The organism is Pseudomonas abietaniphila (assembly GCF_900100795.1).
In the GTDB taxonomy this organism is placed as follows: Bacteria; Pseudomonadota; Gammaproteobacteria; order Pseudomonadales; family Pseudomonadaceae; genus Aquipseudomonas; species Aquipseudomonas abietaniphila.
Genome location: NZ_FNCO01000006.1, coordinates 115,344 through 172,026 on the forward strand (window position 1 = coordinate 115,344; position 56,683 = coordinate 172,026).

Genomic DNA, 56,683 nt, shown 5'->3' on the forward strand with positions numbered 1-56,683 from the left:
CACTGCGAATCCAGGCGGCGTAATTCAGTCTCTTTATTGCTGCGCTCCTCACCCCAGTCGGCCTGGGCCTGACGCGCCGCTTCATGCTGCTGGCGCAGCAGTTCCACCTCTCGACGCAACGCAGCCAGATCCGCCTGTTTGACGGCATTGGCCTGGCCCAGATCGCTGATCTCATCGCGGCAGGCATCGAGCTGCGCGTTCAGCCCGTCCTGAGCCATCTGCGCGTTGCTCAGGCGCTCGTCGAGCAACGCCGACTCCGCCTCTTGCGACGTCACGCGGCGCTGCAGGTGCCACGCCAGCGCCAGCAGCGGTACCGCCGCCGCACCCAATCCCAGCAACAGGCTGGTAAGGTCCAAAGCCATCAACATTTCCCGACTCCACAATTCATGCTGGCGGCATTATGCGCAGAAGCGAAAATGAATCCAGATTCAGATTCAGCGATCGAGGGGTCAGAGCAGTGAGAAGTGGGCGGCGAAGGACAAAAGCGTAGTCCATCTTCGCAAAGGCGCGTGCTAGAGCAACCGATTGGGACAATCCACAGAACCTGTGGATAACTCAGTGGACAACGCCGCTTTAACCCCCGCAAACGCAGGTAGAATGGGGCCTGCGTTCAAACTGACGATTTTTTCACCAACAAAAAAAAGCGATGCTTTTCATTGACTTAATAAATCGTTGCCTGAAATCAGCCTGTTACGCGCGAATGTGACAGTGAGATGGCAGCTAACCGCGCTAATGTGCACAAGTCAATTTCCCATCGCTATAAGCAACGCTTTGCTCATCGTCAGCCGCATCCTGGCAGGGGGAAATGCGGTCAGGAGAAACCTCACGAGCCGCGAACCGCCAATCATTTTAAAAAAGCCCTTCCCTTCGCATGTCAAATCCGTTAGCATCGCCGCCGTTAGTACCAAGCTGAAAGTCAATTCTGATCGAACAAATCCCCCAGCCATGATTTGCTGCTGAGCAAACGGACTGAAAAAAGGGATCGATCACCTCGATGGTTTCCAGACATGAACTTACACAACCTGCCAAACAGTCGCAGGTGTGAAAAAGCGTTCATGGCCTGCTCAAACCAGCCTGCAAATTGATCAGGATCTTCACCCCGAGCATCGAACCTTTGCTCCTGTTGTGTCGCCTGCCCTCCTAAGTACCTACCAGTCAGCCCAGCGCCACACGATAACCGCGCTTCAACTGGCTGCTTTTGTTCCAGACAGGTTCTGCGCCCTGCCCTGACTCGCATTCGAGCATCGGTCCGCGTTTACTGGAACGTTTTTATTTTGCACGCCTCTTATTGCGTGTCGATTCAGGAAACACCATTACATGACTACTCATATTCAGACTCAAAACGCTATTCGCACCCTGACCAACGCCTTCGCCCCCATGGACTGCCTGATCATGGCAGCTCGCAAAGGCTGCTTCAGCTTCACCCTCGTCAACGAACACGGTATCGCGCGCCACACCGAGCGTCTGTATCCGGATCAGTACTCGAGCGCCGAACCGCTGCAGGCCGTGATCGACCGTACGCGCCAGGCACTGACGGCCTGATACCGTTCGTCGGCTGAAAAAATCGGGCATCCAAGCCTCACCCTTAAACGGTGGGGCTTTTTTGTGTCTGTTTTCCTTATGAAAAACTGCGCAGCCTAATCGCTGAACGACCTATGGTGTGCGTCGTACATCGGGAAATATTTTAAAAACAGCCCTTTACGCGGCAAATATGACACTACACTTCAAGTCAAGCGGTCTGAGCCGCTTCCGGTGGACCCGCCCCAGATCACCGCTGCCAAGCACCAGGGTCCGCCGGCTCATTCACTTCCCGAGGGTGTTATGGGAATCGCCGCCAGTGAACTGTGCCGTCATGTGATCCGCCCTACGCTGATCTACCTCGGCCGCCACCATCCCGCAGCAGAATCTTTTCTGCTCGCGGTTGCTGCCAGCCAGTCCGCACTGGGCGCAGAGCTCGACACCCAGCGGGGGCACGGCCTTTACAGCATCTCTGACGCCCTGCATCACAAAGTCTGGGACGAATACCTGGCAAAGGATCCCGACCTCGCCAGCCTGGTCAGAGGCCTGGCCAGCCAGCATGCCTTTCTGAGCGGTCCTGATCTGGAGCTGACCGTCAACCTGCGTTACGCCACCGCTATTGCCTGGCTGATGGTCGAAGCCAGTCACCTCTCTCTACCTGCCGAAGATGATTTGCTGGGCATGGCCCGAATTTGGCGCCGGATATTTCAGCCACACGGTCGCCTGCAGGATTTCACAACGGCTTGGCAAACCTCGGTTCGCCCCCTGTTTCAGGCCGAACCAGCCATTTTGTGACTTGGCGGTTTCGCTGACGTTCGCAGCAAACTCACCGGATTGTCCTACAAAAACTGCTCTATCTCGGGCGATACAGCCTATAGCGCGTTATGAAAAATATTGGTAATTTCCGCGCGGTGATCAACAAGGAGTTCTAACAATGAAAAAAACAATGATCAAATCCAGCCTCAGTCTCGCCATTACACTCGCCTCCACCCAGATTTTCGCATCCGGTTTTGCCCTGAACGAACAGAGCATCAGTGGGATGGGCACCGGTTTCGCCGGTCGCTCCTCTTCTGCCGATGATGCCAGCATCGTTTACGGCAACCCGGCCGGCATGTCGCGCCTCAAGCGCCAGCAAGTGACTGTTGGCGCTGCTGCGATCGATGCCAAGACTGACATTTCCGATACAAGCGGCAGAAGCGCCGGTTCGAACAAAGGCGACATGGTGCCTTTCATCGCCGTGCCAATGGGCTTCTACGTTAAACCGATCGACGATCAATGGGCATTCGGTCTGGGCGTTTATGCCCCATTTGGCTTGGTGACTGACTACGAGAATGGTTTTCAGGGTCGTAACTTTGGCAGCAAAAGCAAAGTCAAGGTCGTGACCTTCCAGCCGACCATCAGCTATGCATTCAACGACAAGGTTTCGATTGGCTTCGGCCCGACCATCAACCGCATCTCCGGCGTACTGGAGTCGAATCCGAACCTCAGCGGCATCACCGCGCCCATCACCGGTCGTCCGGCAGGCGACGGTCGCGTTCAGGTCAAAGGCGACGACGTGGGTTACGGCTTCAACGCCGGTATCCTCGTGCAAGCGACCGACACCACGAGTGTTGGCCTGACGTATCACTCGAAAGTCACCTACAAGCTTGAAGGCCACACTGAAGTGACGCCAGGTGCTGGCGTTCCTCCGGCCTTGCTGAGTGCAGGGCGTTATGACGCCAAGCTCAGCCTGGACACTCCAGAGTCGGTGGACTTCTCGGTCACGCAGTCGATGAACGATGCGTGGAAGCTTTATGCTGGCGCGACCTGGACTCGCTGGAGCCGTCTGCAAGACATCACCGTCAAGAACTCCGGCGTGAGCGGCGGTGCGCTGGCACCTCGTCTGTTCGGCACCATCACCGAAGAGCAAAACTGGCATGACACCTGGGCGTACGCCATCGGTACCTCGTACCAGTTGAACAAGCAGTGGGTACTGCGTACCGGCCTGTCGTTCGACCAGTCGCCGACCAACAACGAGAACCGCTCGCCACGCATCCCGACTGGCGATCGTACAATCTTCAGCCTGGGCGCCGGCTACAACCTGTCTGACGACATCACCATCGACGTTGCTTACTCGTACCTGAAAGAAGAAGACGTCAAGGTTCACGAAGTCAGCCCACTGGGTCAGACGTACAACGCCAAGTATGAAAACAGCGCCAACGGCTTCGGCCTGGGCCTGACCTACCGCTTCTGATGCAGTTGGCGGGACCGGCAGATCACCGGTTCGCCAGACAGAAAACCCCGCAGCCAGCGATGGCTGCGGGGTTTTTCGTTATGGAAGGAATCACCGTCGCTTGAGACTCAAGGCTTGGACGCAATCGCCTTCTCGATCGCCGCGATCAGCTCCGGATCGTCCGGCGTGGTTTTGCTTGGGAAACTGGCGACGACATTGCCTTTGCGGTCCACGACGTACTTGTAGAAATTCCAGCGCGGCGCATTGCTCTGCTCCGCAAGCACCTTGAACAGGTTGATCGCATCGGAACCCCGAACCGGTTGCGGTTCGGTCATGGTGAACGTCACACCGTAATTGACGTAGCAAACCTTGGCGGTTTCAGCAGCGTCGTTAGACTCCTGCTTGAAGTCGTCAGAAGGCACGCCGAGCACCTCCAGCCCTTGACCCTTGAAGCGTTGATTGAGGGCTTCCAGACCTTTGAACTGCGGCGCAAAGCCACAGAAGCTCGCGGTATTGACCACCACCATCGGTTTGCCGGCGAATTGCTTACACAGGTCGATATCCTGTTTCGCGCGCAGCTTGGGCAAATCACCCTGCAACAACGGCGGGCAGTCGGCAGCCATCGCAGCGCCGCTGATGGCGAGCATTAGAAGAGGGAGGCAGATCCAGCGAGTTCTCATGACGGCGTCCATTCAAGGCAGGAAGTTCGACTCACGCTACTCCCTGCCATCGCGGATGCCTAGCCGGTCGGTAGGATTTACACGCCACACCGACCTGAACACGCTCTCTCATCGGTTCTGCACTGACCAAGACTCGGATTAAATCAACAGCGCCAACACCACCAGAACCAGCACCTCAAGCAGCTCCAGCATCGCACCGGCGGTGTCCCCGGTGCTGCCGCCCAAACGCCTGATCATCAGTCGCCGCAGCCAGAAAAATCCGGCGGTCGCGGCCAGCACTGCTTCAACGCCCGTCCAGCCGGCGATCAGCACACAGGCAATGGCAGTGATCCCCAGCACCTTGAAACCCAGCGGGCGCGGCAGGTGATCGGCCAATGCCTGACCCAATCCGCCCGCGCGCACATAGGGTGTGCCGAGGAACAACCCCAGCATCGCCGCTCGGCCGATGACCGGCGCCAGCAACAAACCCAGGCTGTGATGAGACTCGATCAAGGCCAGCAGCGCCGTGAATTTCACCAGCAGGACAATCACCAGCGTCACCACCGCGATCGGCCCGCTGCGAGGGTCTTTCATGATCGTCAGGGTCCGTTCGCGGTCCCCGAATCCACCGAGCCAGGCGTCGGCGCTGTCCGCCAGCCCATCCAGGTGCAGACCGCCGCTAAGCAGCACCCAGGCGGCCAGCACCAGGGCAGCGTGCAAAAACAAAGGGGCGCCGTCGAGCAGCAGATTCAGCGCCATCAGCACGGAACCCATCAGCACGCCCACGGCGGGATAGAACAGGAGCGAGCGACCCAGTTCCTGTGGCGAGGGCATGCCCGGCAAGCGAATGGGCAAGCTGCTGAGAAATTGCAAGGCGATCCAGAACGGCAGCATCTAGGCCTCCGCCAACGAGCCGTCAGCCGCGACATCCAGGCTGAACAAGCCACCATGACCGGCGATTACTTGCAGCAACTGTTCACGAGGCAGCCCTCGGGCTTGAGCCAGCAACAGGCGCATCACCCCGCCGTGACTGACCACCAGAATGCGCTCGCCCGCATGGCTGTCGCGCAACCGTTCTACGGCACCCAAAACCCGTTCAGAAAAGGCCACCACAGGTTCGCCATTGGGCGGCGTGAAGGTGTAGGGATTTTCCCAAAAACGCCCCAGACCCTCAGCGTCCGTCTCCATCAATTGCGCGGTGCCGATCCCTTCCCAGTCGCCAAAATGCAGCTCCTGAAGATCGCTTTCCAGGTGCAAAGGCAACGACAGCCGCGCCGACAGCTCGTCGGCAAACCGCGCGCAACGTTGCAGCGGCGAACTCACGATTCGATCCCAAGGCCCCGCCTCGATCACCGCCGCACGCATTTGCTGCCAGCCGAGGTCGGTCAAGGCATCGTCCAGACTGCCGCGCAGGCCGCCGCCAAGCACTGTTTCGCCGTGACGCAGCAGGTCAAGGCGCAAGGTCATGCAGGACGGTCCGCCACGGCCGCTTCAGCGAAGGTCGCCATGCCGTTGTGCAGCTCACAGGCGAGCCGCAGCAACGGCACGGCCAACGCAGCGCCACTGCCCTCGCCCAGGCGCAAACCCAGTTCCAGCAACGGCTCGGCCTGCAAGCTTTCCAGCACGTGGCGATGCCCCGGCTCGGCGCCACGGTGGCCGAAAAACAACCACGGACGACACGATGGATTGACACGCACCGCCACCAGCGCGGCCACCGTGCAGATAAAACCGTCCACCAGCACGGCAATGCCTTCCTGCGCGCACGCCAGGTACGCCCCCACCAGCGCCGCCATTTCAAAACCGCCCAGCGCGCGCAGACTGCCCAGCGCGTCGCCCGCCTGTTCGGCGTGCAGGTGAAGCGCCTGTTCAATCACCGTCGCTTTGTGATGGATACCTTGCGCATCAAGCCCGGTGCCCGGGCCGACCAGCAACGACGCAGGGCAATTGAGCAGCGAGCACGCCACCGCGCTGGCCGCTGTGGTGTTGCCAATGCCCATTTCGCCGCCAATGAACAACTCGGTGCCGAGCGCCTGGGCGCGAAGCACGCTGTCGCGACCGCCGGCCAGCGCGGCCTCCAGTTGCGCCTGGGTCATCGCCGGTCCCTTGGCGAAATTGGCGGTGCCCGCTCCCAGATTGAGATGGCGGACACCGGGCAGATTAAGCGGCGACACCGTGCCGAGGTCCACCACGTCCAGTTGCGCCGACAGCTGCCTGGCCAGCACGCTGATCGCCGCGCCACCCATGATGAAGTTGTGCAGCATTTGCCCGGTGACGGCCTGCGGATAGGCCGAAACCCCTTCGGCGACCACGCCGTGATCCCCGGCAAAAATCGCGATCCAGACCTTGCCGACGCTCGGCTTCACGCGACCCTGCAGACCGGCCAGTTGCACGGCGACCGCTTCCAGCTGGCCCAGCGAGCCCGTCGGTTTGGTCAGTTGCTGCTGTCGGGCCAGCGCCTGCTCGCGGCTGTTTTCGTCGACTTCTCGTGCGGGCGCGAGCCACCAGGCATTACTCATAGTGCGGATCCTTTCAAAGTCATGGGCAGTCCGGCGACGGTGAATACCACGCGCTGGCAACGCTCGGCCAACGCCTGATGCAGCCAGCCGGCTTCATCGACATAACGACGGGTCAGCTCACCGAGCGGCACGACGCCCAGCCCGGTTTCGTTGCTGACGAAAATGATTTCACCGGGCAGTTCAGCCAGGCAATCGAGTAGAGCTTCGCGCTCCTGCGCCAGTCGCTGCGGATCGTCCAGCATCAGCAGATTGGTCAGCCACAGGGTCAGACAGTCCACCAACAGGCAATGGCCGGGTCCTGCGCTTTCCTTTAATACACGTGCCAGCTCCACCGGTTCCTCGATCAGGCCCCAGTGGTCCGGTCGACGCTGACGGTGCAGCGCCACGCGTTGATTCATTTCACCGTCCAACGGTTGACTGGTGGCGACATACATCACCTCCAGCCCACTGTCGCTGGCGAGCTTTTCCGCCAGCCGACTCTTGCCGGACCGCGCGCCACCCAGAATCAATTGCAGCATCAGGCTGGCTCCAGTCCGCAGAGTTCACGCAGCAACGGGCCATCCAGGTGCTTCTCCACCAGGTCGGCCAGACGTTCGATGTCGCGCTCGCGCAGGGCGTGGTAATCCACCGTTTGCACGTTCTGCAAACCGGCCCAGCGCAACAGCGCACTGCTCGACGCCGGGTTTTCGAAGAGCCCGTGAAGGTAGGTGCCCAGCACCTGGCCGTCGGCACTGCGTGCGCCGTCGCAACGACCGTCGCTGAGTTGCACCAGCGGGCTCTCCAGCGCAGGTCCTGTCGTCACGCCCGCATGAATTTCATAACCGCTGACGTCCGCGTCTTCCAGTGTCAGGTGGCCGCGCACATTGCGCAGCTGTTTTTCCTGCTCCAGCACCGTGCTCATGGCCAGTAACCCCAAGCCCGGGCTTGACCCCGCCGCGCCCTCAAGACCCAAGGGGTCGTGCAGTGCCTCACCCAGCATCTGCAGCCCGCCGCAAATGCCCAGCACCTTGCCGCCGTAACGCAAGTGACGACTGATCGCCGTGTCCCACCCGTTATTGCGCAAGTACGTCAGGTCGCTGCGCACGCTCTTGGAGCCCGGCAGGATGATCAAGTCCGCCGCCGGAATCGGCTGGCCGGGTCCGACGAATTGCAGGTTCACTTGCGGGTGCAGGCGCAACGGGTCGAAATCGGTGTGATTGCTGATGCGCGGCAGCACGGGCACGACGACGTTGAGCACCTGTTCGGCCTTGTCGGTCTGGCGCTGATCAAGGCCGTCTTCGGCCTCAAGGTGCAAGTCCATCACATACGGCAACACACCCACCACCGGTTTGCCGGTGCGCTGTTCCAGCCAGTCGAGGCCCGGTTGCAGTAACGCGATGTCCCCGCGAAAACGGTTGATGACGAAGCCTTTCACGCGGGCCTGCTCGCTGGGCGACAGCAATTCAAGGGTGCCGACCAGATGGGCGAAGACGCCACCACGATTGATGTCGGCCACCAGCAAGACCGGGCAATCCACGGCTTCGGCAAAGCCCATGTTGGCGATGTCACCCGCACGCAGATTGATTTCGGCCGGCGACCCTGCGCCTTCCACCATCACCACCGGCCACTGTTCACTCAGCCGTTGATGGGACGCCAGCACCGCTTTCATCGCGATCGCTTTGTAATCGTGATAAGCCACAGCGTTCATGGTGGTGACCGCGCGACCGTGAATGATCACTTGTGCGCCGGTGTCGCTGTTGGGTTTGAGCAGGACCGGGTTCATGTCGGTGTGCGGCTCGAGGTGGCAGGCCTGGGCCTGCACGGCCTGGGCGCGCCCGATCTCGCCACCGTCTGCGGTGACGGCGCTGTTGAGCGCCATGTTCTGCGGCTTGAACGGCACGGTGCGCACGCCCTGACGGGTCAGCCAGCGGCACAGCGCGGTCACCAGCGTGCTCTTGCCGGCATCCGACGTGGTGCCTTGCACCATCAGGGTCTTGCCGGTTTTCGGAGTGTTCATGCACGCTCCCGGGAAAATTCGTTCAAGGCCTGTTCCAGTCGCTGCCAGTCGGCCTCGTCCCGGGGCAGGCCAAAACGCAGGCTGCTGTTGTGCTGCGCGGCGTTCAAAAAGATACGCAGCAAAATGCCGCGTTGCGCGCAGAACTCATGCAGCTCGGCGGCCAGCGGCGTGATCAGCCACTGAAACAGCGCGCAGCCGCCTTGCGGCGCAAAACCGTGATCCGCCAGCAGTGCCGCCAGCCGTTGACTGGCATGCTCGGTTCGCTCGCGCTGCACGCGATGCCCTTCGGTATCGTCCAGACACGCCTGGCCGAGCATGCGCGTCGGCCCGCTGACCGACCATGGGCCGATCTGCCTGGCCAGCACTTTGAGAAAGCGAGACTCGGCCAGCACGAAACCGAGACGCACACCCGCCAGGCCGAAAAATTTACCGAACGAACGCAGCACGATAAGGCCAGGACGCTGGGTCTCAGCCGCCAGACTCAACTGGGGCGTGTTGTCCATGAACGCCTCGTCCACCACCAGCCAGCCGCCGCGCTGCGCCAGCTTTGCGTGCCATTCCAGCAAACGCTCCGGTGTCAGGCTCAGGCCTGTGGGGTTGTTCGGGTTGACCACCACCAGCACGTCGAGGGCGTCGATGAAGCGCTCGACTTCATGCTCCAGCACCTCGCGCACCAGAAAGCCGTTGCTGCGCCACGCTTCAGCGTGTTCGGCATAACACGGCGACAACACACCGACCTTGCCCGCCTGACGCAGACGCGGCAACGCTTGAATCGCCGCTTGAGAACCGGCGACCGGCAGCAGATCGGGCGCACCGTAATACAGACGCGCGGCGCTCTCCAGACCGTCATCGGTTTCCGGCAGACGTGCCCAGGCCGACGCGGGGATCGGCGGAATCGGCCAGGCCCAGGGAGAAATGCCGCTGGACAGGTCGAGCCAGTCGCCCTCGGCGATACCATACTTCGCGACTGCGCCGCGCAGCCGTCCGCCATGCTCAAGCATAGAATTCAGTCCCCAGACAGAGGATCAGCAGCCACAACCAGACGCCGCGCTGCACCAGTTGCCAACCACGATCAATGGACGTCGCGTCGGCGGGTACGCCTTCGCCCAATTGCGGACGCTGATGCAGTTCACCGTGATAGATCGCTGCACCGCCCAGCTCCACACCCAATGCACCGGCGCCCGCCGCCATCACGGGACCGGCGTTCGGGCTGTCCCATTTCGGAGCCTGGGTGCGCCAGCAGCGCAAGGCGAGCCGGGTCTTGCCCAATAACGCGTAGGTCAACGCCACCAATCGCGCAGGAATGTAGTTAAGCAGATCGTCGATCTTGGCCGAGGCCCAGCCGAAACGCTCGAAGCGCTCGTTGCGATAACCCCACATCGCGTCCAGCGTGTTGCTCAGGCGATAGAGCACGACGCCCGGCGCGCCGAGGACCGCAAACCAGAAGATGGCTGCGAATACCGCGTCGCTGCCGTTCTCCAGCACCGACTCGGTGGCGGCACGGGCGACGTCGGTGGCGTCCAGTTCAGCGGTTTGGCGACTGACCAGATAACCCACACGACGGCGGGCCTCTTCCAGATCGTCACCGCGCAGCGCCTTAGCCACCGGCTCGACATGCTCGCCCAGACTGCGCAGGCCGAGCGCGCAATACAGCGCCGCCACCTCCACCAGCCAGCCGATGTAGGGCAGCCAACTGAAAAAGGTGATCACCACCGTCAGCGGAACGACGGCGATGAACCAGGCCGTCACGCCATGGCTGCGCCAGCCGCGACCGCCTGCGTTGAAACGTTGCTCGATGCGCTCGGCATAACGCCCGAACGCCACCAGCGGGTGGTTTCGTTTTGGCTCACCGAGCAGCGCATCCAGCGCAACCCCGGCGACGCTCAACAACGCCACACTCATGGACTCACTCCCCATTTGTTCTCGTAAACCAGATCCTGCAGCGGACGCGCCTGCGCCCAGCCTTCCAATACCAGCATCGGCGCCGGATAGAACTCCTTGACCGGCCCCAGGCACAGAATCGCCAAGGGTTTTGAACCGGTTGGCATCTCCAGCAATTGCCCAAGGGAAACCGGGTCGAACAGCGACACCCAGCCCATGCCCAGACCTTCGGCCCGGGCCGCCAGCCACAGGTTCTGGATCGCACAAGACAACGACGCGATGTCCATTTCCGGCAACGTGCGCCGACCGAAGATGTGTTTCTCGCGGTCATCCATCAACGCGGCGACCAGCACCTCGGCGCAATCATGGATGCCTTCGACCTTGAGCTTCATGAAGTCGTCAGAGCGTTCGCCCAAGGCTTCGGCTGTGCGCACCCGCTCCTCTTCGACCTGCGCCTGAATCCGGGAGCGCAGTTGAGGGTCGGTGATGCGGATGAATCGCCACGGCTGCATCAACCCGACACTGGGGGCGTGATGGGCGGCTTCGAGCAGACGCGCCAGCAACTCGGGCGCCACCGAGCCACCACTGAAATGACGCATGTCCCGACGCTCGGCGATGGCCCGGTAAACGGCCGCGCGCTCGTCGTCGCTGAAGGCGTGGTCAGTCATGGCGGCAATCTCGGCCAGTTGGCCCACCGCGGAAATCTGATCTGGGTGAGTAACCTGTGGGAGCGAATTCATTCGCGAGAAGTCGGTACAGCCGACACAGAGCCGTAGGCTGTAACACCGCATCGCGAATGAATTCGCTCCCACAGGGCCCAGCGTTCCTACAACCAGACCGCATAAGGGTGGCGATGGAAAATGTCAGAGCGCTATTCATGGCCGTAAGAGCGCCGCCATCGCTTGGGGATTCGACGGGAAATAAAAGTGCACGTACGAAGCCGTCATTCGGCCCTCTCGATACACTGCCTCGGCGCCGCGACCGCCGTTGGGGCTGACGCCTCGGGCGATCGGAGTCAGTTCGGTGCTGGTCAGCGAGTGGTGATAGGTGTGCCCACGCAGCGTGCCTTCCGGCAGCTCCACCGCTTGCAACGCCAAGGCCGCCAGACGTTTCTGCATCACCGCCTCGCCGTCGAGCAAACCCACCAGTTCCGCCCGCTGGCCATCGACATCGGTCAGCGCATTCAGCAGGTACAGCATGCCGCCACACTCGGCGAGCAACGGTTTGCCTGCGGCGTGATGGGCGCGGATCGCGTCCAGCATCGGGACGTTCTGCCCCAGCGCCACATGGTGCAATTCGGGGTATCCGCCGGGGAGATACAGGCTGTCAGCGTCAGGGATCTGCGTGTCCCGAATCGGCGAAAAGAACGACAGTTCAGCCCCCATCGCACGCAGCACATCAAGGCTGGCGCCGTAGGTGAACGCGAAGGCTTCGTCATGGGCGATGGCGATGCGCACGCCCGCCAGCAAGGGCTCGGCCGTCACGAAATCAGGCGCCGAGAACGTCACCGCAGGCGGCAGCGTCGCATCACAGGTGCTGGCCAGCGCATCGGCGGCAGCGTCCAGACGCACGTCCAGATCGTTCAGCTCACTGGCTTGCACCAACCCCAAATGGCGGCTTGGCAGTTCGATGCCGGTTTCCCGCGAAAGCGCGCCATACCAGCGCAAGCCTTCGGTCAGGCTGCCTTCGAGCAGTTGTGCGTGACGCACTGTCCCGACCCGATTGGCCAGCACACCGGCGAACGGTAAATCCGGTTGATAACGCGCCAACCCCAACGCCAGCGCGCCGAAGGTCTGCGCCATGGCCGTGCCATCGATCACGCCCAGCACCGGCACGCCGAAGTGCCTGGCCAGGTCAGCGCTGGACGGCGTGCCGTCAAACAGCCCCATGACCCCTTCGATGAGAATCAGGTCAGCGTCGGCGGCCGCTTCCCACAGCAGACGACGGCTCTCGTCTTCGCCCACCATCCACATGTCCAACTGGTACACCGGATTGCCGCTGGCGCGCTCGAGAATCATCGGGTCCAGAAAATCCGGTCCGCATTTGAAGACACGAACCTTACGACCCTGATTGCGATGCAGCCGCGCCAGTGCCGCGGTGACCGTGGTTTTGCCCTGACCGGACGCAGGCGCGGCGATCAACACCGCCGGGCATTGCCGAGGCTGACGCTCACTCACAATTCGATGCCCTTCTGCGCCTTGATACCGGCCTGGAACGCATGCTTCACCACGCCGATGTCGGACACGGTGTCGGACAGGTCGATCAACTCCTGCTTGGCGCCACGGCCCGTGATCACCACATGCTGCATGGGCGGGCGCGCTTGCAGGTCGCTGAGGACCTGCTCCAGGTCGAGGTAACCGTGCTTGAGGGCAATGTTCAGTTCGTCGAGGACCACCAGACCGATGCTCGGGTCCTTGAGCATCTGCCGGGTGACGACCCAGGCGGCTTCGGCGGCGGCGATGTCGCGCTGGCGATCCTGCGTTTCCCAGGTAAAACCCTCGCCCATCACGTGATAACGCACTTGCTCGGGAAAGCGGCGGAAGAACAGTTCTTCGCCCGTGGCATTGCGACCTTTGATGAACTGCACCACGCCGCACTGCATGCCGTGGCCCATCGCCCGCGCCAGCATGCCGAAGGCGGAACTGCTTTTGCCCTTGCCGTTGCCGGTCAACACCAACAGCAGGCCGCATTCATTCGGGGCGCTGGCAATGCGCTCGTCCATCACCGCCTTTTTGCGCAGCATGCGCGCCAGGTGGCGTTCGTCACGTTCGGGGGATTCGCTCATCTCAGCTCTCCGCTTGAGGGCAAGTGTGGCAAACGGAGGGCACAGGCAAAGACTGACAGCAGGCGCCGGGCGCTAAACGCCCGAGCCTGCGCAGAGCATCGCCCTCCGTGATGCTGTTTGAATGGATCAGGCCGGTCTCCGGACTCATGAGTTGAAACACAAGCCACGCGCCTTCCCATGTTCCATGAACACAGTGGCATCGTGCGTGACCTTACTCATTTACCGTTGCGGAGGCAGCGCCGGGATTGAGCGTGAAATGCGCGCACCGGCTTCCCTGTTTCACCCTGTTGAACGACCGTGGTCGCGGGCACCTGAAACAATCGGCGAAGGTTAGAGGGTTGACTCCAGAGCGTCAATCAAAGCGGCACGCCATGCAGCAATTGAGTGAGCGGTTGAACCCACCGCTCAGCCACGTCTCTATTCCTATACATGCCTGTGCATGACTGCCAGATGCCTCACTGCGAGCAAGCGGAGATCGATCATGTTCAAACTCAGACCCCAGATGGTGGTTTTACTGTTGGTCGCCGCAGGGCTCGCCGCATGCGGCGAGTCGTCCAGGTTGCAGGTTTCGGACGGCACCGGCCCTTCGCCCAAGCTCCCCGAACCGAACAAGACCCTGATCCCTACCGTAAACATCGCCCCGGCCGTTGGCTGGCCGGCGGGCGCCAAACCGGTCGCCGCACCCGGCACACAGGTCGCGGCGTTCGCGGAGAACCTCGATCACCCTCGCTGGCTGTATGTGTTGCCCAATGGCGACGTGCTGGTGGCGGAAACCAACGCCCCGCCCAAGCCTGACGACGGCAAGGGCATTCGCGGCTGGGTCATGAAGAAAGTCATGGGGCGGGCCGGCGCAGGCGTTCCGAGCGCCAACCGCATCACCCTGCTGCGCGACAAGGACCACGACGGCGTCGCCGAAACCCGCACCGTGTTCATCGATCACCTCAATTCGCCGTTTGGCATGACCCTGGTCGGCAACAACTTCTATGTCGCCGACACCGACCGCCTGTTGCGCTTCAACTACGAACCGGGCGAGACGTCGATCAAGGGCGAACCGCTGAAAGTCACGGATTTGCCGGGCGGCACGATCAACCACCACTGGACCAAGAACGTCATCGCCAGCAAGGACGGCAGCAAGTTGTACGTGACCGTGGGCTCAAACAGCAATGTCGGCGAAAACGGGCTCGACGCGGAAGAAGGCCGCGCGGCGATCTGGGAAGTCGACGCCGCGACCGGCAACCACCGCATCTTTGCCTCGGGCCTGCGCAATCCCAACGGCATGGATTGGGACCCGAGTACCGGCAAGTTATGGACCGCCGTCAACGAGCGGGACGAGATCGGCAGCGATCTGGTGCCTGACTACGTGACCTCTGTTCAAGACGGTGCATTCTATGGCTGGCCCTTCAGTTATTACGGCCAGCACGTGGACATTCGGGTGTCTCCGCAGAATCCGGAGCTGGTGCAGAAGGCCATTGCGCCTGACTTCGCGGTGGGTCCCCACACCGCTTCGCTGGGCCTGGCATTCACCGATGGCAAGTCGTTGCCGGCACCCTTCAACGAAGGATTATTCGTCGGCCAGCACGGCTCGTGGAACCGCAAACCTCACAGTGGCTACAAAGTGCTGTTCGTGCCGTTCAAGGATGGCAAGCCGAGCGGGACGCCGGTTGATCTGTTGACCGGCTTCCTCGACGCCAATGAAAACGCACAAGGGCGCCCGGTGGGCGTGGTCAATGACAACAAGGGCGGGGTGTTAGTGGCCGACGACGTCGGCAACAAAATCTGGCGCGTGACGTCGGCGCGGACGGTGCAGGCGTCGAACTCAGCGCCATGAGCAGGCAGCGGGTCGGTGCGGCTCACTCTTGGTGTGGGAGCGCCACCCCGGTCGCCCCTGCATTTGCTGAAGATTGAAATCCAGGATCGTTCCAACGCTCTGCGTGGTAATGCCTGCCAAGACGCTCCGCGTCCACGTTGACGCAGAGCGTCAGCCCCTGCGTTACCACGCGGAGCGTGGGAACGATCAGAAACCTGAGGTTTATTGCCGAGCCAGATTCGACGGCGTGATCACGCGCTTGGCATTCAGCCAGGCTTTCTGCCAATACGGCTTGTCCAGGCTGTCGAGCTTGACAGTGCCACCCGTGGCCGGCGCATGCACGAAACGCCCTTCCCCCACATAGATCCCGGCATGACTGACGTTGGACCCGCCACCGGTGGCGAAGAACACCAGGTCACCGGTCTGCAGCTGGCTGCGGTCGATGTCCGGGCCGCGCAGGTTGATCATGTCGCGGGTCGAGCGCGGCAGGGTAATGCCCGTTGCGCCCCGATACACGTAGCCGATCAAACCACTGCAATCAAACCCTGAATCCGGCGTATTGCCGCCCCAACGATAGGGTGTGCCGACCAGACCGATGGCGCGCAAGAGCACGTCATCCGCGACCGGAGAGGAAAATTGCGAAGGAGCGGATACCACAGGCCTGGAAACGACCTTGGGAGGGGATGGCGGTGGGTTGCTGGAACAGGCGGCCAGCAATACAGCCAGTGAAGCAACAACCAGGCGAACCGTAAACGACATAAACACAACAACCTTTGCGGGATGCGGCTTACTCTGCCGGGAGCCGGGACTGCGTGCAATCAGGATTTCCCCGGTTGCACGCCCGGTATTAACGGTGTTGGCGCTTGAGTGTAGTCGAGGTCATCGCGGTTGTGGTTTCTGGAACCTTGGAAGGTGCCATGGCCAGCGCGCGCTTGGCTTCGATGAACGTACGTGCCCAGTAAGCGTCGTCGAGGCTGTCGACACGAACGCCACCACTGCGACGGCTGCTGGAATGGATGAACTGATCATCGCCCAGGTAGATGCCGGCATGGCTCACGCGACCGCGGCCTGCGGTGCTGAAGAACAGCAGATCGCCAGGCTTGAGGTCATTACGCTTGACCAGGGGTGCGTCGATGTTGATCATTTCGCGCGAAGAACGCGGCAGGCTCATGCCAGCCTCTTCACGGAACAGGTAACCAATGAAACCGCTGCAATCAAAACCGGAAGTGGTCGAGGTGCCGCCAAAACGATAGCGGGTGCCTATCAGCGATTTGCCGCGTTCCAGAATGCTGTCAGCCAATACCGGCAACCGGTAAGGCTTGTTGTCAGCAAACTGAGCCAGTTCGTCTTCGGTGGCGATTTCGTCATCCAGCACGGAAGCCGAATAATCAGCACGCTTGGCAGCGGTTTGCGCGGTGACAGAATCCTTGAACTGAGGGTTCTGCGACTGCTGTTGCGACGCTGGCATCTGGGCCGCGCAGCCGAACAGCAGCGAAACGAGTGCGAGAGGCACGAGGGGTGCGAAGCGATTTAGCATGGGCACGACCGTGGCTAAGGTGTAAAGAAGCCGAGACTATGCCTTCTATCGTCATCATTTGCAAATTCAATCGAATCAAATGTGACTTACCAGGTCTTCCATCACATCTAAGGCTCTACACCTCAAGAATGCGTCCATGTGAATGGAGTGATCGGTCGACGAAGGATTGATCTCGGCGGTAAAGCCTCCTGAGACCCGCGTGCGCAGCATCGGCTCGTGGATATAAGGGAAGCTGGCGGTGGTTCCAATGCTGAGAACAGCGTCAAAGCCTTTCGCCATCTCCTCATACAGCACGTTCAATGCCAGTTCTGGCAGCATTTCCTCAAACAAGACGACCGGCGGTCGCAAGACCCCGTGACACTGCGCGCACAACGGTGGCAGTGGCCGTTGCAGATGCTCGCTTAACTGCGGGTCTTCAGCGCCACAAGACTGACAGTAGAGCGGTGCCAGTTGACCGTGGATCTCGATCAGCCGCTGCGGCGGACTGCCCGCCGCGCGATGATAGCCGTCGACATTTTGCGTCAGCACCCAGCACTCAGGCTTGCGCCGCTGCAATTGAGCGATCGCATAATGCGCTGCATTGGGCTGCCCGCCCAGGCAAGCGCTGCCTAATTGGGCAATATATTTCCAGCACAACGCAGGATCGCGACGCAGCATGGGACCGGACAACGCCATTTCGATGGGCAGTCCGTCGTCGGTATGACCGTTATAGAGCCCGCCGACGCCACGGTACGTCGGCAATCCCGAATCAGCGGAAAGGCCCGCGCCGGTGATGATCAGAATGCGATTGGCGTTGCGCAGGGCTGCCGCCGTCTGCTGCACCAGGGCGGGATCGACGACAGACGGATTCACTGAGCGCTCCCCACTACCAACCCAGCGTTTCTTTAAGGAAAGGGATGGTCAGCTTGCGCTGCGCTTGAAGCGATGCCTGATCGAGCTGTTCGAGCAGGTCGAACAGCGCGCTCATGCTGCGTTTGCCGCGGGTCAGGATGAAATGGCCGACTTCGTCGGTCAGGTGCAATCCACGGCGCGAGGCGCGCAATTGCAGGGCACGGAGTTTTTCTTCGTCGGACAGCAGGCGCATCTGAAACACCAGCGCCATGGTGAGTCGCGACTTGAGGTCGGCCAGCTTGACCGGTAGCTCGCGAGGCGAACAGGACGCGGCAATCAGCAATCGACGGCCGCTGTCACGCAGACGGTTGAACAGGTGAAACAGGGCTTCTTCCCATTCCGGCTTGCCGACCACGGCCTGCAAGTCGTCCAGGCAGACCAGTTCGTATTGCTCAAGGTGATCGAACAACTCGACGCCTTCATCAATGACTTCAGCCATCGGCAAATAAACGGCCGGCTCGCCCATCTGCTCGAAACGCAGACACGCCGCCTGGAGAAGGTGCGTGCGCCCTACTCCCTGCTTGCCCCACAGATAGATCAGGCTTTCGGTCCAGCCGGCCTCGGCTTCGCACAGCCGCTCGACGTAGCCGAGTGCAGCGGCATTGGCGCCTGGATAGTAATTGATGAAGGTGGCGTCATCACGCAGACGCACACTCAGGGGCAGCTGAACTGGTTTCATGCTGGCTGAACGGTTCAATGACGAACCGCCAAGGGGCCTCTGTGTAAAGTGTGCAAAGTTTATACCCGCAAGGCGGGCCGCACAATGCGCCAGACCGCCTGCAAAATCAAAGGGTTGCGTCTACACCGGGCCAGGCCGCGATTTACGTGCAGAAGACACGGATTAAAAAGCTGATCCAACGCCCGTGTTGCGCCATGTCGAACACACAACCGTATGGGAGTGAGCGCTCGTTCACTCGTTACAGTTCCGGGTCTTCCATCCCGCCATAAATGTCCGAGTCCTTGTACAGATCATGGACGTGACGCACCAACACCATGATCACCGCCGCCACGGGCAGGGCCAGCAGGATGCCGGTGAAGCCGAACAGTTCGCCGCCCGCCAGAATCGCGAAGATCACCGCTACCGGGTGCAGCCCGATGCGATCACCCACCAGCAGCGGCGTCAGCACCATGCCTTCTAACGCCTGGCCGACCATGAACACCGCCACGATGCCCAGCATCGGATACAGGTCGCCGCCAAACTGGAAGAAGCCCGCCAGGATCGCCGAGCCGATGCCGATCACAAACCCCATGTACGGCACAATCGCCGCCAGCCCGGCAATAACGCCAATCAACAGCCCCAGCTCGAGCCCGACCAGCATCAGACCCGCCGCATAGATCACGCCCAGTGCCACCATCACCAGCAGCTGTCCGCGAATGAACGCACCCAGCACCTCGTGACACTCATCGGCCAGCGCCACGATCTTCTTCTCGCGATGACGCGGCAACAGGCTGCGCACCTTCGCCATCATCACGTCCCAATCGCGCAGCAAGTAGAAGCAGACCACCGGAATCAGCACCAGATTGGTCAGCCAGCCGATCAGCGCCAGCGTGGACGTCGTGGCTTGCGCCAGCACGATCCCGACAATGTCGCCCGTCTGGCCCATGTGTTCGGAAATCGCCGCCTTGACCTTGTCGAACTTCCAGAAGCCGTCCGCCAGCCCCAGTTTGGCCTGCGTCCACGGCAATGCGGTGTGCTGCAACCAGTCGAGAATCTGCGGCGCCAGTTCGTACAACCGATACAGCTGCTTGGCGAGCATCGGCACCAGCACCAGCAGCAAGCCCATGAAGATCAGGGTGAACAACACAAACACGGTCACCACGCTGAGCGTGCGCGACATCTTCAGTTTTTCCAGACGATCAGCAAGCGGATCGCCCATATACGCCAGCAACAGCGCCACCAGAAACGGCGTCAGGATTGCATGCAGCAACCAGACGAACAGGCACAGCAGAACGACTCCGCCCAGCCAGAACCAACGACGCGTATCAGTCATTACAGCCCCTTAATCCAAAAGATTTGCTTCGTGCAACGTCGCTGTGAACGCTTTTACCAACGGAAGTGCAGTGTCTGCGCAGCCGGTTGTTGCGGCGCAGGTGCGGGCGCCGTACCCGGCGCGGCGCCCGGAACAGGCATTTGCCCGGCATCGACCGGCGCGCTGGCGATTTCACCGGCTGGCACTTCCTGCAGTTTGGCCAGCGCCAACTGCGAACGAAGCTGATCCGGGCTGCCGCTCACGTCGAACACCACACGGTCCGCGTCCACGGATTTCAAACGCCCGCCGAAAGGCTCCAGCAAGCGACCCAGTTGAGCGTAACGCTCCAGGTTCATGCCCTGGACTTCCAGCGCCATGCCCGACGACGCTCCCGGCTTGACCACGAAACGCGGCGCCAGACGCTGACTCACCGACAGCAGTACGGCATCGGCAAGCTCAGCCGAACTGGCGCCGGTCGCGCTGCCTTGCTCCATTTTGTCGCCCAGCCAGAGATGCCATTTGCCCTGCCACTGCCCGCCGTTTTCCAGTGCATGGACGGCCAGAATCGCATCGGAGCCGTAGCGCTCGGACGCCTGTTTCAACGGGGTAACGTCGTTGCCATCCAGGGTCTTGGCGTTGCCGATCCCTTGCTCGCCCAAATCAGCCAGCGGCAGACGCAGCGGCAGGCCCCGATGCTGCGCGGCACGTCGCAGCGGCTCAGCCGAAGCCTGACCATCGCCAACCAGGTTCGCACCGTCGGTTGCATCGTTCAGCCACCAGGCCATGATCACCGGGCGGTTGGAGCCCCAGAGCGGCAACCCCGCCTGACGCAAGGCGCGATCGGTACTCGCCGGGTCGAAATCCACCTGCAACGACTCGGGCGGACCTGCGTCATAGCCGTACTGACTGATGATTTGCTGTGGATCCTTGCGCACCGCAGCCAGGCCCGGGCCTTGAGCGGCCTTCGGGTCACCGGTCAGACGACCGACCAGCGTTTCCAGTGCGGCCTGCGTGGCCCGGGTTTTCTCGTCCGGGGTCTGTCCGCTGACGGGCTCGCGCACCTGATAGAGGTTGTTCACCGTTTCGGCCAGGGCCGGCAGGCTCATGAGGGACAGACAGCCTACGAACAGGCAGTTTTTCAGGCGCATAGAAGATTCCCAAACGAAGCGTATTAATAGCTGCATAAATGTAACTGGCTCGACTCAGACCGCAGCGCGGCACGAATCGCTCACTCTGGCGATGAAGTTACACCTTTTATAGCGCCCGACGAACGGCGGAACCCTGAACAGACGGGTTATTTTTTCTTCATCATGCCCCTGCCCGTCGGCCCAAGGATGGCCGCTTGGGCCCAACCCTGATAAAATCGCGCGCCTTCGCAGACCGGCGATGACACGGCCACGCGCTGTTCCAACTCGGTCGTTACCCCGAATCCCCCCTAAAGGCCTGGATAATGAGCAAGCAACCCTCCCTGAGCTACAAAGACGCCGGTGTAGACATCGACGCCGGTGAAGCATTGGTCGAACGCATCAAGAGCGTCGCCAAGCGCACCAAGCGCCCGGAAGTGATGGGCGGCCTGGGGGGCTTCGGCGCTCTGTGCGAAATCCCGGCCGGCTACAAGCAGCCTGTTCTGGTGTCTGGCACCGACGGCGTCGGCACCAAGCTGCGTCTGGCACTGAACCTGAACAAGCACGACAGCATCGGCATCGACCTGGTCGCCATGTGCGTCAACGATCTGGTGGTCTGCGGCGCTGAGCCTCTGTTCTTCCTGGACTACTACGCCACCGGCAAACTGAACGTCGACACCGCCGCTCAGGTCGTGACCGGCATCGGCGCGGGCTGCGAACTGGCCGGTTGCTCGCTGGTCGGCGGCGAAACCGCTGAAATGCCAGGCATGTACGAAGGCGAAGACTACGACCTGGCCGGCTTCTGCGTCGGCGTCGTGGAAAAATCCGAAATCATCGACGGCTCGAAAGTTGTCGCCGGCGATGCCCTGATCGCCCTGCCCTCTTCCGGTCCGCACTCCAACGGCTACTCGCTGATCCGCAAGATCATCGAAGTCTCCGGTGCCGACATCGAAACCATCCAGCTGGACGGCAAACCACTGACCGACCTGCTGATGGCGCCCACACGCATCTACGTCAAGCAACTGCTCAAGCTGATCAAGGACACGGGCGCAGTCAAGGCCATGGCCCACATCACCGGCGGCGGTCTGCTGGACAATATCCCGCGAGTCTTGCCTGAAGGCGCACAAGCGGTGGTCGACGTGGCCAGCTGGACGCGCCCGGCGGTCTTCGACTGGCTGCAGGAAAAAGGCAACGTCGACGAGCACGAGATGCACCGCGTCCTGAACTGCGGCGTTGGCATGGTCATCTGCGTCGCCCAGGAACACGTCGAAGCCTCGCTCAACGCGCTGCGTGAAGCCGGCGAGCAGCCTTGGGTCATCGGCCAGATCGGCGTCGCCGCCGAAGGCGCCGCGCAAGTCGAGCTGAAGAACGTCAAGGCACACTGATGCCCGACGTTGCGATGCCTGACACACCCCAATCGTGTGATGTCGTGGTGCTGCTGTCCGGCACCGGCGGCAACCTGCAAGCGATGATCGACAGCTTTCAGGACAGTTCGAGCCCGGCTCGCATTCGCGCGGTGATTTCCAACCGCGCCGACGCCTACGGGCTGGAGCGCGCCAGGAACGCGGGGATCGAAACCCGCGCGCTCGATCACACCGCCTACGAAGGTCGAGAGGCCTTCGATGCGGCACTCATCGAGCTGATCGACACCTTTGCGCCCAAGCTGGTGGTACTCGCCGGTTTCATGCGCATTCTCACGCCCGGCTTCGTGCGTCACTACCACGGCCGCTTGCTGAACATTCACCCTTCCCTGCTTCCAGCGTATAAAGGCTTGCACACGCACCAACGCGTGCTTGAAGCTGGCGATGCCACACACGGTTGCAGCGTGCACTTCGTCACCGAGGAACTCGATGGAGGGCCTCTGGTCGTACAAGCAGTTATTTCGGTAGAGTTGCACGACACGCCTGCCACCCTGGCGCAACGGGTTCACGCCCAGGAGCACCTGATTTACCCGCTGGCGATCCGCTGGTTCGCCGAAGGCCGACTGGCCCTGAGCGAACACGGCGCCTCACTGAACGGCCAGCCACTGGGGCCTGGCGGCCATTTGATTCAGGCCACTTAATTTAGCTCTTTAGTCCAAAGACAGGAGATTCTATGCGTCGCGCTTTGCTCTTCGCTTTCGCTCTGTTCGCAATCCCTGCGGTCAATGCGGCAGACCTTCAACCCTTCTCCGCCAGTTACACCGCTGATTTCAAACAACTGCCCGTCGGTGGCGGCAGCGCCACCCGCAGCCTGGAAAAGAACGCCAACGGCAGCTGGACCCTGAGTTTCAAGGCATCGATGATGATCGCCAGCCTGACCGAGGTCAGCACCCTGAAATCCGAAAAGGACACGCTGCTGCCGCAGACCTATCACTTCGAACGTGGCGGTCTGGGCAAGAGCAAGACGGTCGACCTGGTGTTCGACTGGCCGACCAAGTTCATCACCGGCACCGACCGTGGCGACGCGGTCAAAATCCCGCTGAACACGGGCATTCTGGACAAATCCACTTACCAGCTGGCGCTGCAGCATGATGTCGCTGCGGGCAAGAAGAGCATGACGTACCAGGTGGTTGACGGTGACGAAGTCGACACCTATGACTTCCGCGTGCTCGGCACAGAGAAAGTCGACACCAAGGTCGGTTCGATCGATGCGATCAAGGTAGAGCGTGTGCGTGATCCGACGCAGAACAAACGCATTACCGTGATGTGGTTCGCCAAGGATTACGATTACCTGCTGGTTCGCCTGCAGCAGGTTGAGACCGATGGCAAGGAATACAACATCATGCTGCAGGATGGCACGGTGAACGGGAAGGCTGTGAAAGGCAGCTGATCCGGGTTGTACTGCGTCCTTCGAGAACCCCGCTGATTGGCGGGGTTTTTTATGGGGTTGGCGCTGACTATTGAGTGTTTTTCCTTTGTCGCTTTTGGTGCTGATGGTTGTTCTGCCTAACGGCAGAAGCGTTCCGCCTCAGGCGGATCACTTGAAAAACGGAATGCCGGACCATCCCCCAAGGATTACGCCACCCCAAACGGTAGGAGCGAGGCTTGTGCCTGGGCCGCATCCGGACGATGCATGATCATTCCCACGCTCCGCGTGGTAATGCCTGCCGGGACGCTTCGCGTCCACGTTGACGCAGAGCGCCAGCCCCTGCGTTACCACGCAGAGCAGAGGAGCGATCAGATCACCGCGAAATTGGATGAGCACGGATAGAGCATCCCTACTCACCTCACCTGCACAACCAAAACCGCCAGTTTTGCGACGCCCAATGTTCCCCAACCGAACATGAAACTTTCTTCACCCCCTCCAAACGAATGCGACAATTCGTCGCACGCCCTTTTAAAACAATCCCTTAGCGATTCTTCCCAAATCCGAAAATAACCTTTACCAAAATCGTCGGTTTACTTAGCCAGCTACCAAAATCTATAAAGGAACCACTGCGACGTCCTGCCGCAGATTTCAAAGAGTCAGGAGTTTTCAATATGACGGTAACGGTTACTGAACGCGACGACGCCCATATCTCTCATGAAAGCATCGCGGATGGCATTCAAATCTGGGATGTTCGCCAGCAAGACCAACTGGTAGGGATGTTTCACCACGAATCGGACGCACAGCGTTACGCAGCAGAGCTCGCAGAGCTGGAAGCCAAGAAGGCAGCGAGCAACTCGCAATAACGGAATCGCGATAAAACAAAACCCGCCTCGGCGGGTTTTGTTGTACTGGGGTTTACCACATCAGATCGTCAGGGATCTTGTAGGCCGCGTACGGATCGTCGCCATCCGGCTCCTCCGTCGGCTCACTGAGCATCACGATGCGGCGAGGGTCGCGCTCCTGCACCTTCAGCGCCGCTTCACGAGGAATGACTTCGTACGTGCCGCCGTGGTGCACGATCGCCAGCGAGCCGTTACTCAGCTTGCTGCGCATCAGCGTGTTGACCGACAGGCGCTTGACCTTCTTGTCGTCGACGAAGTTGTAGTAATCCTCGGTGGTCAGCTTCGGCAGACGCGTCGCTTCGATCAACTGCTTGACCTGCGCGGCACGGGCTTTTTGCTCGGCCTTTTCTTGCTGCTGACGGTTCAGCTCCTGGTCACGCCTGGCCTTCTCTGCCATGGCGTCCTGAGCGGCGCGCTGGCTGGCGTCGTCGGCGACAGCCTGGCCCTTGTGCACCAGACGCTGTTCTTTCTGCTTGGTTTTGGCGACCTGTTTGGCCTGCTTTTCGTTAACCAGACCTGCCTTGAGCAACTGATCACGAAGGGAAATACCCGCCATTTATCTTCTCTCTCTAAATAGTCAACTCAACCGCAGTTGGGCGTGTTCTTTTCCTGACGCTTGGCTTCGCCCCAGAGCGCATCCATCTCTTCGAGGCTGCAATCTTCGATGGGGCGAGCAGTGTCGCGCAAGGCCTGTTCGATAAAACGAAAGCGCCGCTCGAATTTGCCGTTGGCGGCGCGCAAGGCATTTTCCGGATCGACCTTGAGGTGACGGGCCAGATTGACCACGACAAACAGCAGGTCGCCAATCTCTTCCTGGATGCCCTCACTGTCGTTGTCGGCCATGGCCTCGAGAACCTCATCGAGCTCCTCGCGCACCTTGTCGATCACGGGCAACGCTTCTGGCCAGTCAAACCCGACCTGCGCCGCGCGTTTCTGCAACTTGGCCGCCCGCGACAAGGCAGGCAGTACGTTCGGTACGTCGTCCAGCAAGGATAACTGCTGCGGAACGCGGGCCTTCTCGGCACGCTCCTCGGCTTTGATCTCTTCCCAGCGATGCTTGACCTGATCCTCGCTTAGGCGCGGCGTTTCAAGTGGCGCATACAGATCGCCCGTGGGGAATACGTGAGGGTGGCGGCGAATCAGTTTGCGGGTGATCCCGTCGACCACGCCATCGAACTCGAACCGCCCTTCTTCCCGCGCCAGCTGGCAGTAATACACCACCTGAAACAGCAAGTCGCCCAACTCGCCGCGCAGGTCATCGAAGTCCCCGCGCTCGATGGCGTCGGCGACTTCATAAGCCTCCTCAAGGGTGTGCGGCACGATCGTCGCGTAATGCTGCTTCACGTCCCACGGACAGCCGTATTGCGGGTCGCGCAAACGGGCCATGAGGTTTAGCAGATCCTGGAGCTTATACATGGGGTTCAACTCAAGTCATGCGGCGCTGGAACCAACGTCATCGCGACTGAATTCGCTCCCGCAGGAGCAATCCGATCACCTGTGGGAGCGAATTCATTCGCGATGCGCCCGTGCAGACGCCATAAATCTTCAAGGCGTACGGTTACGCCGCGTCTCGATGATGTTCGGCAACTGCGAAATCCGTCCCAACAATCGCCCCAAGGCGTCCAGCCCCGGAATCTCGATGGTCAGCGACATCAATGCGGTGTTGTCTTCCTTGTTCGAGCGGGTGTTGACGGCCAGCACGTTGATGCGTTCGTTGAGCAGCACCTGCGACACGTCACGCAGCAACCCGGAACGGTCGTAGGCTCGGATGATGATGTCCACCGGGTAGGTGAGCACCGGCACCGGGCCCCAGCTGACCTGGATGATCCGCTCAGGCTCGCGCCCGCCCAGTTGCAGCACCGACGCACAGTCCTGACGGTGAATGCTCACACCGCGGCCCTGGGTGATGTAACCGACGATGGCATCGCCCGGCAGCGGCTGGCAGCAGCCGGCCATCTGGGTCATCAGGTTGCCGACGCCCTGGATCTGAATATCGCCGCGCTTGCCCGGCTTGTAACCGGACGCCTTGCGCGGAATCAGTTCCAGTTGCTCGTTGCCGCGTTCAGGCTCGACCAGTTGCTGCGCCAGATTGACCAGTTGCGCCAGGCGCAGGTCGCCGGCACCGAGGGCCGCGAACATGTCTTCGGCGGTCTTCATGTTGGCTTTGTCCGCCAACTTGTCGAAGTCCACCTGCGGCAGCGCCAGACGCGCCAGTTCGCGCTCCAGCAAGACCTTGCCAGCCGCGACGTTCTGATCGCGCGCCTGCAGCTTGAACCAGTGGACGATTTTCGCCCGCGCCCGCGAAGTGGTGATGTAGCCCAGGTTCGAGTTCAGCCAGTCGCGGCTCGGTGTGCCGTGCTTACTGGTGATGATCTCGACCTGTTCACCCGTCTGCAGGCTGTAGTTGAGCGGCACGATCCGGCCGTTGATCTTCGCGCCACGGCAGTTGTGGCCAATCTCGGTGTGTACGCGATACGCGAAGTCCAGCGGCGTCGCGCCTTTGGGCAGGTCGATGGCGTGACCGTCCGGGGTGAACACGTACACACGGTCAGGCTCGATATCGACGCGCAACTGTTCCGCCAGACCGCCGATGTCGCCCAGTTCCTCATGCCATTCCAGCACCTGCCGCAACCACGAGATTTTCTCTTCGTAATGGTTGGAGCTGGATTTGACGTCAGTGCCTTTGTATTTCCAGTGGGCACATACGCCGAGCTCGGCTTCTTCGTGCATGGCGTGGGTGCGGATTTGCACTTCCAGCACCTTGCCCTCGGGGCCGATCACGGCCGTGTGCAGCGAGCGGTATCCGTTCTCCTTGGGGTTGGCGATGTAGTCGTCGAACTCCTTGGGAATGTGCCGCCAAAGGGTGTGGACGATCCCGAGCGCGGTGTAGCAGTCGCGCATTTCCGGAACCAGCACCCGCACGGCGCGAACGTCGTAGATCTGGCTGAATTCCAGGCCCTTGCGCTGCATTTTGCGCCAGATCGAATAGATGTGTTTGGCCCGGCCACTGATGTCGGCGGTCACGCCGGTGGCCAGCAGTTCGTTTTCAAGCTGACACATCACGTCAGTAATGAAGCGCTCGCGATCGAGACGACGCTCATGCAGCAGCTTGGCGATCTGCTTGTACTGCTCAGGCTCCAGGTAACGGAAGGACAGATCCTCCAGCTCCCATTTGATATGACCGATGCCGAGGCGGTGGGCGAGTGGCGCATAGATGTCGAAGACTTCCCGGGCAACGCGGTTGCGCTTCTCGTCGTCGGTGTTCTTGACGGCACGAATCGCGCACGTGCGCTCTGCCAGCTTGATCAGGGCAACGCGAACGTCATCCACCATCGCGACCAGCATTTTGCGCAGGTTCTCGACCTGCGCCTGAGTGCCCAAAACCAGCGATTGGCGCGGACTGAGACTGGCACTGATGGCGGCCATGCGCAGCACACCGTCGATCAGCTTGGCCACCGTGGGGCCGAAACGCTGGCTGACGTCCGGCAATGGAATCTTGCCTTCGCGCACGCCCCGATAAATCACGGCCGCGATGAGCGAGTCCTGATCGAGCTTGAGATCGGCCAGAATTTCAGCAATTTCCAGGCCCGTCTGAAAACTCGACGTGCCTTCCGCCCAGAGGTTCTTGGCGGCGTTGTCCTGTTGCTCGGCCTGCCGGGCAAATTCGCAGGCCTCTTTCAAGGCCTGTCGGTCCACTGCGAGGTCGACGCTGACCACATGATCAAGCCACGCGTCGAGATTGATACTGCCGTCTGTGTTTATCGGCTGGTGTGCTCTCACCTGTACCATGTTGCTTACCTTCCCTACGGCGCGATGAAATGCGCCATCAGTCGCCAGCCTTCTTCAGCGCACACACCTTGCGGGCCATGCAAGATCGCATGCGCGGGCCAGTCGGATTAAACGAGAGTCCCTGTAAGGCACCGGTCCGTTTCCTTGAACCGCACCGCCTCACTTACTCGCTTCAAATAACGCCATCGCCTCGACATGCGCTGTCTGCGGGAACATATCGAGGATTCCGGCACGTTTTAATCGGTAGCCCTGCTTGATCAATTCGACCGTGTCGCGCGCCAAAGTTGCCGGATTGCACGACACATAAAGTAACCGTTCAGCACCCAACGACTTGAGCTTGCCGACCACTTCAAACGCCCCGTCTCGCGGAGGATCGAGCAGCACTGCGCGGAAACCTTCCGCCACCCAAGGCGCCTTGTCCAGCGGCTGCGACAGATCCGCCTGAAAAAACTTCACATTGTGCAAATCATTGCTGACTGCGTTGCCGGTTGCGCGCTGGACCATGGTCTCAACGCCCTCCACTGCCACCACCTCGCGGGTGATCTGCGCCAGCGGTAAAGCGAAGTTACCAAGCCCGCAGAACAAGTCCAGTACTCGTTCGTCCGCACGCGGTGCGAGCCACTCCAGTGCTTGTTGGATCATCGCGGTATTGACCTGCGCGTTGACCTGCACGAAGTCGCCGGGCCGGTAGGCCAGCTCCAGATTCCAGGGCTCAAGACGAAAGCCCAGTTGTGCCGAAGCGTCCACTGGCTGCGGACCATTTTCGCCGTGCAACCACAGTTGCGCGTCGTGGGTCTCGCAGAAGGCGTTGAGGATGTCGAGATCCTTGTCGGCCAGCGGCGCGGTATGACGCAACAGCACGGCGCTGGCCGATCCGCTGAACAACTCGACATGACCCAACGCGTGCGGTTTGCTCAAGCGCCTCAGCATCTCCGGTAACGCGGTCATGATCGGTTGCAAGGCCTGTACCAGCACCGGGCAGTGATCGATGGCGATGATGTCCTGACTGGACGCTGCGCGAAACCCGACGTCGAGGCGTTTGCCTTTGGCGTCCCAGCGAACGGCGATGCGGGCACGCCGACGGTAGGCGAATTCGTCGCCGGTCAATGGCGCGGCCCACTCATCGGGCTCGACCCCCGCCACGCGGCTCAATTGCTCGGCGAGCATGCGCTGTTTCAGGGCAAGCTGTTCGTCGTGGGGCATGTGCTGCACGCTGCAACCGCCACAGCGGCCGAAGTGCGCGCACGGTGCCGGACGCCGTAAAGGGCTGGCGGTGAACACACGCTCGGTGCGCGCTTCGACCACCTTGCCGTGGGCACCCAGCACGCGGGCTTCCACCTCTTCGCCGGCCAGGGCGCCGGCCACGAACCACGTGCGACCGTCGACAAAGCCGATGCCACGGCCGTCGTTGGACAGCCGCTCAAGGGTCAGACGTTGTTTTTTACCGGTAGGGACCTGCGTTGTCCGGGTGCCGCCGCTGGGCTGGAAACGCAGGCCGGCATCACGCTTGGCCATCAGTTGGGCGCATCGTAGACACCGGTCGACAGGTAACGGTCGCCACGGTCACAAATGATCGCGACCATCACCGCATTCTCGACTTCCCGGGACAGGCGCAACATGCCGGCGACGGAACCGCCCGACGACACGCCACAGAAGATGCCTTCTTCGCGGGCCAGACGACGCATGACGTCCTCGGCCTCGCTCTGGGCCATGTCCATGATCCGGTCGACGCGCTCGGCCTGATAGATCTTCGGCAGGTACTCCTGCGGCCAGCGGCGAATGCCGGGAATCGCCGAGCCGTCCATGGGCTGCAGGCCGACGATCTGGATATTCGGGTTCTGCTCCTTGAGGTAACGCGAGGTGCCCATGATGGTGCCGGTGGTGCCCATGGAGCTGACGAAGTGGGTGATGGTGCCGCCGGTCTGCCGCCAGATTTCCGGGCCGGTGCCGACGTAATGCGCTTCTGGATTGTCACCGTTGGCGAACTGGTCCAGCACCTTGCCACGGCCTTCGGCCTGCATGCGCTCGGCCAGGTCACGGGCGCCTTCCATGCCCTCCTCCTTGCTGACGAGAATCAACTCGGCACCATAGGCCGTCATCGCCGCCTTGCGCTCGGCGCTGGAGTTGTCGGGCATGATCAGGATCATGCGATAACCCTTGATCGCCGCGGCCATGGCCAGGGCGATGCCGGTGTTGCCGGAGGTGGCTTCGATCAGGGTATCGCCCTGATGGATCTGTCCGCGCAGTTCGGCGCGGGTGATCATCGACAGCGCCGGGCGATCCTTCACGGAGCCGGCCGGGTTGTTGCCTTCAAGCTTGAGCAGCAACGTGTTGCTGGTGTTCCCGGCCATGCGTTGCAGACGCACCAGCGGGGTGTTGCCGACGCAATCGGCGATGGTTTGATACTGCAGGGTCATGGCGTGTTCGCGATCCAGACGTGCGGGGGTCGCCTATCATACCGGCAATCGCTCCAAGCCCATATCACGCAAAGTGAGTTCGATATGGCTAAAAGGAATAAGTGAACCATCGCGAGCACTGGGCTACTGCGTAATAACCACGTCATTGCATTCAACCTGTAGGAGCGCGCTTGCCCGCGAGACGTATGGATGAGCGACACATCTGTGCAAGATGCACCGGCCAATCGTCCGGATGCGGCCCAGACCAAGCGCGCTCCTACAGGCTGGCGGCGATTCAAGGCGTGGCTTCGACCTCACGCGCAGGCAATCGCATGATCATCCGCAACCCCTGCGCCGTGTTCTCGGCCCACATGTCGCCGCCCTGAAGCCGCAGCGAATTGCGGGCAATGCTCAGGCCGAGGCCGAAACCACCGTCACCGGGTCGAGCGCCGTCGAGGCGAATAAAGGGCGCAAAGATGCGTTCCAGATCGCTGTCGTCCACACCACCGCCCTGGTCTTCCAGCCAGAGCAGCCAATCGTCACCGTCACGCCGCCCACCCAGGCGCACGATGCCTTGCGGCGGCGAATGACGAATGGCGTTGCGCAGGATGTTTTCCAGTGCCTGAGCCAGCGTATTCAGATGGCCGCGCACCCAGCACTGGCTGTCCAGGTCGCACACCAGTTGTCGGGAAGGCCAGCAGCTCTCGAAGCAAGCGTTGTCCACCAGCATGTCCCATAACGCCAGGACCTCGATGTCCTCGTCCGGCAGTTTCTCCCGCTCGGCGTCCAGCCAGGCCAGGTGCAAGGTGTCGTCCACCAGCCGACGCATGCCTTCGACCTCACGGCTCAGCCGGTCGCGCAATTCAGGCAGGCTTTGTTCGCTGTCGCAGGCCACACGAAGGCGGCTCAGCGGCGTGCGCAACTCGTGGGACAGATCGCACAGTAACTGCTGCTGAATCTGAACGGTGGACTGCAAGCGGCTGGCCATGTGATCGAACGCCCGGTTGAGCTCGCCCAGTTCGTCCTGACGCGAGGTCATCTGCGCCGACAAGCGATTGGAAAGACGGTCGGCACGCCAGGCATTGGCCTGTTCGCGCAGTTGATTGAGCGGGCGAATCAGCAAACGGTACAATCCGACGCACAACAGCAGGGTGAACAGCGCCGGAGTCACTACGCTGGTCAGCAGTTGCCAGACCAACGCATACCGCCCCGGCTTGAAGCGCTCGGGCAATTCGATGACCAGGCTGCCCGCGCCGGGCAGGTTAGGGAATGGAATCTTCAGCCAGGGCATCGTCTTCTGGCGCCGGCTCATGGGCCAGTCGACGCCGCGCATGAACGTCAGACGCTGCATCTGGCTGTCATCGAGCGGTACGCTGCTCAGCGACTGCAGGTCACGGCCGATCACCCCGACCCAACCCTTTTCCTGACGGCGGATCTCTTGCAACCAACAGTCTATCCCGCGCTGGTTGTCTGCACGCCAGGCCTGCTCCGCCTCGGCGGCATAGCCCTTAAGCACGTGACGGGCCTGCGCGGTCAGGTAGGCGTTTTGGGTTTCGACGTAACGGCCCCAGTACCAGCTGAGCCAGATCATGAGCAAACAGAACCCCACCAGCAGGAAGGCCAGTTTCCAGAACAGCGAGTGCCTGCCCGGCAGGCGTGAACGCTGCTCACGCATCCGGTTCGGCTTCCGTCAGCACATACCCTTTGCCCCACACGGTACGCACCTGATGGGCTTCGTAACCGATCGCCTTGAGCTTGCGGCGAATCTGGCTGATGTGCATGTCCAGGCTTCGGTCATGCTGCGAGTAGCCGCGCTGCAGGACATGCTGATAAAGGAAGGGTTTACTGAGGACGTCCTCCGGATTGCGCCACAGGGTTTCCAGCAACCGGTATTCGCTGGGCGTCAATTGCGCGGGCTTGCGACCGAAGCTGACATCGCACAGGCCCTCGTCGAACCTGAGTTCATCCGGGCGTGGCACGGCCGCAGCGGCGACCGGGGCATGAAAGCGGCGCTCAAGCTCGACCCGACGCAGGATCGCTTCGATACGGACCCGCAACTCGTCGACGCTGAAGGGTTTGGGCAGGTAATCGTCCGCCCCGTTGCGGAAACCGGTGATGCGATCGGCTTCAGCCCCAAGCGCGGACATCAGGATGATCGGCATCGTATGGCGACGGCGCAGGCGGGACAAAATGTCCAGGCCGTTCATGCCCGGCAGCAGGATGTCCATCAGGACGACATCGAAGGGCTCACGCTGGGCACGCTCCAGCCCTTCCGCGCCGTTCTGGCACCAGGTGACGCGGAAGCCGCAACGGCCCAGCGAGTCGTGTACAAACGCACCGAGCACGGGATCGTCCTCGATGGCGAGTATGCTGGGGCGGTGAATGATGGCGGGATTCATTGGCGTCTGCGACTGATTCTCAGGACGCGATTATTCAAGATTGCGTGGCCACCGGCAATGGGGACTGATCGACACGTGTTGTCAGTGCATTCGCTGACCGCCATTTAGCCAGGATTAGCCGCGCGCAAGTGGCTACACTGCGCACATCACCCAAGGCGCTTTGCAGCGAAGAACAGGCAACCATGGCGCAGGTCTTGCTAAACGTCCTGTGTGCGTGACTCAAGATTGCCGGAGAAAAAAGTGTGCTGAACAAACTGGGCATCAAAGGCCGCGTATTGCTGCTGACCCTGCTCCCGGCCTGCCTGATGGCGGCGCTGCTGGGCGGTTATTTCACCTGGATGCAACTCTCGGAGTTGCAGACCCAGTTGCTCAAGCGCGGCGAAATGATCGCCAACGAGCTGGCCCCGCTCTCTGCCACCGCCCTGGCCAGCAGCGACAAAGCGGTGCTCGAACGCATCGCAGGCCAGGTGCTGGAACAGGCCGATGTGCGCGCGGTGTCCTTCCTCGACGCTGACCGCAACCCGCTCGCCCATGCGGGGCCGACCATGATCAATCAACCGCCGGTCGGTAACAGCACGCACATGCTGCAACGCTCCGAGAATGACGCCACGCGCTATCTGATGCCCGTGTTCGGGCGCAATCGTCACCTGACCGGCGACGTCGTTCCCGCCGAAGCCGACCGCTTGCTGGGCTGGGTTGAACTGGAACTGTCCCACAGCGGCACACTGCTGCGAGGTTATCGCAGCCTGTTTGCCAGCCTGATCCTGATCGCCATCGGGCTTGGCCTGACTGCCACCCTGGCGTTGCGCATGAGCCGCACCATCAACGGCCCTGTCGCGCAGATCAAACACGTGGTGGCTCAACTCAAAGACGGCAATCTGGAAGCCCGATTGCCCCCCATGGGCAGCAACGAGCTGGACGAACTCGCCTCCGGCATCAACCGGATGGCCGCGACGCTGCAGAACGCGCAGGAAGAACTGCAGCACAACATCGAGCAGGCCACCGAAGACGTTCGCCAGAACCTGGAAACCATCGAGATCCAGAACATCGAACTGGACCTGGCGCGCAAAGAAGCGCTGGAAGCCAGCCGGATCAAGTCCGAATTCCTGGCCAACATGAGCCACGAAATTCGCACGCCGCTCAACGGGATTCTTGGTTTCACCCACCTCTTGCAGAAGAGTGAGCTGACGCCGCGCCAGCACGATTATCTGGGCACCATCGAAAAGTCCGCGGACAGCCTGCTGAGCATCATCAACGAGATCCTCGACTTCTCGAAGATCGAGGCTGGCAAGCTGGTGCTCGACACCATCCCGTTCAACCTGCGCGACCTGCTGCAAGACACCCTGACCATCCTCGCGCCCGCGGCCCACGCCAAGCAGCTGGAGCTGGTGAGTCTTGTTTATCGCGACACGCCGTTGTCGCTGGTGGGCGACCCGCTGCGACTCAAGCAGATTCTCACCAACCTGGTGAGCAACGCCATCAAGTTCACCCGCGAAGGCACGATCGTCGCGCGGGCCATGCTCGAGGACGAGCAGGACGACAAGGTCCAGCTGCGCATCAGCGTGCAGGACACCGGCATCGGCCTGTCCAGCCAGGACGTGCGCGCGCTGTTTCAAGCGTTCAGCCAGGCCGACAATTCGCTGTCGCGTCATTCCGGCGGCACCGGCCTGGGCCTGGTGATTTCCAAGCGGCTGATCGAACAGATGGGCGGCGAGATTGGCGTGGAAAGCACCCCCGGCGAAGGGTCGGAATTCTGGATCAGCGTGACCCTGCCGAAGACCCGCGACGACCTCGAAGACCTGCCTGCACCGCCGTTGATCGGCCGTCGCGTGGCGGTGCTCGAGCATCACGACCTCGCGCGTCAGGCACTGGAACACCAGCTGGAAGATTGCGGTCTGCAACCCATGGTGTTCAACAACCTGGAAAACCTGATCAATGGCGTGACCGTGGTCCACCAGACGCCTCACGCCATCGACATGGCCGTGCTGGGGGTCACCGCCCACCAACTGCCGCCCGAGCGTCTGCGTCAGCAGATCTGGGACCTTGAGAATCTCGACTGCAAAGTGCTGGTGCTGTGCCCGACCACGGAGCAGGCCCTTTATCAGGTCTCGGTGCCGGACGCGTACAGCCAGTTGCAGGCCAAGCCTGCGTGTACGCGTAAATTGCGTCGGGCGCTGTCGGAGCTGATCAACCCCAAGCAGCTGCGCAACGAGGTGCCCGAACCCCTGTCGAGCCGACCGCCGCGGATTCTCTGCGTCGACGACAACCCTGCCAACCTGTTGCTGGTGCAGACGCTGCTCGAAGACATGGGCGCCAAAGTGCTCGCGGTGGACAGTGGCTATGCCGCCGTTCAGGCGGTGCAGGAAGACACCTTCGACCTGGTGCTGATGGACGTGCAGATGCCCGGCATGGACGGGCGCCAGGCGACCGAGGCGATTCGCAGCTGGGAACTGGAACGTCAGGCGACTTCGCTGCCGATCGTCGCCCTCACCGCCCACGCCATGGCCAACGAGAAACGTGCGCTGCTGCAGAGCGGCATGGACGACTACCTGACCAAGCCGATCAGTGAACGGCAGCTGGCACAGGTCGTACTGAAATGGACCGGTCTTGCGCTGCGCAATCAGGCGCCGGAGCGCCACCAGGAGGTCAGTCAGGGCGGTGTCAACCTGCAAGTGCTGGATCATGAGGAAGGTTTGCGCCTGGCCGCTGGCAAAGCCGATCTGGCCGCCGACATGCTGGCGATGCTGCTGGCGTCACTGGAGACTGACCGTGAGGCCATTCGGGCCGCACGCGAGGCAGGTGACCGGGTCGCCCTGATCGAGCGCGTCCATCGTTTGCACGGCGCGACCCGTTACTGTGGAGTGCCGCAACTGCGCGCCGCCTGCCAGCGCAGCGAAACCCTGCTCAAACAGGACTCGTCAGACAGCGACAAAGCGCTCAATGATCTGGAGAAAGCGATCACGCGGCTGGAGATCGAGGCGCGGGTGAGTGCTTGATGTGGATCAGCGCGCAGGCGAAACGGATGAATACCCTGCAGGAGCGCGCTTGCCCGCGATCGGTGGTGAATCCAAAACATGCGGATCGGATGTACCGGCCATCGCCGGCAAGCGCGGTTCTACAACTGTGACGGGTTGACTGCGAGACCTCCAGAAAGGAACCACCATGCGCACCCTCCTCTACAGCAGCCAGACCTACGACCGCGACAGTTTCCTCTCGGCCGATGTGCCCGCTGACATCGAGCTGCACTTCCAGCCTGCACGGCTGACGCTGGACACGGTCGCCCTCGCGGACCAATACCCTGTCGTCTGCGCGTTCATCAATGACGACCTCAGCGCCCCCGTCCTCGAGCGCCTGGCGGCGGGCGGCACCAAGCTGATCGCGTTGCGCTCGGCCGGTTTCAACCATGTGGACCTGCCGACGGCCCAACGCCTGGGCCTCAGCGTCGTTCGCGTCCCGGCCTACTCACCCCATGCCGTCGCCGAACACGCCGTGGCCTTGATCCTGTCGCTCAACCGTCACCTGCACCGCGCCTACAACCGCACCCGCGATGGGGATTTCACGCTGCACGGGCTGACCGGGTTCGACCTCGTCGGCAAGACCGTGGGTGTGGTCGGCACCGGGCAGATCGGCGCAACCTTCGCGCGGATCATGGCCGGCTTCGGTTGTGAGTTGCTGGCGTATGACCCCTTCCCCAACCCGCAGGTCGAGGCGCTGGGTGCACGGTATCTGCCGCTGGATCAATTGCTCGCCCAGGCGCAGATCGTCAGCCTTCACTGCCCGCTCAACGAGCATACCCGCCATCTGATCAATCAGGCGTCGCTGCAGTGCATGAAACGCGGGGCGATGCTGATCAACACCGGTCGCGGCGCGCTGGTCGATACGCCCGCGCTGATCGAGGCGCTGAAGAGCGGCCAGTTGGGTTACCTCGGGCTGGACGTGTACGAGGAAGAAGCGCAACTGTTCTTCGAAGATCGCTCGGACCTTCCGTTGCAGGATGACGTGCTTGCCCGCCTGCTGACCTTTCCCAACGTGGTGGTGACGGCGCATCAGGCCTTTCTGACCCAGGAAGCCTTGGGCGCGATTGCGCAGACGACGCTGGATAACATCATGGGTTGGGCAGCAGGAACTCCGCAAAACAGTGTCTGAACCGCTATCCAGTCCAACGAATAACCTTCTGTTAACACGGCACCTGTGGGAGCGAATAAGCTTTTGTGAACACGGCGCCTGTGGGAGCGAATTCATTCGCGAAACATCTTTCAGGCGACGGTGATGTGTCGACCGTGCGGACGTCTCGCGAATGAATTCGCTCCCACAGGCGTTCGCATTAACCTCACAATGCCAACCGGGCCGCCCACCGGCAGCGGGCATCGGCGAACTAAAGTGGTAGCATGCGCGCCTATTTGGAGACCCCCATGGCCGAACACGATTTTCGTTACAGCATGCTCACCCCGCAACACACCCTGATCGAATGCCGCAGCCTGGCCATCGGTCGCTATCAAGTGACCGGCAACGGCGGCTCGATCAAGCACGACGACGTGCTGCTGGTCACCGTCAAAGGCAGCAAAGACCTGTACATGCGCCTGAACGTGGAAAAAGTCCGTCACCTGATCAACCCACCGGGGCAATGGGTGGCCGTCGCCAACGGTCCGGCCTTCACCGAGCTGGCGATCCATCAGTGGAAGGTCAACTGCAACGGTTGCGGTAAAGAGCAGGACATTGAGTTCATGGTCGACGGCAAGGAAGGCAAGAAAGCCTTGAAGCCTGCCGCCACCGCGCGCATTGCCGAACTGGGCTGGAAAACCGTCGGCGAACAACACGTATGCCCGGCCTGCGCGAAAAAAGCCGCATGAAATCGCGTGTGCTGAGCGTGCTCGCGGCCGTCATGCTGGCGGGTTGTGCAACCGACACCGATGCGCTCAAGCGTGATCACGGTTATGTGCTGGAGTGGATCGGCGAACGTCCGCTGATCGACAACAGCCACCTGACCATGACCCTGGGCAACGATGGCCGCGCCTATGGCAATGCAGGCTGTAACCACTGGTTCGCGTCGTACCGGCTGGAGGGCAGCCGCATCCACTTCGGCCCGGTCGGCAGCACCCGCAAACTCTGTGCACCGGCCTTGATGGAACAGGAACACCGGTTTCTGGAGGCCATGGGGCAGGTGCAGCGGTGGGATGTGTCGAACATTGAGCAGCTGCAGTTGTGGCCTGCGCAAGGATTGCCGCTGCGGTTCTGGCTGGAAGAAGGCTGAGCCTCGCCCTGTAGGAGCGTGGCTTGTCGCGCGATTTGGTGCGAAGCGCCAACAAACCCATTGAATGCGGTGTGTCAGCCTGACCACGGTCGCATAGATCACGACCGGTCCCCGGCCGATCGCGGGACAAGCCACGCTCCTACAAAGGTTAGTGGTGCTCAGCCCTTCCCTTTCAACTCCGCCAGTTTCTGCGCCACGCCTGCGGCGGTCTGCTCGCCCATCAACTGCTCACGAACCTTGCCCTTGTCGTCGATGATGTAAGTCACCGGCAGCGCTTCGCTCTTGGGCAGGTCGTACTGTTCGGCCGGATCCTGGGCCAGCACGGTGAACTTGATCCCCAGCGCATTGCTCGCGGTTTTCAGGTCTTCACCCTGCAAGTTGTCGAAATTGACCCCGAACACGCTGACCTTCTGGCCGTTCATCTGGTCGGAGAGTTTGTTCAGTTCCGGAATTTCCGTGCGGCACGGGCCACACCATTCAGCCCAGTAGTTGACCACCAGCCAATGTTTGTCGACGCGGTCGCTGGCGACCTTCTGACCGTTCTGGTCAGTCCCCAGATCCACGCCACACCCGCTGAGCAACACACTCCCGATAAGCGCTACCGCTGCTGCCAACCGCCTTGCCATGATGCTTGTTCCTTTTATAGAGACGCGACGCAGACCTGATGTTCGTCCGGGTCGTCACCTATGTAGAATAGCCGCCACCTCACGCAAGATGCGACCTGCAAATGACCGATCTGACGCTTTATCACAACCCGCGCTGCTCCAAATCACGTGGTGCGCTGGAATTGCTTGAAGCCCGTGGCCTGACGCCGACTATCGTGCGTTATCTCGAAACCCCGCCCAATGCTGCCCAACTGCGTGACCTGCTGGGCAAGCTGGGCATCGGCGCGCGCGATCTGCTGCGCACCGGCGAAGACGAATACAAAACCCTGAACCTGGCAGACGCCAGCCTGAGCGACGATGACGTGATCGCCGCCATGGCCGCGCACCCCAAGCTGATCGAGCGCCCGATTCTGGTCGCTGGCGACAAAGCCGTGATTGGCCGTCCACCGGAAAAGATCCTGGAGATCCTGCCGTGAGCACGCCGTACATTCTGGTTCTGTTCTACAGCCGCAACGGTTCGACCAGTGAAATGGCCCGACAAATCGCCCGTGGCGTCGAGATGGGCGGCATGGAAGCGCGCTTGCGCACGGTGCCGGCGATCTCCACCGAGTGCGAAGCGGTGGCGCCGAGCATTCCAGACACGGGCGCGTTGTACGCCACGCTCGACGATCTGAAAAACTGCGCCGGCCTGGCGCTGGGCAGTCCGACCCGTTTCGGCAACATGGCGGCGCCGCTCAAGTACTTCCTCGACGGCACCAGCAACCTGTGGCTGACCGGTGCGCTGGTCGGTAAACCTGCCAGCGTGTTCACCTCCACGGCCAGCCTGCACGGCGGTCAGGAAACCACGCTGATGTCGATGCTGCTGCCGTTGTTGCACCACGGCATGCTGGTCACCGGCCTGCCCTACAGCGAAGCGGCGCTGATCGAAACCCGCGGCGGGGGTACGCCGTACGGCGCCAGCCACCACGCAGGCGCCGACGGCAAACGTCCGCTGGACCCGCACGAAACCACGCTGTGCCGCGCGCTGGGTCAGCGTCTGGCCAAGACTGCGTTGCTGCTGGAGCCGTCGCGTGGCTAAAAAGCCCAAGGCATTGCCCGCGCTGGAATGGCTGGAACCTCGCGTCCGCTGGAGCCGGGTTGCTGCCTTGTTGTGCTTTTTCGGGCTGATCGCGCTGCTCGCGGTGTATTACCTCGGGTTCGCCGATCTGCACGGTGCCCGTCCCTGGGTGATCCTGTCGATTGAACTGGTGCCGCTTTTGTTGCTCTCACCGGGGATGATCACCGGCAGCGCGCGCGGGCATTCGTGGACCTGCTTCGTGGTGAACCTGTACTTCATCAAGGGAGCGCTGGCCGCTTACGACCCGAGCCGCTCCTGGTTTGGCGTGCTGGAAATGCTGGCGAGCCTGGCGGTGTTTACCAGTGCACTGCTGTACGTGCGCTGGCGGTTTCAGTACAACCGCAAATTATCTGAACCCCCGCGACCGTTGTAGGAGCGCGGTGGACATACATCTTTGTGTTGGAGAGGGCATGCAAGACTACAAATGGCTCAATGAATACTGCTTGAATCGCTTTGGTTCCGCCGCCGCCCTCGAGGCGCATCTGCCGACTCCCGCCACCTCAAAACAGCTCAAGGCCCTGAGCGACGACCGTTATCTGTCGACCATGGCCCTGCGGGTGTTTCGTGCCGGGTTGAAGCACAGCCTGGTGGACGCCAAGTGGCCGGCCTTCGAGCAAGTGTTCTTTGGCTTCGATCCGGAAAAGGTCGTGCTCATGGGCGCCGATCATCTGGAGCGTCTGATGCAGGATGCGCGAATCATTCGCCACCTTGGCAAACTCAAGAGCGTGCCACGCAACGCGCAGTTGATCCTCGACATCGCCCATGAACACGGCAGCTTCGGCAACTTCATCGCCGAGTGGCCGGTGACCGACATCGTCGGGCTGTGGCGTTACCTGTTCAAGCACGGTAATCAGATGGGCGGACTCTCGGCCGCGCGTTTTCTGCGCATGGTCGGCAAGGACACGTTTATCCCCAGCTACGACGTGGTCGCAGCCCTCAACGCGCAAAACATTGTCGACAAGGTGCCCAGCAGCCAGCGCGATCAGGCAGCGGTACAAGCCGCGTTCAACCAGTGGCATGCCGAAAGCGGCCGCCCGCTGTGTCAGATTTCGATGATGCTGTCGTACACGGTCAACCACTGATCTTTTTTTCGTCAGGCAACGGCGACATCGGATGTAACAAATCGAAGGTCGTATACAATATCCGCCATTCGTCCCTTGCCTGAGTCGCTCGCGTGCCCTTTCTCCTTCCTGACGCCCCCAACCTTGGTGTCGCACCGTCTGCGTCCGAGGTGATTTCAAAGTACCTGCGTGAGTCGATCATTTCCGGCCAGTTCGCCGAAGATGAGCCGATTCGCCAGGACGACATCGCCCGCGTGTTCAACGTCAGCAAGATCCCTGTGCGCGAAGCCTTGAAGCGTCTTGAAGCTGAAGGGCTGGTGCAGTTCCAGCGCAACAAGGGGGCCGTGGTCACGCGGATCTCCGAACCGGAGCTGGCGCAGATCTTCGAAGTGCGCGTGTTGCTGGAGGTTCAGGCCATCCGGCTGGCCGTGCCACGGATGACCCAGGCGCAGATCGATCGGGCCACGGCCATCTGTGACGAGTTCGTGGGTGACGACGACATCGGGCGCTGGGCAGAACTGAACTGGGCGTTCCACACCTGTCTGTATGAAGCGGCGCAGCGGCCGTTTTTGCTGAACATGATTCGCTCGATCCACGACAAGGTCGAACGTTACCTGCGCGTGCAAATGAGCTTCGACGAGGGCAAGGAACGGGCGGATCAGGAACACCGAGAAATCCTCAAAGCCTGTGCCGATCGTGACGTGGACAAAGCCGCCGAACTGATCGAACACCACATCATCGGTGTTTGCCGCGCGCTCTACGCACACCTTCCCAACGCGGTGCTCAGCGAAATCTGAGTCGCCCGCGACTGTGCCGATTTCGTCATTTTCAGCGGCGAAATCGGTCAAGACCCTGCCGCGCTTTAACGCCAATCTGGATGGCAGCTAAGGGAGCGGGGCGAGCTTGCTCACCTTGAGCATGTGTCTGGCAAATCTCTGACTGAATGGGAAAACTCAGACTGTGGGAGCGAATTCATTCGCGAGACGCTTGTTCAGTCGACACATCCTCGTCGCCTGGAAGATTTTCGCGAATAAATTCGCTCCCACAGAAAATCCAATCACCACGCTTTAACGGAACTCAGAACGAGCAACTGCGTACAACCTTGGGGTGAATTCATGAAGCGCATCCAGATCCTCGACTCCCACACCGGCGGCGAACCCACGCGTCTGGTGCTCGACGGTTTTCCTGACCTTGGCAACGGCAGCATGGCGGAACGTCGCCAGTTGCTGGCGGATGAATTCGACGACTGGCGTGCGGCCACCGTGCTGGAACCCCGCGGCAGCGATGTGCTGGTCGGCGCGCTGCTGTGCAAGCCGGTGGACCTGGAAGCCTGCGCCGGGGTGATCTTTTTTAATAACGCCGGTTATCTGGGCATGTGCGGCCACGGCACCATCGGGCTGGTCGTGTCGCTGGCGCACCTGGGCACGATCGACCCCGGCGTTCACCGCATCGAAACCCCGGTCGGCACGGTGCAAGCCACCCTGCACGAGGATCGCTCGGTCAGCGTCAACAACGTCCCTTCCTACCGCTATCGCAAGAACTTCATCGTCGATGTCCCGGGGATCGGCAACGTCACCGGCGACATCGCCTGGGGCGGTAACTGGTTCTTCCTGATTGCCGACCACGGCCTGAGCGTCACCGGCGACAACCTCGACGCCCTCACCGATTACACCTGGAAAGTCCGTCAGGCGCTGGACAGCCAGGGCATCCGTGGCGAAGACGGCGGCCTGATCGACCACATCGAATTGTTCGCCGACGATGACGTGGCCGACAGCCGCAACTTCGTCCTGTGCCCCGGCAAAGCCTACGACCGTTCACCGTGCGGCACCGGCACCAGCGCCAAACTGGCCTGCCTGGCCGCAGACGGCAAACTGGCGCCCGGCGCGATCTGGCAGCAAGCCAGCGTGATCGGCAGCCAGTTCGAGGGCAGTTTCCAATGGCAGCATGGTGAACGCCAGATGGGTGACCGCATCGTGCCGACCATCCGCGGTCGCGCCTACATCAGTGCCGAAGCGACGTTGCTGCTGGACGAGGAAGACCCGTTCGCCTGGGGCATTCGTTCTTGATCCAGGGCACCGATATTCGAGGCCAGGCCGCCGATGTGATCATCATCGGTGGCGGAATCATTGGCGCTGCCTGTGCCGATGAACTGGCCAGCCAAGGCCTGCAGGTGTGCGTGCTCGATTGCCAGCGACCGGCTGCCACCGCTGCCGGGATGGGGCATCTGGTGGTCCTGGACCACAGCCCCGCCGAGTTGGCACTGGGCGAATACTCGGTGCGCCTGTGGCGCGAACTGGCGCCGCAGATGCCCGAGAACTGCGCCATGCGCAACAACGGCACGCTGTGGCTGGCCTGTAACGAAGAAGAAATGGCCGAAGCCGAACGCAAACACGCCGCGTTAAGTGAGTTCGGTCTGGCGTGCGAATTGATGTCAGGCGCTGCATTGGCGAAGGCCGAGCCTTCCCTGCGCCCCGGCCTGTTTGGCGCCTTGAGGGTCACCGGAGACGGGATTCTGTATGCGCCGAACGCCGCGCGCTGGCTGTTGCAGCGCCAACCCGAGCGCGTGCGTCAGCAGCACGCCGAGGTGGTGGAGGTTCAAGGCAACCGCGTGAGGCTGGCCGATGGACAGTGGTTGCAGGCCGGCGCCGTGGTGCTTGCCAATGGCATCCATGCCCGCGACCTGTGCCCGGACGTGCCGCTGCACGCCAAGAAAGGCCACCTGCTGATCACCGATCGCTACCCGATCCAGATCACCCACACGCTGGTCGAACTGGGTTACGTCACCAGCGCGCACAAGGGCAACGGCCCTTCCGTGGCGTTCAACGTGCAACAACGCCCGACCGGCCAGTTGTTCATCGGCTCGTCCCGGCAGTTCGACAACGAAGACCCCACGATCGACGCCGCCATGCTAGGTCGCATGCTGCGTCGGGCCATGGATTTTTTGCCCGACCTCGGCCAGATGAACGGCATTCGCAGCTGGACCGGTTTTCGCTCGGCGAGCCCGGACGGCCAGCCGCTGATTGGCGAGCACCCCGAGCAGCCGGGGTTGTGGCTGGCCGTGGGGCATGAAGGTCTGGGCGTCACCACCGCCACCGGCACCGCGAAGCTGCTGGCCGCGCAACTGCTGCACACGCCACCGCCGCTCGACCTCGACGCGTTCCTGCCACAACGTTTTATCGGAGCCCCTGCCCATGCTTGAGTTGAGCATCGACGGTCAGCCGTTGCGCGTCGCCCAAGGCACCACCGTTGCGGCGGCCTTGACGGCGAGCGGTGACCATTGCAGTCGCACGTCAGTCAGCGGTCAACGCCGAGCGCCCTTGTGCGGGATGGGCATCTGCCAGGAATGCCGGGTGACCATCGACGGCCTGCGCCGCCTCGCCTGCCAGACCCTGTGCCGCGACGGCATGCACGTGGAGACACGGCCATGACCCGACCTGTGGACCTGTTGATCATCGGCGCAGGCCCTGCCGGCATGGCGGCTGCCTTGGCGGCGGCACCGAGCGGCATCAGCATCGTCGTGCTCGACGACAACCCGCTGCCGGGCGGGCAGATCTGGCGCGACGGCCCGAACGCACAACTGCCCACTGTGGCGACCGAGATGCGCGCGCAGTTGCAGCGCTACAGCAATATTCATCTGCACAGCGGCACCAAGGTGGTCGCGATCGCCGGCCCCAAACGCCTGCTGCTGGAAGACGCCGAACGCGGCTGGGTGCTGGGTTACGAGAAACTGATTCTGTGTACGGGCGCTCGCGAGTTGTTGCTGCCCTTTCCCGGCTGGACCTTGCCCGGCGTCACCGGCGCCGGTGGGTTGCAGGCGTTGATCAAGAGCGGCGTACCGGTGTCGGGTGAACGCATCGTGATCGCGGGCAGCGGCCCCCTGCTGCTGGCTTCAGCTGCGACCGCCAAGAAGAACGGCGCCGAGGTCGTGCGCATCGCCGAGCAAGCGGGACGCCGCGCGGTCAGCGGCTTTGCGCTGGGGTTGTGGCGATGGCCGAACAAAGCCTTTCAGGCAGTGACGCTGGCCAGTGGCGCTTATCGACTGTCAGCGCACGTGATCGAAGCGCTGGGCTCGGATCGGCTGGAAGCGGTGCGCATGCAAACGGGCTCGCGTGTCGAAGAGATCGCCTGCGACCGGCTCGCGTGCGGTTTCAGTCTGGTACCCAACACCGAGCTGGGCAGCGCGCTGGGTTGCGAGGTGCGCGATCGCGCGATCGTGGTGGATGAGTGGCAAACCACCGGGCTCACCGACCATTACGCGGCCGGTGAATGCACCGGTTTTGGCGGCAGCGAACTGGCCCTGGTCGAAGGCAAGATCGCCGGGCTGGTCGCCGTCGGCAGGCAGGAGGAGGCGCGGGCACATTGGCCGGAGCGCCAGCGTTGGCAGCGCTTCGCCGACCGCTTAAACCAGGCGTTCACCCTCGATCCTGCACTGAAAACACTGGCGACAGCCGACACGCTGGTTTGCCGTTGCGAGGACGTGCCCTACGCCGAACTCGCCGACCACGCCAGCTGGAACAGCGCCAAGCTCAACACCCGCTGCGGCATGGGCGCGTGCCAGGGCCGTATCTGCGCCACCGCCGCGCACACCCTGTTCGGCTGGGAACCACCGCGCCTGCGCCCGCCCTTCAGCCCGGCGCGCATCGCGACGCTGGCGTGCCTGGATGAGCCTGCGGCCTGACGATCGGTGACGTCCTTCCCACGGGCCGGACACCGCGCCACCTGTGGGAGCGAATTCATTCGCGATTGGCCAGCACGGTCAACACATCGCCTTCGCCTGGAAGATTTTTCGCGAATGAATTCGCTCCCACAGTGGCTGAGCTGCCGGCCTTTGGATATCCGTCTTTTCTGACTGCTGCTTTCTAAGCAGCCCCCTATTGCCGCATCATCGACCTCGTCCCCCACTCTGGCCGACCTGCTGTGAACATGATTGACCTGCTCCCCACCTCGCCGCTGCACAACCTCGATCAGCTGTTGACCAGCCTGGAAACGGTCGCGCCGCTGTTCGATGCGATTCCCGGGGTGGTGTTTTTCGTCAAGGATGCACAGGCGCGGTATGCGCTGGTCAATCAGACGCTGGTGCAGCGCTGCGGCTTCAAGGAGAAGAGCCAGGTCGTCGGGCGCACGGCGGAAGATGTCTTTCCGGCGCGTTTCGGGCCGTTGTACACCGCGCAGGATCGGCGCGTACTGGCCGATGGCCGACAACTCAGCGATCAACTCGAACTGCACCTGTATTACGGTAACCAGCCCATCTGGTGCCTGACCCACAAGATCGCCCTACGCGACGCCCAAGGGACCATCATGGGTCTGGCCGGCATCTCCCGCGACCTGCAAGTGCTGCAATCGCACCCGGCGTATCAAAAGCTGGCCGAGGTCGACGCCTACATCCGCGAGCACTTCGCGCGCCCCATCACCCTTCAGGAACTGACTACCCTGGCCGGGCTGTCGATTGCGCAACTGGAACGCCACTGCAAACGCATCTTCCAGCTCACGCCAAGGCAGATGATTCACAAGGCACGGCTGGGCGAAGCCTCGCGGTTGCTGCGTGAAGACCTGTCGATCACCGAGGTCGCCCTGCGCTGCGGCTACACTGATCACAGCGCGTTCAGTCGACAGTTCAAGGCATTGACCGGCGTGTCGCCGAGTGAATACCGGGAATCGCAAGGTTGACCTTCGCGCGCTCCGTCGTGCGGGATGAACGTGCATCTATGAAGCACCGCGCCCGTTTTTGCTCCTTTATGTAACACCGTCGTCGCCCCGCACACGCGGGCAATTTCCACAAGCCGCCGATCCAAAGCCCTGCAGCCCATAGTGGCAAAACGGGCACGCACCGTGCATATAAAATATCGTATACGAAATTACTTATCCGGCCGTTCCATTACTTGCATCCACCGAGGCTTCTATGAAAAAGCATGCTGTTGCCGTAGCCCTCCTCGCTGTAATGAGTTCCTCCTTTATCAATGCCGCCTTCGCCGACAAACTCGATGACATCATCGACTCCGGCAAGCTGCGTTGCGCCGTGACCCTGGACTTTCCGCCGATGGGTTCACGGGATGAGAAGAACAACCCGGTCGGATTTGACGTCGATTACTGCAACGACCTGGCGAAGGTGCTGGGCGTCACGGCTGAAGTGGTCGAGACCCCCTTCCCGGACCGTATCCCTGCGCTGGTGTCCGGTCGCGCCGATGTGATCGTCGCCTCCACCTCCGACACGCTGGAGCGTGCGAAGACCGTGGGGATGACCATTCCCTACTTCGCCTTCCAGATGGTGGTGCTGACCCGCGACAACACCGGCATCACCAAATACGAGGACCTGAAGGGCAAAAACGTGGGTAACACCAGCGGCACCTATGAGGCCATCGCGCTGGAAAAAGACCAGAAAGCCTGGGGCAGCGGCACCTTCCGCGCCTACCAGACCCAGAACGACACCATCCTCGCCGTCGCCCAGGGCCATATCGATGCAACCGTGGTCACCAACACCGTGGCCGCCGCAACCCTCAAGTCGGGCAAATACAAAGGTCTGAAAGTCGCGGGCAACGCGCCTTACGTCATCGACTACGTGTCGCTGGCCGCCAAACGTAACGAATACGGCCTGATCCATTACCTGAACCTGTTCGTCAACCAACAGGTGCGTACCGGCCGTTACGACGAGCTGTGGAAGAAGTGGGTGGGTGACGAAATCAAACCCGCGAACCTGACGGTGCCGGGGGTTTATTACTGATTCGGGCTCGCAGCTTTAGCGTCCGACGCAATATTCACGCTGGACGCCGAACGTGTAGGAGCGCGCTTGCCCGCGAATGCGATCTGTCTACGACACATTCATCGACTGACACACTGCATTCGCGGGCAAGCGCGCTCCTACAATGGTTAGGGGTCGTTACCACACGCTGCGCGGTTTGACTCACTCACACAGGAGCCCAGGATGTCTGAAGTTTCGTTAAACGGCCGTTGTCTGGTTTCAGGCAGTGCCCAGGGCGAGTTGCTGTATGCCGACATGGCCTTGAGTTTCTGGGGCGGGGTCGAGCCGTTTACCGGTGAGGTGATCGACCGTCACCATCCGCTCAGCGGCCAGATCATCACCGGGCGCGTGTTGGCGATCCCGAGCGGGCGGGGTTCGTGCACCGGCAGCAGCGTGTTGCTGGAACTGATCCTCAATGGGCATGCGCCCGCTGCACTGGTGTTCGAACGGGTCGAAGACATCCTCACCCTCGGCGTGCTGATCGCCGAACAGATGTTCGGGCATTCGATTCCGGTCATCAGCCTCGGCGAAGCCGGTTTCGCGGCACTGCGCAAGGTGAAGTTCGCACGGGTCGAAGACGCGCGGGTCACCGGCTTCGACAACCCGCCGACTGCGCTTGCTGCCGCCCGATCCCCCCGCGCGCCCCACCGCGTCAGCACCCAGATCACCCTGACCGAAATGGATCAGGGCTTTCTCGACGGCGCCTACGGCAAGGCTGCACAAGTGGCGATGGGCATCATTCTGCGCATGGCCGAACTGCAAGGCGCGACCGAGCTGCTGGACATCACCCAGGCGCACATCGACGGTTGCATTTATACCGGCCCGGCGAGCCTGCGGTTCGCCCGGCAACTGGTGGACTGGGACGCCAAGGTGCGTGTGCCCACCACCCTCAATTCCATCTCGGTGGACAAACGCCGCTGGCGTGAACTGGGTGTCGACCCGGCACTGGGCGAACCCGCCAGTCAGTTGGGCAACGCTTACCTGGACATGGGCGCGCGCGTCAGTTTTACCTGCGCGCCTTACCTGCTGGACAGCGCGCCGGAGCTGGGCGAGCAGATCGTCTGGGCCGAATCCAACGCCGTGGTCTACGCCAACAGCGTGATCGGCGCGCGCACGCTGAAATACCCCGACTACCTCGACATCTGCATCGCCCTGACCGGCCGTGCGCCGAAAATCGGTTGTCACCTGACACAACAACGCCTGGCGACGCTGCGCATCGACATTCCCGAACTGGGCACGCTGGATGACAGTTTCTACCCGCTGCTGGGCTATCACGTGGGCTTGCTCTGCGGTGCTGACATCCCCGTGGTCTGCGGGCTGGAACACAAGGCGCCCACGCTCGATGACCTGAAAGCCTTCGGCGCAGCGTTCGCGACCACCTCCGCCGCCCCGATGTTTCACATGGCCGGTGTCACGCCAGAAGCCACCACCGCTGAACTCGCCCTGGGCGGACACGCGCCAGCCCGAACCCTGAACATCAGCGCTGCCGATTTGCTGAGCAGCTGGCGCGAACTGAACAGCGCGCAGAGCCCGGAAGTCGACGCCGTCACATTGGGCAATCCGCATTTTTCGTACAGCGAATGCGCCACCCTCGCCCGTCTGTGCCACGGCCTGCGCAAGCTCGACAGCGTGGCGATGGTCGTCACCTGCGGCCGCGCCACGCTGGAGCGCGCGCAGCAGGCCGGGTACGTGACAACGCTTGAAAACTTCGGCGTGCAGTTCGTCACCGACACCTGCTGGTGCATGCTCGGCGAGCCGGTGATTCCGCCCACCGCGCGCAACCTGATGACCAACTCCGGCAAGTACGCGCACTACGCGCCCGGTCTGGTGGGCCGTCGGGTGCACTTCGCCAACCTGGCCGAATGCGTCGAAAGTGCCTGCACCGGCCTTGCCAGCGCGCGCCTGCCCGTCTGGCTGCAGGCCGCCGAACACGCGGAGGGGCTGACGCATGTTTGATTACAACTTCCACTGGCGAGCGGCGTTCAAGGCCTTGCCGGACATGCTCAACGGCGCCGTCGTCACCTTCGAAACCGCCGCGTTGTCGATGATTCTCGGGGTGACCATCGCCCTGTTTCTGGTGTTCATGCGCCAAGGCAAAAACCGTCTGTTTCGCGGTTTTGCCGCCACCTGGATTTCCATCGCCCGTAACACGCCGTCGCTGTTTCAGGTGTACATCCTGTACTTCGGCCTGGGCTCATTCGGGCTGCACATCAGCTCATGGGCCGCCTTGCTCGCGGGCATCACCATCAACAACGCGGGCTATCTGGCGGAAAACTTTCGTGGCGGGCTCAAGGCCGTGCCGGACACCCAATTGCGCGCAGCGCGCTCTCTGGGCATGAGCGCACCCCAAGCCTATCGGCTCATCGTAATCCCGCAGTTGCTGCGCATCGTGTTCTACCCGCTGACCAACCAGATGGTCTGGGCGGTGCTGATGACCTCGATGGGCGTGATCGTCGGCCTCAACAACGACCTCACCGGCGTGACGCAGGACTACAACGTCAAGACGTTCCGGACCTTTGAGTTCTTCGCCATTGCGGCCGTGCTCTATTACCTGATCGCCAAGCTGATCGTGGCCGTCGCACGGCTGCTGTCCTGGCGGCTGTTCCGGTACTAAGGAATTGAGGAACTGACCATGTTCAATAGCAGTTTCAGCTGGAACGACATGCAATTCATGCTGCAAGGCGCGTGGGTCACGATCCTGTTGACGATCATCTCGATGATCATCGGCACGCTGGCGGGCGTGGTCTGCGGCATGGCGCGTGCGTTGTTGCCGCGCAGCACCATCCCGCTGGCGTGGTTGCTGGACGTGTTTCGCAGCGTGCCGTTGCTGATCCAGTTCGTGCTGTTCAACGCCCTGAAAAGCATCGTCGGCCTGAACTGGAGCGCCTTCGCCGTGGCGTGCGTGGTGCTGGGGTTGTACGTCACCGCCTACTGCACGGAAATCGTTCGCAGCGGCGTGTTGTCGGTGCCGCTCACGTTGCGCCGCGCCAGCCGTTCGTTGGGCCTGAGCTACTGGCAGGACCTGCGCCAGATCGTCATGCCGATGGCGACCCGCGTCGCGTTCCCGGGCTGGGTCAACCTGTTGCTCTCCGTGATGAAGGACACCGCGCTGGTGATGTGGATCGGCATCGTCGAACTGCTGCGCGCTTCGCAGACCATCGTCACGCGTATTCAAGAACCGCTGCTGGTGCTGTGCATCGCAGGCCTCATTTACTACGTCATGAGTCTGGTGATCGCCCGTCTGGGTGCGCGCCTGGAAACGAGGTGGCAGGAAAATGATTGAGATCGACAACGTACACAAATCGTTTGGTGAGCTTGAAGTGATCAAGGGCGTGAGCCTGCAAGTGCAGAAAGGCGAAGTGGTGTCGATCATCGGCGGCTCGGGCTCGGGCAAGTCCACGCTGCTGATGTGCATCAACGGCCTGGAGTCGATCAAGAGCGGCAGCATCCGCGTGGACGGCACTGAAGTGCACGCCAAAAGCACGGACATCAACAAGCTGAGGCAGCGGATCGGCATCGTCTTTCAGCAGTGGAATGCCTTTCCACACCTGACGGTGCTGGAAAACGTGATGCTCGCGCCGCGCACCGTGCTGGGTAAAAGCAAGGCCGAAGCCGAGGCGCTGGCGGTCAAGCAACTGACCCACGTGGGCCTGGGCGACAAGCTCAAGGTGTTTCCCGGCAAGCTGTCGGGCGGTCAGCAACAGCGCATGGCAATTGCCCGCGCCCTGGCGATGTCGCCCGACTACATGCTGTTCGACGAAGCGACCTCAGCGCTGGATCCGCAGTTGGTGGGCGAGGTGCTGGACACCATGCGCATGCTTGCCGAAGACGGCATGACCATGATTCTGGTGACCCACGAGATTCGTTTCGCCCGCGATGTGTCGGACCGCGTGGCGTTTTTCCGTAACGGTCTGGTGCATGAGATCGGCACGCCCGATCAGGTCATCGGCAACCCGCAGCGGCCGGAGACGGCGGATTTTTTGCGGTCGATCAATTAACGGGGTTTGGCGATCAAAACTGTAGGAGCCGGCTTGCTGGCGAACGCGGTCTGTCATCAAACGTTGTAGGGCCTGACCTGACGCATTCGCCAGCAAGCCGGCTCCTACAGATCCCGTCAGGCCGCAAGACACATTAAAGGAGGCCCGTTAATGCGCTCATCGAAAGTGATTCATGTGGTCAGTTGTCACGCCGAGGGTGAAGTCGGCGATGTGATCGTCGGCGGTGTCGCGCCGCCGCCGGGCGATACGATCTGGGAGCAGTCGCGCTGGATCGAGAAGGACAACGTGCTGCGCAACTTCATGCTCAATGAGCCACGGGGCGGGGTGTTCCGTCACGTCAACCTGCTGGTGCCGCCGAAGAATCCGAAGGCGCAGATGGGCTGGATCATCATGGAACCTGCGGACGTGCCGCCGATGTCCGGCTCCAACTCCCTGTGCGTGGCCACCGTGCTGCTGGACAGCGGGATCCTGCCGATGACCGAACCGCAAACCCGCCTGGTCCTCGAAGCGCCGGGCGGCCTGATCGAAGCCATCGCCCAGTGCCGTGACGGCAAGGTGCAAAGCGTCGAAGTGCACAACCACCCCTCGTTCGCCGATCAGCTAGACGTGTGGATCGAGGTGCCGGGGTTGGGTTCGATTCAGGTCGACACGGCCTACGGCGGCGACAGTTTCGCCATCGTCGACTCGGTGAAACTGGGCTTCTCGCTGACCGCTGATGAAGCGAAGGACCTGGTGGAGACCGGCCTGAAGATCACCAAAGCGGCAAACGAACAACTGGGTTTTAACCACCCGACAAACAAAGACTGGAACCATATTTCGTTCTGCCAGATCGCCGCGCCCGTCAATTACGACGGCGGTGTGGCGAACGCGGCCAACGCCGTGGTCATTCGTCCCGGCAAGATCGACCGCTCGCCCTGCGGCACAGGCTGCTCGGCGCGTCTGGCGGTGCTGCATGCCAAGGGTCAGTTGAAGGTGGGTGACCGGTTTATCGGTCGCTCGATCATCGGCTCGGAGTTCCACTGCAAGATTCAGAGCGAAACCGAGATTGCCGGGCGTAAAGCGATTGTGCCAAGCCTGTCGGGCCGCGCGTGGATCACCGGCACGCACCAGCACATGCTGGACCCGAGCGATCCGTGGCCGGAGGGGTACAAGTTGAGCGATACCTGGCCGGTTGGGTTGAAGCTTTGAACACGAGGTGATTCGGGCCAAAGCCCGTAGGAGCCGGCTTGCTGGCGAAAGCATTTGACCGGTCGTGTTTGCATCGACTGACACTCTGCCTTCGCCAGCAAGCCGGCTCCTACGGGCTGCGCCCAGAAGCAGATAGGCGTCGCTGAGATTTGCAGATTGCAGAAACAGATTTTCAAACCGGGCCTGATACGCCCAAACCAAAACGTATACGAAATACCTTAATCCGAAAAAGGAGTCACTCATGAGCCAGTCCGTATCCTGGAGCGGTGTTTTCCCCGCCGTTACCACTCAATTCAACGATGATTTCTCCCTCAACCTGGAGGCGACGCACACGGTCATTTCCAACCTCGTGCGCGACGGCGTGTCGGGTCTGGTGATCTGCGGCACCGTCGGGGAGAACACCTCGTTGAGCGTGGCCGAGAAGATCAGCCTGGTGGAGGTCGCCAAAGACGCCTCGGCCGGGCGCGTGCCGGTGATTTCCGGGATCGCCGAATTCACCAGCGCCAACGCCAGCGCGGTCGCCAAGGACGTGCAAAAGGCAGGGGCCGACGGAATCATGCTGATGCCGGCGCTGGTCTATTCGTCCAAGCCGTTCGAGACCGCCGCGCACTTCCGCACCGTGGCCGCGGCCACCGACCTGCCGATGATGGTGTACAACAACCCGCCCATCTATAAGAACGACGTGACGCCGGACATCCTGATTTCCCTGGCCGATTGCGACAACATCGTCTGCTTCAAGGATTCGTCGGGCAACACCAACCGCTTCATCGACGTGCGCAACGAAGTCGGCGACCGCTTCGTGCTGTTCGCAGGCCTCGACGACGTGCTGGTGGAAAGCGTGGCCGTGGGCGCGGTGGGCTGGGTGTCGGGCATGTCCAACGCCTTCCCGAAAGAGGGTGAAACCCTGTTCCGTCTGGCCAAGGCAGGACGTTTTGCTGAGGCGATGGCGCTGTATGAGTGGTTCATGCCGCTGCTGCACCTCGACGCGCGTCCGGATCTGGTCCAATGCATCAAGCTGTGCGAAGCGATCATGGAACGCGGCAGCGCCCTCACCCGCCCACCGCGCCTGGCGCTGCCGGACAGCGACCGTGAATACGTCGAGAAACTGATGAAGACCGCGCTGGCGAACAAGCCGGTGCTGCCGGATGTGGGGTTGTAATCAGCAACACCGATAGCGAGATGCATGCACGATCCTGTAGGAGCTGGCTTGTCCTGCGATCGGCGACGCAGTCGTCGTAAAACCCGGCATCTCGGTGTGTCAGACCTACCGGGTGTGCAGGGTTTACGACGGGTTACCCGCCGATCGCAGGACAAGGTGGAGCGCCACCCCGGCAGATCCTACAAGGGATCGCGCGTTTAGAGATTCACCACATTCACAAACCGCGACGCCGCTGCCTCGTCGATCTTCAGGCTGGTGAAGTCGAACAGGTTGCGGTCCGCCAGTTGCGACGGGATGACGTTCTGCAGGCTGCGGAAGATCATTTCAGAGCGGCCCGGGGTCTTGCGGTCCCATTCCTGGAGCATGTCCTTGACCACCTGGCGCTGCAGGTTTTCCTGCGAGCCGCAGAGGTTGCACGGGATAATCGGGAACTGCTTCATGTCCGAATACGCCTGAATGTCCTTCTCGGCGCAGTAGGCCAGCGGACGAATCACCACGTTGCGGCCGTCGTCCGCGCGCAGCTTGGGCGGCATGGCTTTGAGGGAGCCGTTGAAGAACATGTTCAGGAAAAACGTCTCGACGATGTCGTCACGGTGGTGACCGAGGGCCATCTTGGTCGCCCCGATTTCGTCGGCGAAGGTGTACAGCGTGCCGCGACGCAGGCGCGAGCACAGGGAGCAGGTGGTCTTGCCTTCCGGAATCAGCTCCTTGACCACCGAATAGGTGTCTTTCTCGACGATGTGGTACTCGACGCCGAGCTCCTTCAGGTAGGCCGGCAGCACGTGCTCAGGGAAGCCCGGCTGTTTCTGGTCCATGTTCACGGCGACGATGTCGAACTTGATCGGCGCGACCTTTTGCAGGTGGATCAGCACATCGAGCATGGTGTAGCTGTCCTTGCCGCCGGACAGGCAGACCATGACCTTGTCACCCTCTTCAATCATGTTGAAATCGGCCACGGCTTCGCCCGCTAGCCGACGCAGGCGCTTCTGCAGTTTGTTCTGATTGACTGAAAGGGTGCCCATGGCGCTGATATCCGCTCGCTGTGACTCTGGAAAGGGTCGGCATTTTACGCATAAACGTGGCGGCAGGTAATGCCTGCGTGGGTGCCACACAACCTTGTGGGAGCTGCCGGAGGTTACGACGGTGGCGATAGCGATATGACTGACACACCGCATTCGCCACTGTCGTAACCTCAAGCAGCTGCCACAGGCTCAGTCGCAACGACACCTACCATTCATCCACCCATATCCGTCTGTTGATCACCATCGGCTATTAACAGGCGCCGGATAGTCCTAATTACTCTAAAGCCCACGGTTTTCGTGGCTTCCAGCTTTCTATACTGCCAGTAAGGTCGCAGCGGTTCCCCTGTAGAGATTGTGGCCTTGCCCTGACGGCATCTGGCCGGTCAGGGGCGATGGCACATCATCAGGAGTAACGGGCATGATCCATCACGTCTTGGGGCTGTTCACGCACCCCGATCAAGAATGGCAACAGATACGTGGCGAAAAAGAAGAAAGCATCAGCCACATGTACCTCACCCACACGTTGATCCTCGCTGCGATACCTGCGGTGTCCGCCTACATCGGCACGACCCAGGTGGGCTGGGTCATCGGCAGCCGCGCGCCGGTCATGCTGACCAGCGAAAGCGCGATCTGGATGACGATCATGTCGTACATCGCCATGCTCGCCGGAGTCGGTGTGATGGGCGGATTCATCCACTGGATGGCGCGCACCTACGACGCAAGCCCGAGCCTGGCGCGCTGTGTAGCGTTTGCCACGTACACCGCGACCCCACTGTTCATCGGCGGCCTGGCGGCGCTCTATCCACACATGTGGCTGGGCATGATGGTGGGCCTGGCGGCGGTCTGCTACACGGTCTACCTGCTGTACGTCGGCTTGCCGGTGTTCATGAACATCCACCCCGACGAGGGGTTCATGTTCTCCAGTTCGGTGCTAGCGGTGGGCCTGGTGGTGCTGGTGGCGATCATGGCGTTTACGGTGGTGCTGTGGGGGATTGGGGTCGGGCCTGAGTATACGAATTAAGGAAACGCGGCCGAACTTCTGTAGGAGCGCGCTTGGTCTGGGCCGCATCCGGACGATTGCGGTGTTTCTGCTATTCATTTGGCGACTGACGCACCGCAATCGCGGGCAAGCGCGCTCCTACAAGTGTTAGCGGCAGATTTACGACCATTCGGCAGCTCAGGTTTTCGAGAAGCACACGCTTTGCGGCATAATCGCCTCCTCTGGAGACCGATGAAGCATGCTCGAGCCACTCAATACCCGCGTCGAATCCTGTTACCAACAAGCTGAAGCCTTTTTCAAACGCCCTTTCAAACGCCCTGTCGTCAGCCTCAAATTGCGAGGCCAAAAGGCCGGTGTCGCGCACCTGCACGAAA

General features: G+C 61.6%; 58 protein-coding genes and 1 riboswitch (2 of these 59 only partly in view). Of the genes, 31 read left to right on the forward strand and 27 right to left on the reverse strand.

The annotated features are described in order from the left end of the window. On the reverse strand, positions 1–248 hold the 5' end (the start) of the coding sequence (locus BLS87_RS13290) for a DNA recombination protein RmuC (RefSeq protein ID WP_167362065.1). It extends 1,117 nt beyond the left edge of the window; the window shows 248 of its 1,365 coding nt (coding positions 1–248); it begins with the start codon at positions 246–248; the stop codon falls past the left edge of the window. A 1,069-nt stretch (positions 249–1,317) separates the two neighbouring features. On the opposite strand from BLS87_RS13290, the gene BLS87_RS13300 reads away from it, so the two are divergent. The 3 genes from BLS87_RS13300 (at position 1,318) to BLS87_RS13310 (ending at position 3,751) form a co-directional block, all read left to right on the forward strand. Beyond that, entirely contained in the window at positions 1,318–1,542 is a 225-nt protein-coding gene (locus tag BLS87_RS13300) for a hypothetical protein (protein ID WP_074752955.1), read from the forward strand. Positions 1,543–1,821: 279 nt separating this feature from the next. Then, the gene (locus tag BLS87_RS13305; protein ID WP_074752956.1) at positions 1,822–2,313 is read left to right on the forward strand and encodes a hypothetical protein; all 492 of its coding nucleotides are present in this window, start codon (positions 1,822–1,824) and stop codon (positions 2,311–2,313) included. 139 nt (positions 2,314–2,452) lie between these two features. Further along, positions 2,453–3,751, forward strand: a complete 1,299-nt coding sequence (locus BLS87_RS13310) for an OmpP1/FadL family transporter (RefSeq protein ID WP_074752957.1) — start codon at positions 2,453–2,455, stop codon at positions 3,749–3,751. 107 nt (positions 3,752–3,858) lie between these two features. Here BLS87_RS13310 and BLS87_RS13315 read toward each other — a convergent pair whose 3' ends face one another. The 11 genes from BLS87_RS13315 to cobO form a co-directional block, all read right to left on the reverse strand. Beyond that, entirely contained in the window at positions 3,859–4,410 is a 552-nt protein-coding gene (locus BLS87_RS13315; protein WP_074753172.1) for a glutathione peroxidase, read from the reverse strand. A 138-nt stretch (positions 4,411–4,548) separates the two neighbouring features. Next, positions 4,549–5,283: an adenosylcobinamide-GDP ribazoletransferase gene (locus BLS87_RS13320; RefSeq protein ID WP_074752958.1), complete on the reverse strand. Its 735-nt coding sequence runs from the start codon at positions 5,281–5,283 to the stop codon at positions 4,549–4,551. Next, on the reverse strand, positions 5,284–5,856 hold the full coding sequence (gene cobC / locus BLS87_RS13325; protein ID WP_074752959.1) for an alpha-ribazole phosphatase family protein: 573 nt from the start codon (positions 5,854–5,856) through the stop codon (positions 5,284–5,286). Continuing rightward, positions 5,853–6,905: a nicotinate-nucleotide--dimethylbenzimidazole phosphoribosyltransferase gene (cobT, locus tag BLS87_RS13330; protein ID WP_074752960.1), complete on the reverse strand. Its 1,053-nt coding sequence runs from the start codon at positions 6,903–6,905 to the stop codon at positions 5,853–5,855. Before cobT ends, cobC begins: the two co-directional genes overlap by 4 nt. After that, positions 6,902–7,423: a bifunctional adenosylcobinamide kinase/adenosylcobinamide-phosphate guanylyltransferase gene (gene cobU / locus BLS87_RS13335; RefSeq protein WP_074752961.1), complete on the reverse strand. Its 522-nt coding sequence runs from the start codon at positions 7,421–7,423 to the stop codon at positions 6,902–6,904. Before cobU ends, cobT begins: the two co-directional genes overlap by 4 nt. After that, entirely contained in the window at positions 7,423–8,901 is a 1,479-nt protein-coding gene (locus BLS87_RS13340) for a cobyric acid synthase (protein WP_074752962.1), read from the reverse strand. Before BLS87_RS13340 ends, cobU begins: the two co-directional genes overlap by 1 nt. After that, positions 8,898–9,902, reverse strand: coding sequence for a threonine-phosphate decarboxylase CobD (gene cobD / locus BLS87_RS13345; protein WP_074752963.1), 1,005 nt, complete (start codon positions 9,900–9,902; stop codon positions 8,898–8,900). Before cobD ends, BLS87_RS13340 begins: the two co-directional genes overlap by 4 nt. After that, the gene (cbiB, locus tag BLS87_RS13350; RefSeq protein ID WP_074752964.1) at positions 9,895–10,803 is read right to left on the reverse strand and encodes an adenosylcobinamide-phosphate synthase CbiB; all 909 of its coding nucleotides are present in this window, start codon (positions 10,801–10,803) and stop codon (positions 9,895–9,897) included. Before cbiB ends, cobD begins: the two co-directional genes overlap by 8 nt. Then, the gene (bluB, locus tag BLS87_RS13355; protein ID WP_074753173.1) at positions 10,800–11,450 is read right to left on the reverse strand and encodes a 5,6-dimethylbenzimidazole synthase; all 651 of its coding nucleotides are present in this window, start codon (positions 11,448–11,450) and stop codon (positions 10,800–10,802) included. The genes cbiB and bluB overlap by 4 nt, the downstream gene beginning before the upstream one ends. A 207-nt stretch (positions 11,451–11,657) precedes the next feature. Then, a complete protein-coding gene (locus BLS87_RS13360; protein ID WP_074752965.1) occupies positions 11,658–12,959 on the reverse strand; it encodes a cobyrinic acid a,c-diamide synthase CobB in 1,302 nt (433 codons plus the stop codon). Next, positions 12,956–13,567, reverse strand: a complete 612-nt coding sequence (cobO, locus tag BLS87_RS13365) for a cob(I)yrinic acid a,c-diamide adenosyltransferase (protein ID WP_074752966.1) — start codon at positions 13,565–13,567, stop codon at positions 12,956–12,958. Before cobO ends, BLS87_RS13360 begins: the two co-directional genes overlap by 4 nt. A gap of 112 nt (positions 13,568–13,679) precedes the next feature. Beyond that, positions 13,680–13,897, reverse strand: a riboswitch (cobalamin riboswitch). 151 nt (positions 13,898–14,048) lie between these two features. Here cobO and BLS87_RS13370 point away from each other — a divergent pair. Continuing rightward, entirely contained in the window at positions 14,049–15,395 is a 1,347-nt protein-coding gene (locus BLS87_RS13370) for a PQQ-dependent sugar dehydrogenase (protein ID WP_074752967.1), read from the forward strand. A 201-nt stretch (positions 15,396–15,596) separates the two neighbouring features. Here BLS87_RS13370 and BLS87_RS13375 read toward each other — a convergent pair whose 3' ends face one another. The 6 genes from BLS87_RS13375 to BLS87_RS13400 all read right to left on the reverse strand — a co-directional run bounded on the left by BLS87_RS13375 (position 15,597) and on the right by BLS87_RS13400 (position 20,920). After that, on the reverse strand, positions 15,597–16,133 hold the full coding sequence (locus BLS87_RS13375; RefSeq protein WP_074752968.1) for a C40 family peptidase: 537 nt from the start codon (positions 16,131–16,133) through the stop codon (positions 15,597–15,599). Between the two features lie 88 nt (positions 16,134–16,221). Then, positions 16,222–16,911: a C40 family peptidase gene (locus BLS87_RS13380; RefSeq protein ID WP_074752969.1), complete on the reverse strand. Its 690-nt coding sequence runs from the start codon at positions 16,909–16,911 to the stop codon at positions 16,222–16,224. A 75-nt stretch (positions 16,912–16,986) separates the two neighbouring features. Beyond that, entirely contained in the window at positions 16,987–17,763 is a 777-nt protein-coding gene (locus BLS87_RS13385) for an NAD-dependent deacylase (protein WP_074752970.1), read from the reverse strand. 13 nt (positions 17,764–17,776) lie between these two features. Continuing rightward, positions 17,777–18,481 (reverse strand): DnaA regulatory inactivator Hda, encoded by a 705-nt coding sequence (gene hda, locus BLS87_RS13390; protein WP_062380066.1) that lies wholly within the window; start codon positions 18,479–18,481, stop codon positions 17,777–17,779. Between the two features lie 238 nt (positions 18,482–18,719). Continuing rightward, positions 18,720–19,793: an AI-2E family transporter gene (locus BLS87_RS13395; RefSeq protein WP_074752971.1), complete on the reverse strand. Its 1,074-nt coding sequence runs from the start codon at positions 19,791–19,793 to the stop codon at positions 18,720–18,722. 53 nt (positions 19,794–19,846) lie between these two features. Further along, a complete protein-coding gene (locus BLS87_RS13400) occupies positions 19,847–20,920 on the reverse strand; it encodes a DUF2066 domain-containing protein (protein ID WP_074752972.1) in 1,074 nt (357 codons plus the stop codon). A gap of 302 nt (positions 20,921–21,222) precedes the next feature. Here BLS87_RS13400 and purM point away from each other — a divergent pair, with 302 nt between their 5' ends. The 4 genes from purM (at position 21,223) to BLS87_RS13420 (ending at position 24,549) form a co-directional block, all read left to right on the forward strand. Beyond that, positions 21,223–22,281, forward strand: a complete 1,059-nt coding sequence (gene purM / locus BLS87_RS13405; RefSeq protein ID WP_074752973.1) for a phosphoribosylformylglycinamidine cyclo-ligase — start codon at positions 21,223–21,225, stop codon at positions 22,279–22,281. After that, the gene (gene purN, locus BLS87_RS13410) at positions 22,281–22,958 is read left to right on the forward strand and encodes a phosphoribosylglycinamide formyltransferase (RefSeq protein WP_425262219.1); all 678 of its coding nucleotides are present in this window, start codon (positions 22,281–22,283) and stop codon (positions 22,956–22,958) included. The genes purM and purN overlap by 1 nt, the downstream gene beginning before the upstream one ends. 32 nt (positions 22,959–22,990) lie before the next feature. Beyond that, positions 22,991–23,707 (forward strand): DUF3108 domain-containing protein, encoded by a 717-nt coding sequence (locus BLS87_RS13415; protein ID WP_074752974.1) that lies wholly within the window; start codon positions 22,991–22,993, stop codon positions 23,705–23,707. Positions 23,708–24,357: 650 nt separating this feature from the next. Continuing rightward, positions 24,358–24,549 (forward strand): hypothetical protein, encoded by a 192-nt coding sequence (locus BLS87_RS13420; protein WP_062380056.1) that lies wholly within the window; start codon positions 24,358–24,360, stop codon positions 24,547–24,549. A gap of 52 nt (positions 24,550–24,601) precedes the next feature. Here the strand turns inward: BLS87_RS13420 and BLS87_RS13425 are convergent, their stop codons facing one another. The 7 genes from BLS87_RS13425 to BLS87_RS13455 form a co-directional block, all read right to left on the reverse strand. Continuing rightward, complete coding sequence (locus BLS87_RS13425) at positions 24,602–25,144, reverse strand: DUF2058 domain-containing protein (RefSeq protein ID WP_074752975.1); 543 nt, start codon at positions 25,142–25,144, stop codon at positions 24,602–24,604. 26 nt (positions 25,145–25,170) lie between these two features. Further along, positions 25,171–26,004: a nucleoside triphosphate pyrophosphohydrolase gene (gene mazG, locus BLS87_RS13430; protein ID WP_074752976.1), complete on the reverse strand. Its 834-nt coding sequence runs from the start codon at positions 26,002–26,004 to the stop codon at positions 25,171–25,173. A gap of 129 nt (positions 26,005–26,133) precedes the next feature. Then, positions 26,134–28,377, reverse strand: a complete 2,244-nt coding sequence (relA, locus tag BLS87_RS13435) for a GTP diphosphokinase (RefSeq protein ID WP_074752977.1) — start codon at positions 28,375–28,377, stop codon at positions 26,134–26,136. Between the two features lie 159 nt (positions 28,378–28,536). Beyond that, complete coding sequence (gene rlmD / locus BLS87_RS13440) at positions 28,537–29,892, reverse strand: 23S rRNA (uracil(1939)-C(5))-methyltransferase RlmD (protein ID WP_074752978.1); 1,356 nt, start codon at positions 29,890–29,892, stop codon at positions 28,537–28,539. Further along, complete coding sequence (cysM, locus tag BLS87_RS13445; RefSeq protein WP_074752979.1) at positions 29,892–30,794, reverse strand: cysteine synthase CysM; 903 nt, start codon at positions 30,792–30,794, stop codon at positions 29,892–29,894. Before cysM ends, rlmD begins: the two co-directional genes overlap by 1 nt. A 274-nt stretch (positions 30,795–31,068) precedes the next feature. Then, positions 31,069–32,448 carry a sensor histidine kinase gene (locus tag BLS87_RS13450; protein ID WP_074752980.1) on the reverse strand — a complete coding sequence of 460 codons (1,380 nt, stop codon included), beginning with the start codon at positions 32,446–32,448 and terminating at the stop codon, positions 31,069–31,071. Beyond that, entirely contained in the window at positions 32,441–33,172 is a 732-nt protein-coding gene (locus tag BLS87_RS13455; protein WP_074752981.1) for a response regulator transcription factor, read from the reverse strand. The genes BLS87_RS13450 and BLS87_RS13455 overlap by 8 nt, the downstream gene beginning before the upstream one ends. Positions 33,173–33,414: 242 nt before the next feature. On the opposite strand from BLS87_RS13455, the gene BLS87_RS13460 reads away from it, so the two are divergent. From BLS87_RS13460 to BLS87_RS13475, 4 genes are all read left to right on the forward strand, one after another. Then, complete coding sequence (locus BLS87_RS13460; protein ID WP_074752982.1) at positions 33,415–36,168, forward strand: response regulator; 2,754 nt, start codon at positions 33,415–33,417, stop codon at positions 36,166–36,168. A gap of 166 nt (positions 36,169–36,334) precedes the next feature. Beyond that, a complete protein-coding gene (locus tag BLS87_RS13465; RefSeq protein ID WP_074752983.1) occupies positions 36,335–37,318 on the forward strand; it encodes a 2-hydroxyacid dehydrogenase in 984 nt (327 codons plus the stop codon). A gap of 266 nt (positions 37,319–37,584) precedes the next feature. Continuing rightward, positions 37,585–38,022 (forward strand): hypothetical protein, encoded by a 438-nt coding sequence (locus BLS87_RS13470; protein WP_074752984.1) that lies wholly within the window; start codon positions 37,585–37,587, stop codon positions 38,020–38,022. Then, on the forward strand, positions 38,019–38,423 hold the full coding sequence (locus BLS87_RS13475; RefSeq protein ID WP_074753175.1) for an META domain-containing protein: 405 nt from the start codon (positions 38,019–38,021) through the stop codon (positions 38,421–38,423). Before BLS87_RS13470 ends, BLS87_RS13475 begins: the two co-directional genes overlap by 4 nt. 158 nt (positions 38,424–38,581) lie before the next feature. On the opposite strand, the gene BLS87_RS13480 is transcribed toward BLS87_RS13475, so the two are convergent. Continuing rightward, a complete protein-coding gene (locus tag BLS87_RS13480; protein ID WP_074752985.1) occupies positions 38,582–39,049 on the reverse strand; it encodes a TlpA family protein disulfide reductase in 468 nt (155 codons plus the stop codon). A gap of 101 nt (positions 39,050–39,150) precedes the next feature. Between BLS87_RS13480 and arsC the strand changes: the two genes are divergently transcribed. The 17 genes from arsC to BLS87_RS13565 all read left to right on the forward strand — a co-directional run bounded on the left by arsC (position 39,151) and on the right by BLS87_RS13565 (position 54,287). Next, complete coding sequence (gene arsC / locus BLS87_RS13485) at positions 39,151–39,504, forward strand: arsenate reductase (glutaredoxin) (protein WP_074752986.1); 354 nt, start codon at positions 39,151–39,153, stop codon at positions 39,502–39,504. After that, complete coding sequence (wrbA, locus tag BLS87_RS13490) at positions 39,501–40,106, forward strand: NAD(P)H:quinone oxidoreductase (RefSeq protein WP_074752987.1); 606 nt, start codon at positions 39,501–39,503, stop codon at positions 40,104–40,106. The genes arsC and wrbA overlap by 4 nt, the downstream gene beginning before the upstream one ends. After that, positions 40,099–40,518 carry a DUF2069 domain-containing protein gene (locus tag BLS87_RS13495; protein ID WP_074752988.1) on the forward strand — a complete coding sequence of 140 codons (420 nt, stop codon included), beginning with the start codon at positions 40,099–40,101 and terminating at the stop codon, positions 40,516–40,518. The genes wrbA and BLS87_RS13495 overlap by 8 nt, the downstream gene beginning before the upstream one ends. 37 nt (positions 40,519–40,555) lie before the next feature. Then, positions 40,556–41,227 (forward strand): DNA-3-methyladenine glycosylase I, encoded by a 672-nt coding sequence (locus tag BLS87_RS13500; RefSeq protein WP_074752989.1) that lies wholly within the window; start codon positions 40,556–40,558, stop codon positions 41,225–41,227. Between the two features lie 92 nt (positions 41,228–41,319). Next, positions 41,320–42,003 carry a GntR family transcriptional regulator gene (locus tag BLS87_RS13505; protein WP_074752990.1) on the forward strand — a complete coding sequence of 228 codons (684 nt, stop codon included), beginning with the start codon at positions 41,320–41,322 and terminating at the stop codon, positions 42,001–42,003. A gap of 318 nt (positions 42,004–42,321) precedes the next feature. Further along, the gene (locus tag BLS87_RS13510; RefSeq protein ID WP_074752991.1) at positions 42,322–43,272 is read left to right on the forward strand and encodes a 4-hydroxyproline epimerase; all 951 of its coding nucleotides are present in this window, start codon (positions 42,322–42,324) and stop codon (positions 43,270–43,272) included. Next, entirely contained in the window at positions 43,269–44,405 is a 1,137-nt protein-coding gene (locus tag BLS87_RS13515; RefSeq protein WP_279616212.1) for an NAD(P)/FAD-dependent oxidoreductase, read from the forward strand. Before BLS87_RS13510 ends, BLS87_RS13515 begins: the two co-directional genes overlap by 4 nt. Beyond that, positions 44,398–44,634, forward strand: a complete 237-nt coding sequence (locus BLS87_RS13520; protein ID WP_074752992.1) for a (2Fe-2S)-binding protein — start codon at positions 44,398–44,400, stop codon at positions 44,632–44,634. Before BLS87_RS13515 ends, BLS87_RS13520 begins: the two co-directional genes overlap by 8 nt. Then, on the forward strand, positions 44,631–45,884 hold the full coding sequence (locus tag BLS87_RS13525) for an NAD(P)/FAD-dependent oxidoreductase (protein ID WP_074752993.1): 1,254 nt from the start codon (positions 44,631–44,633) through the stop codon (positions 45,882–45,884). The genes BLS87_RS13520 and BLS87_RS13525 overlap by 4 nt, the downstream gene beginning before the upstream one ends. Positions 45,885–46,129: 245 nt before the next feature. After that, the gene (locus tag BLS87_RS13530; RefSeq protein ID WP_074752994.1) at positions 46,130–46,873 is read left to right on the forward strand and encodes an AraC family transcriptional regulator; all 744 of its coding nucleotides are present in this window, start codon (positions 46,130–46,132) and stop codon (positions 46,871–46,873) included. A gap of 232 nt (positions 46,874–47,105) precedes the next feature. Then, positions 47,106–47,924 carry an ABC transporter substrate-binding protein gene (locus BLS87_RS13535; RefSeq protein ID WP_074752995.1) on the forward strand — a complete coding sequence of 273 codons (819 nt, stop codon included), beginning with the start codon at positions 47,106–47,108 and terminating at the stop codon, positions 47,922–47,924. 201 nt (positions 47,925–48,125) lie between these two features. Further along, a complete protein-coding gene (lhpI, locus tag BLS87_RS13540) occupies positions 48,126–49,898 on the forward strand; it encodes a cis-3-hydroxy-L-proline dehydratase (RefSeq protein ID WP_074752996.1) in 1,773 nt (590 codons plus the stop codon). Next, positions 49,891–50,556 carry an amino acid ABC transporter permease gene (locus tag BLS87_RS13545; protein ID WP_074752997.1) on the forward strand — a complete coding sequence of 222 codons (666 nt, stop codon included), beginning with the start codon at positions 49,891–49,893 and terminating at the stop codon, positions 50,554–50,556. Before lhpI ends, BLS87_RS13545 begins: the two co-directional genes overlap by 8 nt. Before the next feature lie 18 nt (positions 50,557–50,574). After that, positions 50,575–51,225: an amino acid ABC transporter permease gene (locus tag BLS87_RS13550; protein WP_074752998.1), complete on the forward strand. Its 651-nt coding sequence runs from the start codon at positions 50,575–50,577 to the stop codon at positions 51,223–51,225. Further along, positions 51,218–51,940 carry an amino acid ABC transporter ATP-binding protein gene (locus BLS87_RS13555; RefSeq protein ID WP_074752999.1) on the forward strand — a complete coding sequence of 241 codons (723 nt, stop codon included), beginning with the start codon at positions 51,218–51,220 and terminating at the stop codon, positions 51,938–51,940. The genes BLS87_RS13550 and BLS87_RS13555 overlap by 8 nt, the downstream gene beginning before the upstream one ends. Positions 51,941–52,090: 150 nt before the next feature. Beyond that, on the forward strand, positions 52,091–53,128 hold the full coding sequence (locus BLS87_RS13560) for a trans-3-hydroxy-L-proline dehydratase (protein WP_074753000.1): 1,038 nt from the start codon (positions 52,091–52,093) through the stop codon (positions 53,126–53,128). Between the two features lie 241 nt (positions 53,129–53,369). After that, a complete protein-coding gene (locus BLS87_RS13565; RefSeq protein ID WP_074753001.1) occupies positions 53,370–54,287 on the forward strand; it encodes a dihydrodipicolinate synthase family protein in 918 nt (305 codons plus the stop codon). 197 nt (positions 54,288–54,484) lie between these two features. Here BLS87_RS13565 and ttcA read toward each other — a convergent pair whose 3' ends face one another. Then, positions 54,485–55,309, reverse strand: a complete 825-nt coding sequence (gene ttcA, locus BLS87_RS13570; RefSeq protein WP_074753002.1) for a tRNA 2-thiocytidine(32) synthetase TtcA — start codon at positions 55,307–55,309, stop codon at positions 54,485–54,487. A 418-nt stretch (positions 55,310–55,727) separates the two neighbouring features. Between ttcA and BLS87_RS13575 the strand changes: the two genes are divergently transcribed. Then, positions 55,728–56,330, forward strand: a complete 603-nt coding sequence (locus BLS87_RS13575) for a Yip1 family protein (protein ID WP_074753003.1) — start codon at positions 55,728–55,730, stop codon at positions 56,328–56,330. Positions 56,331–56,547: 217 nt separating this feature from the next. After that, on the forward strand, positions 56,548–56,683 hold the start of the coding sequence (locus BLS87_RS13580) for a SprT family zinc-dependent metalloprotease (RefSeq protein WP_074753004.1). Its footprint extends 359 nt past the window's final position; the window shows 136 of its 495 coding nt (coding positions 1–136); it begins with the start codon at positions 56,548–56,550; its stop codon lies beyond the right edge, outside the window.

Coding starts and splice junctions, on each gene's coding strand:
- BLS87_RS13300 (WP_074752955.1), top strand. CDS start 1,318: ATGACTACTCATATTCAGACTCAAAACGCTATTCGCACCCTGACCAAC.
- BLS87_RS13305 (WP_074752956.1), top strand. CDS start 1,822: ATGGGAATCGCCGCCAGTGAACTGTGCCGTCATGTGATCCGCCCTACG.
- BLS87_RS13310 (WP_074752957.1), top strand. CDS start 2,453: ATGAAAAAAACAATGATCAAATCCAGCCTCAGTCTCGCCATTACACTC.
- BLS87_RS13315 (WP_074753172.1), bottom strand. CDS start 4,410: ATGAGAACTCGCTGGATCTGCCTCCCTCTTCTAATGCTCGCCATCAGC.
- BLS87_RS13320 (WP_074752958.1), bottom strand. CDS start 5,283: ATGCTGCCGTTCTGGATCGCCTTGCAATTTCTCAGCAGCTTGCCCATT.
- cobC (WP_074752959.1), bottom strand. CDS start 5,856: ATGACCTTGCGCCTTGACCTGCTGCGTCACGGCGAAACAGTGCTTGGC.
- cobT (WP_074752960.1), bottom strand. CDS start 6,905: ATGAGTAATGCCTGGTGGCTCGCGCCCGCACGAGAAGTCGACGAAAAC.
- cobU (WP_074752961.1), bottom strand. CDS start 7,423: ATGCTGCAATTGATTCTGGGTGGCGCGCGGTCCGGCAAGAGTCGGCTG.
- BLS87_RS13340 (WP_074752962.1), bottom strand. CDS start 8,901: ATGAACACTCCGAAAACCGGCAAGACCCTGATGGTGCAAGGCACCACG.
- cobD (WP_074752963.1), bottom strand. CDS start 9,902: ATGCTTGAGCATGGCGGACGGCTGCGCGGCGCAGTCGCGAAGTATGGT.
- cbiB (WP_074752964.1), bottom strand. CDS start 10,803: ATGAGTGTGGCGTTGTTGAGCGTCGCCGGGGTTGCGCTGGATGCGCTG.
- bluB (WP_074753173.1), bottom strand. CDS start 11,450: ATGACTGACCACGCCTTCAGCGACGACGAGCGCGCGGCCGTTTACCGG.
- cobO (WP_074752966.1), bottom strand. CDS start 13,567: ATGAGCGAATCCCCCGAACGTGACGAACGCCACCTGGCGCGCATGCTG.
- BLS87_RS13370 (WP_074752967.1), top strand. CDS start 14,049: ATGTTCAAACTCAGACCCCAGATGGTGGTTTTACTGTTGGTCGCCGCA.
- BLS87_RS13375 (WP_074752968.1), bottom strand. CDS start 16,133: ATGTCGTTTACGGTTCGCCTGGTTGTTGCTTCACTGGCTGTATTGCTG.
- BLS87_RS13380 (WP_074752969.1), bottom strand. CDS start 16,911: ATGCTAAATCGCTTCGCACCCCTCGTGCCTCTCGCACTCGTTTCGCTG.
- hda (WP_062380066.1), bottom strand. CDS start 18,481: ATGAAACCAGTTCAGCTGCCCCTGAGTGTGCGTCTGCGTGATGACGCC.
- BLS87_RS13395 (WP_074752971.1), bottom strand. CDS start 19,793: ATGACTGATACGCGTCGTTGGTTCTGGCTGGGCGGAGTCGTTCTGCTG.
- BLS87_RS13400 (WP_074752972.1), bottom strand. CDS start 20,920: ATGCGCCTGAAAAACTGCCTGTTCGTAGGCTGTCTGTCCCTCATGAGC.
- purM (WP_074752973.1), top strand. CDS start 21,223: ATGAGCAAGCAACCCTCCCTGAGCTACAAAGACGCCGGTGTAGACATC.
- purN (WP_425262219.1), top strand. CDS start 22,281: ATGCCCGACGTTGCGATGCCTGACACACCCCAATCGTGTGATGTCGTG.
- BLS87_RS13415 (WP_074752974.1), top strand. CDS start 22,991: ATGCGTCGCGCTTTGCTCTTCGCTTTCGCTCTGTTCGCAATCCCTGCG.
- BLS87_RS13420 (WP_062380056.1), top strand. CDS start 24,358: ATGACGGTAACGGTTACTGAACGCGACGACGCCCATATCTCTCATGAA.
- BLS87_RS13425 (WP_074752975.1), bottom strand. CDS start 25,144: ATGGCGGGTATTTCCCTTCGTGATCAGTTGCTCAAGGCAGGTCTGGTT.
- mazG (WP_074752976.1), bottom strand. CDS start 26,004: ATGTATAAGCTCCAGGATCTGCTAAACCTCATGGCCCGTTTGCGCGAC.
- relA (WP_074752977.1), bottom strand. CDS start 28,377: ATGGTACAGGTGAGAGCACACCAGCCGATAAACACAGACGGCAGTATC.
- rlmD (WP_074752978.1), bottom strand. CDS start 29,892: ATGGCCAAGCGTGATGCCGGCCTGCGTTTCCAGCCCAGCGGCGGCACC.
- cysM (WP_074752979.1), bottom strand. CDS start 30,794: ATGACCCTGCAGTATCAAACCATCGCCGATTGCGTCGGCAACACCCCG.
- BLS87_RS13450 (WP_074752980.1), bottom strand. CDS start 32,448: ATGCGTGAGCAGCGTTCACGCCTGCCGGGCAGGCACTCGCTGTTCTGG.
- BLS87_RS13455 (WP_074752981.1), bottom strand. CDS start 33,172: ATGAATCCCGCCATCATTCACCGCCCCAGCATACTCGCCATCGAGGAC.
- BLS87_RS13465 (WP_074752983.1), top strand. CDS start 36,335: ATGCGCACCCTCCTCTACAGCAGCCAGACCTACGACCGCGACAGTTTC.
- BLS87_RS13470 (WP_074752984.1), top strand. CDS start 37,585: ATGGCCGAACACGATTTTCGTTACAGCATGCTCACCCCGCAACACACC.
- BLS87_RS13475 (WP_074753175.1), top strand. CDS start 38,019: ATGAAATCGCGTGTGCTGAGCGTGCTCGCGGCCGTCATGCTGGCGGGT.
- BLS87_RS13480 (WP_074752985.1), bottom strand. CDS start 39,049: ATGGCAAGGCGGTTGGCAGCAGCGGTAGCGCTTATCGGGAGTGTGTTG.
- arsC (WP_074752986.1), top strand. CDS start 39,151: ATGACCGATCTGACGCTTTATCACAACCCGCGCTGCTCCAAATCACGT.
- BLS87_RS13500 (WP_074752989.1), top strand. CDS start 40,556: ATGCAAGACTACAAATGGCTCAATGAATACTGCTTGAATCGCTTTGGT.
- BLS87_RS13510 (WP_074752991.1), top strand. CDS start 42,322: ATGAAGCGCATCCAGATCCTCGACTCCCACACCGGCGGCGAACCCACG.
- BLS87_RS13520 (WP_074752992.1), top strand. CDS start 44,398: ATGCTTGAGTTGAGCATCGACGGTCAGCCGTTGCGCGTCGCCCAAGGC.
- BLS87_RS13525 (WP_074752993.1), top strand. CDS start 44,631: ATGACCCGACCTGTGGACCTGTTGATCATCGGCGCAGGCCCTGCCGGC.
- BLS87_RS13530 (WP_074752994.1), top strand. CDS start 46,130: ATGATTGACCTGCTCCCCACCTCGCCGCTGCACAACCTCGATCAGCTG.
- BLS87_RS13535 (WP_074752995.1), top strand. CDS start 47,106: ATGAAAAAGCATGCTGTTGCCGTAGCCCTCCTCGCTGTAATGAGTTCC.
- lhpI (WP_074752996.1), top strand. CDS start 48,126: ATGTCTGAAGTTTCGTTAAACGGCCGTTGTCTGGTTTCAGGCAGTGCC.
- BLS87_RS13545 (WP_074752997.1), top strand. CDS start 49,891: ATGTTTGATTACAACTTCCACTGGCGAGCGGCGTTCAAGGCCTTGCCG.
- BLS87_RS13550 (WP_074752998.1), top strand. CDS start 50,575: ATGTTCAATAGCAGTTTCAGCTGGAACGACATGCAATTCATGCTGCAA.
- BLS87_RS13555 (WP_074752999.1), top strand. CDS start 51,218: ATGATTGAGATCGACAACGTACACAAATCGTTTGGTGAGCTTGAAGTG.
- BLS87_RS13560 (WP_074753000.1), top strand. CDS start 52,091: ATGCGCTCATCGAAAGTGATTCATGTGGTCAGTTGTCACGCCGAGGGT.
- BLS87_RS13565 (WP_074753001.1), top strand. CDS start 53,370: ATGAGCCAGTCCGTATCCTGGAGCGGTGTTTTCCCCGCCGTTACCACT.
- ttcA (WP_074753002.1), bottom strand. CDS start 55,309: ATGGGCACCCTTTCAGTCAATCAGAACAAACTGCAGAAGCGCCTGCGT.
- BLS87_RS13575 (WP_074753003.1), top strand. CDS start 55,728: ATGATCCATCACGTCTTGGGGCTGTTCACGCACCCCGATCAAGAATGG.